The organism is Streptomyces coffeae (assembly GCF_016741875.1).
GTDB lineage: Bacteria > Actinomycetota > Actinomycetes > Streptomycetales > Streptomycetaceae > Streptomyces > Streptomyces coffeae.
In genome coordinates this window covers 459,267-509,847 of record NZ_JAERRF010000003.1, presented here as the reverse complement: position 1 = coordinate 509,847, position 50,581 = coordinate 459,267, and the positions used below count along the sequence as shown (strand labels likewise).

Here is a 50,581-nt window from a genome sequence, read left to right as displayed (position 1 = left end):
CCTGTCCGGTGGGTCTTTGAGGATGAGCCCGCGGCGTCTGGTGCCGTGGATCGCAAGGCGGAGGATCGCCCTCGTACTGGGCGTACTCGGGCGACTCCGACAACGCAGCGAGGTGCGGTGCCAGGCGTCGCGGGCCCGATAAGACCTGCCGGACAGGGCCTAACCCTGCTCGGCCGCGTCCGCACCCGCCGTGCGCGCCGCGTCCGCGATCGCCTGCAAGGCGGCGAGATGGCGGGTGAGGGCGGTGCGGCCGGCCGGGGTGAGGGACAGCCAGGTGCGCGGACGGCGGCCCACGGCCCCCTTGCGGATCCGGAGGTATCCGGCCTCGTCGAGGGCGGTCGCGATCCGGCTGACGCTTGCGTCGGACACCTGGCAGTAGTCGCGTACGGCGGCGAACTCGGCCTCCGCGCAGCCCGCGAGGAAGGCCATCATCGTCAGCCGGGTGGGGTGGTGGATGACCTCGTCGAGCGCGGGCGGGGTGGAGCCGGTCACTCGGTCCGCCCCGCCTCCGCCGGACCGGCCCCGGCCGGATCCGGTGCCGACAGCCGCGCCTCGGCCTCCGCGATCAGCCGGTTCTTACGGGTCTCGCGCCACCAGAGCGCGGCGCCGCCGAGCGCACCTCCGGTGATCGCGCCGGCGGCCCAGCCGACGGCGAGGTACACCACCCAGCCCAGCCCGTAGGCGGCCAGCGGCGTGCCCTCCCGCACGGTGCGCTGGCGGGTGGTGCCCGGCGGCGGCCAGGCGATGACCTTCATCCGGCGGACGCGCAGCACACACATGGCGGGGAAGACGGCCAGCGCCACGATCCCCACGGCGCCAAGGACCGTCCGCCAGACCGCGCCGTCCGAGGCGTACGTCCAGGGGCCGGCCGTAAGGGTGAGGCCGACCGCGTGGGTGAGGGCGGCCGTGGGCGCCCACCACGCGGGCGTGGGCTCCGGCGTACTGGCGCGCAGCCGGGCCCGCTCCGCTGCCCGGAGGGCCTGTGCGGCGGCGGCCGGGGCGGCGTACTGACTGTGGGACATGGGTGTCTCCGATCGTTCCCCTGCGAGGGAAGAGCCCCTGCGGGCTGCTTCCATCTTGCCATCTACTTTTGCGATACAAAAGTAGTTTCGAGGCAGAGCCATCCGGACCCGCCCTCCGGACAACCCGAGGGCGGTCCTCCGGACAACCCGAGGACCGTGATCCACCGACCGGTGGACCACGGATTCAACCGGCCGGGCCTGTCGGCGGTGTGCGCCCACTGAGCAGGATCGATGGCATGAGACAACTCCCTGTGCGGGCCGCCCGGTTGAGTGCCCGGCACCCCTGGCGGATGCTCACCGGCTGGCTGCTGTTCGTTGCGCTGTGCCTCGGTGTGGGCAGTGCCCTCGGTACGAACAAGGCCACCACCGAGGACTACCGGGTCGGCGAGGCGGGCCGGGCCGAGGCAATGGCCGCCGAGGGGCATCTGCAACGCAAGCCCGTGGAACACGTTCTGATCACCGCCCGGTCCGGGGCACTGGACCGCGCCGCGGCCGACGCCGCCGCCCGCGAGGTCACCGACCGGATGCGGAAGCTGCCCGAGGTGGCGGGCGTGGCCGCGCCGGTCCGTTCGGCGGACGGCACGGCGCTCCGGGTCGACATCACCATGAAGGGCGAGGAGCTCGACAGCCAGGAGCATGTCGACGCCCTGCTGGCCCGGACCGCGGCGGTGCAGCGGGACCATCCGGGGCTACGGGTCGAGGAGACCGGCAGCCCCTCCATCGGCAAGGGTGTCGACGATCAGCGCGACAGCGATCTCGCCCTGTCCGAGGCGATCACCGTGCCCCTCACCCTCCTCACCCTGCTGGTCGTCTTCGGCTCGGTGGTGATGGCGGGCGTACCGCTGCTGCTCGCGCTGTCCTCGATCGCCGCGTCCGTGGGCCTGTCCATGGTGGTCTCGCACCTCTCCCCGGACGCCGGGGTGGGCACCAATGTGATCCTGCTGATCGGGATGGCGGTCGGCGTGGACTACACGCTCTTCTTCCTCAAACGGGAACGGGAGGAGCGGGCCCGCTCCGGCGGCCGTCTGGACACCCCGGCGCTGATCGAGCTGGCCGCGGCCACCTCGGGGCGGGCCATCGTGGTCTCCGGGCTCGCGGTCGCCGCCTCCACCGCCACCCTCTGGCTGGCCTCGGACGTGATCTTCTCCTCGCTGGCCACCAGCACCGTCCTGGTGGTCCTGGTCGCGGTGGGCAGTTCGCTGACCGCCCTGCCCGCCCTGCTGATGCTGATCGGCAGGCGGGCCGAGCGCCGGGCGGCCCGGAAGGCGGCCCGGGGCGGGCAGTCCCGCGAGCGCCGGACGTCCCGTACCGGCGACGGCCGGATGTGGCGGGCGCTGATGCAGCCCGCGACCCGGCACCCGCGCCGTACGCTGTGCCTCTCGGTGCTGGTCATGCTCGGTCTGGCGCTGCCCGCGCTCGATCTCCACCTCGGGGTGATGGACCGGGACACCCACTCCCGCGACGTCCCCGCGATGCGGGCGTACGACCGGCTCAATGACACGTTCCCGGAGCTCCGCGTCACCCACCAGGTCGTGGTACGCGCCGATCCGGCCCGCGCCGACGACGTCCGCCGGGCCCTGACCGACCTCGGCCGACGCGCCGACGCCGACCCGCTGTTCGACGGCAGCGGGACCCCGCATACCTCGGCGGACCGGCGGATCAGCGTGCTGGAGCTGCCCGTCCCGTACTCCGGGGGTTCACAGCAGGCGCAGGACTCGCTGGCCCACCTCAGGGAGGACTATCTGCCCTCCACCGTCGGGGCGGTGGCCGGGACCGAGGCCGCGGTGACCGGGGATGTACCGCGCGCCGTCGACTACCTCGATCACCAGAACCGCAAACTCCCGCTGGTCATCGGCTGTCTGCTGCTGCTCACCTTCGGGATGACGGTGTGGGCGTTCCGCTCGGTGGTCCTCGGACTGCTCGGGGTGGCGCTCAATCTGCTGTCCGCGGCGGCCGCGTTCGGCCTGCTGGTCCTGGTCTTCCAGGGGGACTGGGCCGAGGGGCTGCTCGGCTTCACCTCGACCGGGACGATCGGGTCCAGGGTGCCGCTGTTCCTGTTCGTGATCCTCTTCGGGCTCTCGATGGACTACCAGGTGTTCGTCGTCAGCCGGATCCGGGAGGCGGCGCTGCGCGGGGCGGACATCCGCACCGCCGTACTGGAGGGACTGCGCAGTTCGGCGAGTGTGGTGACCAGTGCGGCCATGGTGATGGTGACGGTGTTCGCCAGCTTTGTCCTTCTGCATCTGATCGAGATGAAGCAGATCGGCTTCATCCTGGCCACGGCCGTGCTGCTGGACGCCTTCATCATCCGGATCATGATCCTTCCATCGGCCATGATGCTGCTCGGCCGGGCGAGTTGGTGGCCCTCGCGGCTGTCCCGGAAGGCCCCGGAGCCCGCCCCGCAGTCCGTCCCGCCCGGTTACGCGGAGATAGATTGACGCGCATGCTCCCCTGGTCACGAGGTACCGGCCGGCCGGATCCGGCGGAGGGCACCCCCGGGCGGGCCGGTGCGGCCGGTACCGGCAGTACAGCCCTGGGGCTGCCCACCGGTCCGTTCTGGCTGAGGACCCTGCACCGCTGGAACACCGTCGGCTGGCTGCTGTTCGGGGCGGTGGCCCTGATCAGTGCGGTGACGGGGGACCCGGGCCGCCGTCGGCTGTGGTGGCTGGCGCTGGTGCTCCTCCTCGCGCTCTGCTACGCGCTGCTGATGCGGTTCCCCGGCAACCGGATCCTGCGGCCGCACACCTATCTGTGGCTGCTCACCCTGGGATTGGGCGCGCTGTCGTATCTGCGGGGCGGCTATGTGGCGCTGTTCATCGTGGCGGTGCCGCACTACTGGATGTTCGGCAGGACGCCCCGGGTGTCGATCGCCCTCAGCGGACTCACCTCCGCCCTGACCGTCGCCGGGAGTTCACTCCGGGAGGGCTGGGACACCCGCTTCTTCGGCGAGACCGTCGTCTCCACCGCCGTGGTCTTCACGGCCAGTTGTCTGATCGGGCTGTGGATACGCTCGGTGGTCTCGCAGAGCGACGAACGGGCCCGGCTGCTCGCCGCGTTGGAGCGCACCCAGGCCCAACTGGCGGCGGCTCACCAGCGGCAGGGCGCGGCGGACGAACGCGAACGGCTCGCCCGGGAGATCCATGACACCCTCGCGCAGGGCTTCGCCTCCATCGTCGTGCTCGCCGAGGCGGCGCGGGCCGGACTGGAGACCGGCGATCCGGTGCGCAGCGGCCGCCAGTTGCGCTCGATCGAGAACACCGCGCGGGAGAATCTGGCCGAGGCCCGGGAACTGGTGGCCTCGGGGCAGGGCAGCACCGTGGCCGCGGGCTCGGCCGCCCGCACCCTGCGCCGCACCCTCGACCGGTTCGCCGAGGACACCGGTCTGGAGGTGACCGCCGAACTGGCTGACGTGGTCTGTGACCAGCCCACCCGGATCGCGCTGCTGCGCTGCACCCAGGAGTCGCTGGCCAATGTCCGCAAGCACGCGGAGGCGTCCGCCGTGGGCGTGGTGCTCAGCGAGTACGACCACCGGGTCGAGCTGGAGATCACCGACGACGGGCGGGGGTTCGTCGTCGCCGAGGCCGGGGGGTTCGGGCTGAACGGTATGCGCAAACGGCTCGCCGAACTCGGCGGCGACCTCCTGGTCACCAGTTCCGTCGGCGACGGCACCCGCCTGCTCGCCGTGATCCCGCTCAGCGACGAGGTGTGAAGTGACAGCGGACAGACTCACGGTCGTCGTCGCGGACGACCACGCGGTGATGCGCGCCGGGGTGATCGCGCTGCTGACGCCCGACGCGGGGATCGACATCGTGGGCGAGGCGAGCGACGGCGCCCACGCCATCGAACTCGTCGAACGCCACCGGCCGCATGTGGCCCTGCTCGATCTGCGGATGCCGGTCCTGGACGGGGTGGCCGCCACCACCGAGATCGTCGCCCGCCGGCTGGGCACCCGGGTCCTCATCCTGACCATGTACGACACGGACGCCGACATCGAGCGCGGGGTCGAGGCCGGTGCCATCGGCTACCTCCTGAAGGACACCACCCGGGAACAGCTGGTGGACGCCATCCACGCGGCGTCCCGCGGTGAGACGGTGCTCGCGCCGCGCGTCGCGGAGAAGCTGGTGGCCCGGATGCGGCGCCCGGTGCAGGCCGCGCTGACCACGCGCGAACTGGACGTGCTGGGGGCCGTCGCCGACGGTCTGTCCAACGCGGACATCGGCCTGCGGCTCTGCATCGCGGAGGCCACCGTCAAGACCCATCTGCTGCGCATCTTCGCCAAGCTGGACGTCGACGACCGCACCCGCGCCGTGGTCATCGCCCTGGAGCGGGGGCTGCTCCCCCGCTCCGGACCGCGCTGACGCGGGGAGTTCAGCTCAGCGGCGCCTCGGCCGGGGCGGGCACACCGCTGGTGACCGGCTTGCGGAGCAGCAGCAGCGCGGCGTCGTCGTGGAGCCGTCCGCCCACATGGTCCAGCAGATCGTCGTGGAGGGCCGCGAGGGTGCGGGACGGCTCGTCGCAGATGTGCCGCGGCACCCGCTCCATCAGGGGGAAGTACTCCCGGCCGCGGTCCCGCGCCTCGATGACCCCGTCGGTGTAGAGGAGCATCTGGTCCCCGTCGTCGAACGGCACCATCTGGAGGCTGGGCAGCTCACCGCCCAGGGACGCCAGGCCCAGCGGCGGGGCCGGGCGGGTCGGCTCGACGGCCACCACACCGGAGCGGTTGACCAGCAGCGGCGGGGCATGGCCGCAGTTGACGACCTCCATCCGGCCGGACCGGGGGTATCCGGCGACCACGGCGGTGACGAAGTCGTCGGGTGCGAGATTGCGGGCCAGGCTGCGTTCGATCCGGCCGACGACATCCAGCAGATCCGGCTCGTCGTAAGCGGCCTCGCGGAACACACCGAGCACCAGGGCGGCGGTGGACACCGCGGGCAGTCCCTTGCCCCGCACATCGCCGACGATCAGCCGTACCCCGTACGGGGTGGGCACCAGCGCGTAGAGATCGCCGCCGACCCGGGCCTCCGCCGCGGCGGCGCTGTAGCGGACCGCCACCTGGAACTGGCCGACGCGTGCGGGCACCGGCCTGAGCAGGGCGTTCTGCGCGGCCTCGGCCACCGAGCGGACGGCCGCCAGCACCCGTTCCCGGCGCCGCCGCAACAGACTGGCCAGACAGCTCGCCAGGGTCACGGCGGCCACCGCGGCCAGCATGATCGCCCGGCCGCGTACCGCGGTATCGCTCTGGGCGCTCAGGAAGCCGCCGATGGCCACGGCCAGCAGACCGATCCGCAGGACCCCCCACGGTCCGCAGATCGCGGCGGCCAGCGCCGGGCCGACGGCGAGCAGCGGCAGCCAGCTCATCCCCCCCGATCCGGTGAAGACGTCCAGCAGGGCAACACCGCAAATGATCAGTACGGGCACCGCGGCAGCGAGTTGTGCGGGGGCATGGGGCCGGTCCGGGTCGCTCAGGAGGTATCGGGCCTGGATCATGTCCTGTTTCGCTGCTCTCTTTCCCACTCGGACAGGGACTACGGACTGCTTTTGTCCGTTTCATCCAGGGAAACAGCGATTCCATACTCGGGCAAGAGCCACGTTTTCAGATAGTGAGCGAGAGGCTCCTGCTCACCCGGTCCGCGGTGGGGACCAGCCACTTCCGGACCCGTTCCAGCCGCTTGTCGTCACGACGGGTGAGCGGGGTGATCCGGTCCGCTCGCAGGGAGATCCCGAGCGAGCCGAGCCGGTCCCCGCTGTACACCGGCACCGCGAAGCAGACCGTGCCGAGCGCGTACTCCTCCAGGTCCGCGACGAGGGAGCCCTGCGATCCGGCGTCGAGGCGGCGCAGCAGCTCGGCGGGGCGGGTGACGGTGCGGGGCGTGAGATCGGCGAGCGGATGGCGGGACAGGTAGTCGTTGCGGGCGTCGTCGTCCAGCTCGCGCAGCACACATTTGCCCAGCGCGGTGGCGTGCCCGGCGTCCTCGAACCCCACCCACAGATCGACCCGCGGCGCCCGCGGACCGTCCACGATCTCGGCCACCCGGATCTCGCCGTCCTCGTAGAAGGTGAGGTAGGCGGCGGCAGACAACTCGTCGCGCAGCGAGGCGAGGGCGGGGCGGACCCGGGCCAGCAGCGCCTGGTCCTGGCTGCCGCTCTGGAGGGAGTGCAGCTTGTCGCCGATCACGAAGCCGCCGTCGTCCAGCCGGTTGACATAGCCGTCGTGGACCAGGGTGCGCAGCAAGTGGTACGTGGTGGCCAGGGGCAGCCCCACCTCACGTGCCAGCTGCTTCGCCGGCGCACCGCCCTCATGTGCGCCCACGGCTTCCATCAAGCGGAAGGCTCGCTGTACGGATGTGATCAGCGTAGGGCCCGCCTGAGCACCCATATCACCAGCTTGCGCCCCTCGCACCGGGCAGGCAAGGGCCGTCCGGCGCCCCGGGCCCCCGCGGTTCCGCTGATCACCGCGGAGGGCCCGGCCGCCGGGGTTACGGACGCGCCCCCGCCGCCAGCGGGATCCGCACGGCCGAGGTGCCCAGGCCGGTCGGAGCACGCCAGCCGGGCGGCCCCGCCACGGCGCCCCCGGCCGGGGGCGCGGGCCGGTGGCGCAACTCCTCCTCCCGGTAGCGCGGGACCTCCCGGTGCCAGTGGAGGATCCCGGTCATCCAGTGGCGCAGATCCCGGACGTAACCGTGCAGGGCGGCCCTGACTCCCGTGCCCGGGCCGACGTCGTCGCAGAGCACGGGGAGTTCATGCGCCGCGACATGCTGGAACTGCCGCATCCGGGAGGTCATCAGGTCATGGACGATGGCGAGCCCGGCCGGGTAGTCGCAGTCGAAGAAGTTCTGCACCACCAGGATGCCGTTGTGGACCTCGCCCTCGGCCTCGATCTCCTTCTGGTACGAGAAGACATCGTTCAGCAGGGTCGCGTAGTCGACGGCGGCGTTCTCCAGGGACCGGACCGGGCCGCTGCGGTAGATCGCGTCCGGGACCCGCTGCCCGTGGCCCGGCCGGCACAGGCTCAGGGTGAGGGCCGGGCTGAAGGTGTGCCGCCGCATCTCGATGTAGTCGACCGGATCGGGGATCCGGTTCTGTGCCTGGTTGGCCAGCTCCCACAGCCAGCCGGCGGTCATGTCCTCGATCGTCTCGCGGAACGTCCGCCGCGCGGTGTGCGTCATGGGCCCGGCGGTACGTTTCCACAGGTCCGCGAGCGCCCGTTCCAGCGCGTTCGCCGGGACCGGGGTGGCGCCCGCGTCCAGCGGCATGAAGGCGCCGAGCCGGTCGTTGCTCGCCCTGGCCCCGGCCAGATCGCGGGTGCGGCCGAAGACCGCCGGGTAGTAGTCGTCCGCGTACATGCCCCAGGCCAGCCACTCCGACGCCAGGTGGACCTCGTCGGGCGAACCGTCCGGATGGATCCCCGCCGCGCACAGCGGAAGGTCGGCGGCCAGCAGCCGGTGCTCGTCCCAGACGTAGGAGCCGGGGACACCGGGCTGCGGCTGGAGGATGCCCATCCGGTGCGACCAGTCGGCCAGATGGCGCCGCGCCCCGTTCAGATGCGGGCTGAGCCGGAGCGTGAACGGCATGGAGAGGTCGGGGATCCGGGACGGCCCGACGTGTCGGAACGGAACATGGCTGAAGCCGCGGCGCCGGGCCGCCTCGGCCCGCCCGGTGGTCAGCCGCAGATCCGCGGCCGAGACCCCGAGACCACCGCCGCCGATACCACTGAGCCCGAACGGGGACCAGGCCGCGGGCGCGGCGCCCGCCCCGCCACCGTTCATATAGCGGCTGGAACGCAGATGCCATGCATGGCCCCCGGACTGCCAGTCCTGGAGCCCCTTGACGTAGGCCAGGACGCGCGAGCAGCCCTCCGGGTCCAGACCGTGTGCGGCGAAGAGCGGGCCCAGCTCGGTGAGCGCGGTGTTCTCGAACTGCTGGAGCCGTGAGGTGAGCAGGTCGTTGACGGCGTCCGCGGCCTGCTGGGTGGTGCAGCCGAGGAAGGTCTCCAGCACCAGGACACCATTGCTCAGCTCGCCCTCCTCCTCGATCTCCCGCTGGTAGGAGAAGAGGTCGTTGCGCAGATGCACCCCGTCGGAGAACGCGTCCCGCAGCACCCGCAGCGGCCGCGATCCGGCGACGGCCGCCGGGACCTCGGCGCCCGCCGCGTACTCCACAAGACCGGCCGACCAGGGCGCGCCGCCGACCTTGCGGCGCATCTCGATGTACTCGACCGGGTTGGGGATCCGGTCCGCGTTGATATTGGACAGCTCCCAGAGCGACTCGTTGAGCAGGTTCTCCGTCGACTCCCGGAACCGCGCCCGCCAGTCCCGCGACATGGCGGGCACCGTGCGCGCCCACAGATCGGCGAGGCCCGCCTCGACCGGATTGACGGGCTCGGGGACGTCCGCGGCGGCGTCCATCGGCATGAAGGCGGGCAGCCGGTCCAGATACGCCTTGCCGCCCGCGCGGTCCTGGGAGCGCTTGAAGGTCTCCAGGAAGTGGTCGTCGAAGAAGAAGACCCACACATACCAGTCCGTCACCAGGGCCAGATCCGCGGCGGAGCAGTCGGGGTGGGTGCAGGCGCACAGCAGGGCGTAGTCGTGGGCGTCGAGGTCCTTCTCCTCCCAGATGCCCGAGCCCTCGAGCATGCCCATCTCACGGGCCCACCGGGTGGAGTGCTCCCGTGCTTCCTGGACATGGGGGTTCAGCCGCGCCGGATACGGCAGGTAGAAGTCGGGGAGTCGAAAGGGCTGTGTCACTGGTGGGCCGGCACCTCTCCGTGCGACGGATGCCCGGAGCCGTACGGCGTCGGGGCGGAACGGCTGCGCCCTACCCGGGGCCCCGACCGGTTACCCGACAGCCGCATTAGTCACATGAACGGCCGGTGGTTTTCAGCCCGTTGGCCGGTCCCGGAGGCCCGTTGGCCGGTCCCGGATCCGTGGCGGGTACCCACTCTGCTCACCTGGTGCGGCACCGTCCGCGCCGGGGCGGGCGGCGGCACCTCGGGGACGGCGGGCCGGAAGGCCCACTCCATCCTCGGCTCCATCGCGAACCGGAACAGCCGCTGTACGGGCGGCGCGCACAGCGCGGTCACCACGGCCGCGGCCAGCGCCGTCACCGCGATCTCACCCGCCGGCCGATGCACCCAGGGGTGGTCGTACCAGCCCCAGAAGCGGGAGCCCTTGGCGAGGAAGCCATGCAGCAGATAGCCGTACAGCGTCCCCGCACCCAGCGCGGTGCACCACATCCGGCGACCGGGCACCCAGGCCAGGAAGCAGGCGGTGAGCAGTATCGAGCAGCCGAAGAGTGCCAGTGTCATCACCGCCCCGCTCCACCACGGCGCGCCCAGTTCCTGGGCGCTGTCGCGGCGGTAGAGCCAGGCCGGGTTCATCCGCGGCACCGCCCAGTAGGCGAAGACCAGCGCGGCGGCGAACACCGGCACCGACAGCCGTCGCACCGCGCGCCGCCGCACCATCCGGAAGTGCTCGGGCCGCAGCTGGAGTCCGAGGACGAAGAACGGCAGGAACTGGAGCACCCGTTGGAGGTCGAGGTCGTCGCCGATGTCGGGCGAAGAGGCGGCGAGCGCCGCGATGGTGAGTGCCAGGGCCAGTGGACGGCGCGCGATCCGCCACAGCGGCGTGGTCAGCCGCCAGACGAACAGCGCGATCAGGAACCAGGTCAGATACCAGGGGTCGAGCAGGCTGACCGGATGCGACGGATCGTCGTCCGCCCAGCGCTTGAAGAGGCTGTACGCGGCCTCGAAGAGGACGTACGGCACAGCGACCCCGGTGACCAGGCGGCGCAGCCGGTCCGGGCGGAGGTCGAAACTACGGGAGAAGTAGCCGGAGATGAGGATGAAGGCCGGCATGTGGAAGGTGTAGACGATGAGGTAGAGCGCGGCCGCCACTCTGCTGCCGCTCCGCAGCGGCTCCCATGCGTGACCCATCGCCACCAGCACGATCGCCAGGTACTTGGCGTTGTCGAAGAACGCGTCACGGTCCCGACGTCCGGGACGTAAGGATGCGGAGTGAGGCATTCCACGGACCCTAGTGGCGTCCGCGCGGCCACGCCCGGAATGGCTCACCTCTCGCGTACCGACGTTTGCGCGCCCTTCGGTTCTGTTAGCTTCTGCACTGCTGTAGATCTACAGAGCTGTAGATCCGGACGCCCGACCGACGACCCCGATGGAGTGGTCATGGCCTTGTGGGACCGCATCAAGGACTCCGTCCAGATGATGCAGAGTCAGCTGCTCGCCAAGAAGAACGACGTGCGGAGCGGAGCGTTCCGCGACGCGGGCATGGCGATGTGCGCGCTGGTGGCCGCGGCGGACGGTGCGGTCGACCCGGCCGAACGGCAGCGTGTCGCCCAGCTGATCACCCTCCATGAGGGGCTCCAGAACTTCCCCGCCGACGACCTCCTCCGGCGCTTCGACGCGTATCTGGATCAGCTCGTGGCCGACTTCGACCGCGGCAAGGCCGACGCGCTCCAGGAGGTCGCCAAGGCGCGCAAGAAGCCCGCCGAGGCGCGCGCCGTCATCCAGCTCGGCATCGTCATCGGGGGCGCCGACGGCGATTTCGACACGACCGAACAGGCCGTGGTCCGCGAGGCGTGCCGCGCCCTGGACCTACCCCCGGCCGAGTTCGACCTGTAGCGGCCGGACGGCGCCGACACCGGCAGCACTGCGAGACGCCCGTCGCTCAGCCCTCCTCCGGCTCCTTCTCCGCGGCGTCGTTCAGCAGCTCGCGCAGCAGCCGCCCGTCGTCGTGGCCCAGCCCGGTCACAAAGCGGGCGAGCACCGCGCCCCGGTCGTCCTGGCCGTCCAGCACCCGCCGCATCCGCAGCGCCGCGAGCCCCGCCTCGTCCGAGGCCGCGCGCCAGACGAAGGACCGCCCCACGCGCTCACGGGTCACCGCCTGCTTGGCCCGCAGCCGGGACAGGATCGTCATCACCGTGGTGTAGGCGAGTTCGCCGTCCAGCCGCTCCCGCACCCAGGCGGCGGTCACCGGGCCGGGCGCCCGGCGCAGGGCCCCGAGCACCTGCGCCTCCAGTTCGCCCTGGCCGCGTCGACGGGGACGCCGGGGCCGGTGGCCGGGCCCGGCGGTCCGGTCCTGGTCCGTCACACCGTCTCCTTCCCGCCGCGCCGCCCGCACCCGCCGGGCGGCGGTACATCGTACAGACACACCCCGGCCCCGCCCGGGCCCGCGCCCACCCCATTGGCCCGGCTGTACGCGCGGGCCCCGACCCGGTCGCCCATGCTGGCCGGAGGGGGACGTCCCGCCGCCGGGGCCGCCCGCCGAGGGACGCGGGACGGCGCCGACGGCCCGAGGTGTGGGAAGGACAGGGCCGGATGCGGATTGTTGTCGATCTCAACCGCTGTCAGGGATACGCGCAGTGCGCCTTCCTCGCCCCCGACGTGTTCACCATGCATGGCGAGGAAGCGCTGCTCTACAACCCGTACGCGGACGACACCCAGCGGGAGAACGTGGCGCGCGCGGCGGCGGCCTGTCCGGTGCAGGCCATCCTGGTCGAAGACCTCGAAGGGGCCGCGGGGGCGGCCGGGCACCCGGAGCGAGCGGAGCCGACCGGTGTCCGGTGACGGATCGCTGGAGGCGCTGCGGCGCTCGGGGCGGATCGTGATCGTGGGTGCCTCACTGGCCGGGCTGCGAGCCGCGGAGACCCTGCGAGAGGAGGGGTTCACCGGCTCCCTCACGCTGATCGGCGACGAACCCGACGAACCGTACGACCGCCCCCCGCTGTCCAAGCAGGTGCTGCTGGGCAAGGCCACCGCCGACCACACCGCACTGCCCCGCCGCCGTGCGCTGGACGCCGAGTGGCGGCTCGGGGTGGCCGCCACCGGCCTCGACATGTCGGCCCGCCGGGTGCGGCTGGCCGACGGCGACGAGGTGCCCTACGACCGGCTGATGATCACCACCGGCGTGCGCGCCCGGCCCTGGCCGCATCCGCTGGAGGCCGAACTCGACGGGGTCTTCGTGCTCCGCACCCGCCAGGACGCCATCGCGCTGAACCGGCGGCTGACGGCGGTGCCGCGCCGGGTACTGGTCATCGGCGCGGGGTTCACCGGTTCGGAGATCGCCTCCGCCTGCCGTGAGCTGGGGCTCGAGGTAACCGTTGCCGAGCGCGGCCCGGCGCCGCTGGTGGGGGCGCTCGGCGGGGTGGTCGGCCAGGTCGCCGCCGAACTCCACCGCGCCCACGGGGTGGATCTGCGCTGCGGGGTGATGGTCACCGGTCTCGAGGGCGACCCGGCCGGGCGGCTGCGCCGCGCCCATCTGTCCGACGGCACCGCCCTGGACGTGGAGGTGGCGGTGGTCTCGCTCGGCGCCACCCGCAACACCGAGTGGCTGGCCGGGTCCGGGCTCGGCGCCGGGCCGCGGGGCATCGCCTGCGACGCGGGCTGCCGGGCCTTCGACGTCCGCGGCATCGTCACCGACGACATCTTCGTGGCCGGGGACGTGGCCCGGTCCCCGCATCCGCTCTTCAACTACCAGTTCCTGTCCCTGGAGCACTGGGGCAACGCGATCGCCCAGGCCGAGACCGCCGCCCACAACATGATCAACGCCAGCGCCGACCGGCGGCCGCATCTGTGGATTCCGGCCTTCTGGTCCCCCCAGTTCGGGGTGAACATCAAGTCGGTCGGAGTGCCGTCCCTCGGCGAGGAGATCCAGATCGCGCAGGGGTCGCTCGCCGAGCACCGCTTCACCGGCGTCTACGGCTACCAGGGCCGGGTCATCGCCGCCGTCACCTTCGACCAGGCCAAGTGGCTGGAGCACTACGAGCACCTGATCGAGACCGCGGCCCCCTTCCCACCGCCGGGGACCACCGTGGACCGCCGCGCCGAGGGACTCCGCCCGGTCCCCGCCGACTTCCCCGACCCCTCGCTGCCCACCCACGGGCCGACCGTCACGCTCAGCGGCTACTCGCCCACCGACCGACGGATCACCCTCACTCCCGCGCGGGCCTGACCGAGCCCGATGATCGAAGGACCTCAGCCATGACGCAAGGCTCGCTGCTGCGGAAGATCACCGACTACGCCAACCGCGCCGACCCGTACCCCGTCTACGCCGAGCTGCGCAAGACGCCCGTGGTGCAGGACGAGGAGGGCCCGTACCTCGTCAGCACCTACTGGGAGATCCACGGGCTGCTGCACGATCCGCGGCTCAGCTCCGACGCCCGCAATCTGAACCCCCAGGCCGCCGGGGCGCTCACCGACGAGGAGGACACCGCGCTGCCGCCCGCCTTCCTGCGGCTCGACCCGCCCGAGCACGACCGGCTGCGGCGGCTGGCGATGACCCCTTTCGGCCCGCCGCACACCCCGCGCCGGATCCACGCCATGCGCGGCGAACTCTCCCGCATCATCGGCGAGCTCATCGACGGCTTCGCGAACCACCACCGGATCGACCTGGTCGACCACTTCTCGTACCCCTTCCCGGTGACCGTGATCTGCCGGTTGCTGGGCGTGCCGCGCGAGGACGAACCGCGCTTCCACCACTGGGCCGAGACCCTCGCGGCCGGTCTGGACCCCGCCCCGGACGAGGACGCCGCCGAACGCCGCCGCACCACCCAGCAGGCGCGCACCGAACTCGGGCGCTATCTGGCCGAGCTGATCGAGGAGCGGCGCCGCGCCCCCGGGGACGACATGCTCTCCGCCCTGGCCGCCGGACACGGCCCGGAGGGGCAGATGACCCAGGCGGAGCTGCTGAGCACCGCGTCGCTGCTGCTGGTCGCGGGCCATGAGACCACCGTCAACCTGATCACCAACGGCATGCTGACGCTGCTGCGCAATCCGGACGTGCTGACCCGGCTGCGCGCACGTCCCCAGCTGGCCACCCCGCTGGTGGAGGAGCTGCTGCGGTTCGAGCCCCCGGTGCAGCTGCTGCCCCAGCGCACCCCGCTCGCGGACATCGACATCGCGGGCGTCACGATCCCCAAGGGCGCGTCGGTCTGGCTCGTACTGGCCTCCGGCAACCGCGATCCGCAGCGCTTCCTGGAGCCGGACCGGTTCGATCCGCAGCGCAAGGACAACCAGCACCTCGGCTTCGGCAGCGGTATCCACAGCTGCTTCGGCGCCCCGCTGGCCCGGCTGGAGGCCCAGCTCGCCCTGACCGAGCTGGCCCGGCGGCTCGACAACCCGCGGCTGCTGGAGGACCCGCCGGAGTACCGGCGCAACGCGGTACTGCGCGGCCCCCGCCATCTGCCCGTGGCGTTCGACGGACTGCGCGGGCGGGACGACTGACGGAGCGGGGCCGAGGGCGGGCCATCGCCGGAGCCCCCGGGGCGGGACACAACGCCCGCGGGAGGACGACCCCGTGGGCCCGCCCGCGGACACACGACGCGGCAGAGGACTGACGAACCGCCGCGGGCGGGATCCGGACGGCCCACGGGCACGCCGTTACCCGGCCGGGGCTGACCCGCGCCCACTCGCCCCACCGGTCACGGCCGCGGCAGAGTCGAACCGTCCGCCTCCGCCGTGGCGGCGATGTTCCGGGCCATCCCGCCGAAGACCAGGGCGTGCCAGGGCGACACACCCCACCAGTACAGATGTCCGGCCAGCCCGCGCGGATGGAACACCGCGCGCTGCCGGTAGACCGTCCCGCCCGCCGGGTCCCGGTCCACCCGCATCTCCAGCCAGGCCAGGCCCGGCAGCCGCATCTCGGCTCGCAGCCGCAGCAGCCGCGGCGGCAGGACCTCCTCCACCCGCCAGAAGTCGAGGCTGTCCCCGACCCGCAGCCGCGCCGCGTCCCGGCGCCCCCGGCGCAGCCCGACACCGCCCATCAGCGTGTCGATCCAGCCGCGCAGCGCCCAGGCGAGCGGAGTTGAGTACCAGCCGTTCTCCCCGCCGATGCCCTCCACCACCCGCCATACGTCCTGCTGCGTGGCGGCCACCGCGCGCTCGCGGTGGTCCGTGTAGAGGCTGCCGCCCGCCCAGTCCGGGTCGGTCGGCAGCGGATCGCTGGGCGCGCCGGGGGTGGCGGCGGAGGACCAGCGGGTGGCCACGTCCGCGTCGCGGATCCGGCGCAGCGCCAGCTCCAGCGCCCGGTCCACTCCGATCGGACCACCGGGCGGATCGGGTACGTACCGCGCGATATCGCGCTCGGCGCACACCACTTCATGCCGCAGCGACTCCACCAGGGGGCGCGCGATGGCACCCGGCACGGGGGTGACCAGGCCGACCCACAGGCTGGACAGCCGGGGGGTGAGTACCGGAACCGGCAGGACGATCCGTCTGGGCAGTCCGGCGACGGCGGCGTACCGCAGCATCATGTCCCGGTAGCTGAGCACGTCGGGACCGCCGATGTCGAAGGTGCGGTGCACCTCGTCCGGCAGCTCCGCGCACCCCACGAGCAGCCGCAGCACATCGCGGACGGCGATCGGCTGGGTGCGGGTGCGCACCCAACTCGGCGTCACCATCAGCGGCAGCCGTTCGGAGAGATAGCGCAGCATCTCGAACGAGGCCGAACCGGAACCGATGATCACCCCCGCGCGCAGCACCGCGGTCGGCACCCCGGAGTCCAGCAGCACCCGGCCGACCTCGGCGCGGGAGCGCAGATGCGGGGAGAGCGCGCGTGCGGACACCCCGGCCGGGGTCAGCCCGCCGAGATAGACGATCCGCCGTACTCCGGCGGCGCGGGCCCGCTCACCGAAGATCCGGGCCGCGTGGCGGTCGGTCTCCTCGAAGCCGGGGCCGGTGCCGAGCGCGTGCACCAGGTAGTAGGCGACGTCCACGCCCCCCATGGCCGCGTCCAGGGATGTCGCATCGGTCACATCGCCGCGGACGGTCTCCACCCGCGGGGCCCATGGATGATCACGCAGCTTCGCGGGCGAGCGGGCGACACAGCGCACCTCATGGCCCGCGGCCAGCAGCTCGGGCACCAGCCGTCCGCCGATGTAGCCGGTGGCTCCGGTGACCAGACAGCGCATGCGGCCATGCTTGGACGCGCGGAAGCCCGGCGCAAGCGGAGGCGGCGGGCGCGTCCGGGCCGGGCAGCACAGAACCTACGAGGTGGGCTCCCTTCGGCGGCATTGCCCGTATCAGGTAGTGGAGGTCGCCTTCCGGTCTCCCCGACCTTCAGGCCTCTCAGCCAGACCATCTAGGAGGCGTTCCGGAGGACCAAAGCCCTCTGTCCTGAACGTCTCTCCGGTCGAGCTCCCTCGCTCGCCCCGTAGGCTGCTATTCAGGTTACTCCCGACCCCCCTGACCGCCTAGTCCCTTTTGAAGATAATTTCGCCCAATTTGCCTCTGGCGTGACGTGGGCCGCGCCCCGGCACTCCGGCGCCTTGGCTGCGCCGGGAGCCGCTTGCCCGGTAGGCTTTCCGTGTGATCTTCAAGCGCATCGGAAACGGTCGGCCCTACCCCGACCACGGCCGGGAAAGCACCCGCCAGTGGGCGGATGTCGCCCCACGCCCGGTACGTCTTGACCAACTGGTCACGACGAAGCAGCAGCTCGACCTGGAGACGCTGCTCGCGGAGGACTCGACCTTCTACGGCGACCTCTTCGCCCATGTCGTGAAGTGGCAGGGCGACCTCTATCTGGAAGACGGGCTGCACCGCGCGGTCCGCGCCGCGCTCCAGCAGCGCCAGGTCCTGCACGCCCGCGTCCTCGAGCTGGGCTGATCACCGCCCCTTGCCCTGCCCGGCCGCACGCCCCCCGTGCCCGCCGCGGCGGCCCGTGTTGGCCCTTTCGGGTTGGCCTGAGCACTAACCATTGATCATTTAGTAGGCATCGCCACCAGGCCGCACTACGCTGCGCACATGAGCATGCTGACCCCTCCCGGGATGGGCGGTAAGTACCGCATCACGGGCGAGCGCTACCCGCGTATGAGGCGACCGCGCGGCCGTCGGCGTCTGGTGATCGCCGCGCTCGGCTCGGCGGTGGTACTCGGCCTGGTCGGCTGGGGAACGCTCCAGCTCATCGACGTCTTCTCGGGCGGTGACGGCGACACCGTGCGCACCGCGCGGGGCACCACGGACTGCAAGCGCGACCAGCGCCGCGAGGAGCACCCGCGGACCGGCCGTACGGCCGCCTCGCTGCCCGAGCCCGCCGACATCACCGTCAACGTCTACAACGCGACCCCGCGCTCCGGCCTCGCCAAGGACACCGCGGACGAGCTGAAGAAACGCGGCTTCAAGATCGGCAAGGTGGGCAACGCCCCGTCCGCGTACGACAAGAAGGTCAAGGCCGCCGGGATACTGCTCGGCGCCCCGGACGCCACCAAGGGCGCGTTCCATGTGCTCGGCACCCAGCTCGACGGGGCCGAGACCAAGAACGACGCACGCAGGGGCAAGGACGTCGACCTGATCATCGGCTCCGGTTTCAAGGACCTGGTGAAGCAGAAGGACGCCGACAAGGCCATGGCCACTCTGGCCAAGCCCGAGCCGGCGCCCTCCGGTTCACCGTGCGACTGACGGCACCGGCCGCCCGCCGCCCCGGGCCCTAGGGCCGCCTGAAGGCGGACCCTAGCCCGCGGCCCCGTACATCCGGTCGCCCGCGTCACCGAGCCCCGGGACGATGTAGCCGTACTCATTGAGCCCTTCGTCGAGGGAGGAGGTGACCACCCGCACCGGCGCGCCCGCCAGCTCGCGCTCCATGACCGCCACGCCCTCCGGCGCGGCCAGCAGACACAGCGCGGTCACATCGTCCGCACCCCGCGACATCAGTTCCTTGATCGCCGCGACCAGCGTCCCGCCCGTGGCGAGCATCGGGTCCACGACATAGACCTGACGGCCGGAGAGGTCGCTGGGCATCCGGGTGGAGTAGGTGGACGCCTTCAGCGTCTCCTCGTCGCGGACCATGCCGAGGAAGCCCACCTCGGCCGTCGGCAGCAGCCGCATCATGCCGTCGAGCATGCCCAGACCGGCCCGCAGGATCGGCACCACCAGCGGGCGCGGATGCGACAGCCGCACCCCGGTCGTCGGCTTCACCGGGGTCTCGATGTCGACCGGCTCGGTGCGCACATCGCGCGTGCCCTCGTACGCGAGCAGGGTCACCAGCTCGTCGGCGAGCCGCCGGAAGGTGGGGGAGTCGGTGCGCTTGTCGCGCAGCGTGGTGAGTTTGTGCGCCACCAGCGGGTGGTCGACGACATGGATCCGCATGGCATCGACACTAACCGAGCCATGGCCCCCGGCCACCGCCGGTAACCCCCCTACCTCGCCCTGACCGCATCAACAGTTCGTCGCGGTACTGGCATCAAACCGCCGATTCGGGGGAAAGTGGGCAGCAGCGCCCGGTTGCCATCCGGGCGGGGACTCGGCCCGAGGGGTGATGTGGCCCATGGCAGAGAGGGAGAAGGAGAGCGCCGCCGAGCGGCGCCGCCGCCGCGACCGCTTCCTGCGGGCGCTCAACGAGGCCCGGGCGATAAGGAATCAGGTCCGGCCGCAGCGGGCCCGGTCGGCCCGGATGCGCCAGGCGATACACATGCGCACGTTCGGCTGGTGAAGCCCCGATGAGCGTTCGTGCCCCGCCGGAGGCAGCCTCCGGGCCGGTGCAACCCCGGTCCGCGTGAGCGACATCTCTTTGGACTGGTGCACGACGCAGCGCGGAAGACCTCTCGCGAAGCGACGGTTTCTGCCACGATTCCGATTGGGGCGGGACACTGTCCCGCCCGCCCCGGCACGCCTATGACCAGTGGGAGAGTCACGGTGTACTTCGCCGCATTGCTCGCGCGCACCGCAGAAGGGTGGGAAGCGAGCGACACAGAGCTCGACGATGTGGAGACCCTGACCGATCTGATCGAACTGGCCCGTGGAGCGTCCAAGGACGACGACACGGTTCTGGCCTTCCTCGAGCACGAAGACGCGTGGTTCGGCGTCGTCCGCGTGGACGGCGAGGACGACCCGCACATCTATGTATCCGACGCGGCCGCGGCCGCCCGCACCTCGTACGGTTCGATGCTCACCGACGAGCTGCTCGGCCGTGACCCCGACGACGACCTGGACAGCCTCGTCGACCTCGACGGCACCGAGGACGGCGAGCCGGACCGGGACGACGACGAAGACGCCGACTCCGACGCGCCGGTCCCGGTGGGCCCGCTCGGCGACGGCGACATCCTGGCCGACCTCGGCATGGAGGAGAAGGAGCTGAAGGCCCTGGACGGGGACGCGCTCGAATCGATCGCCGACATGCTGGGATGCAGCATGGAGGGGCTGGAGGCGGTGCGCTGACCGCGGTCCGCGGCCACCCCCATCCCGTCGCCCACACTGGTGTCATGACCGATCCACTGACCGGCATCCCGCCGGGCCCCGACCCCGACCCCCTGCGCGACCCCTGGCGCACCCCGATGCGCCTCGCGCTGGAGGAGGCCGTACGGGCCCCGGAAACGGGGGATGTGCCGGTCGGCGCCGTCGTGCTGGGCCCGGACGGCGCGGTGCTCGGCCGCGGCCGCAACGAGCGCGAGGCCCACGGCGACCCCACGGCCCACGCCGAGGTCCTCGCCCTCCGAGCCGCCGCCCGTTGCCTCGGCAGCTGGCGCCTGACCGGCTGCACCTTGGTGGTGACGCTGGAGCCGTGCACCATGTGCGCGGGCGCGATCGTCCTGTCCCGCGTGGACCGCCTGGTCTACGGCGCGGCCGACGAGAAGGCCGGTGCGGTCGGCTCCCTCTGGGACGTCGTCCGCGACCGCCGACTCAACCACCGCCCCGAGGTCATCTCCGGGGTCCTCCCCGCCGCATGCGCGGCCCCCCTCACCGCGTTCTTCCGCACGCCCTGACCGGCCCCCGCCGGGAACCGATTTCGGTTCCCGGCCACCCGTCCGCTAGGCTCTCTCTCGGTAGCGTGTCCGAGCGGCCTAAGGAGCACGCCTCGAAAGCGTGTGAGGGGGCAACTCCTCCGTGGGTTCAAATCCCACCGCTACCGCTCGAAGAACGTAGGGCCCCACCCGCACGGGTGGGGCCCTACGTTGTCTTCCCTCTCCGTTCTTCGTCCGCCGGCCGCGGCGCGGGCAGGGGAGATCCACGTCACATGCGCTCCTGTCACATCGTGCGGAGTCGTTCCGTCATAGGTGTGTAGCCATCGACAACGGCAGAGGAGCCCACCATGGATGCCCGTTTGAACCTCTACGGCAACCCGACCGCCGGCAAGTTCGTGAAGCGCCTCGTCTCGGCAGGCCAGGTGATCTCGGACTCGACGCTGCCCGCCGCGACGGAGGAGCTGGTGAAGCTGCGCGCGAGCCAGATCAACGGGTGCGGTTTCTGCACCGACATGCACACCAAGGAAGCCATCGCCGCCGGTGAGACTTCGGTGCGCCTCCACCTGGTCGCGGCGTGGCGGGAGGCCACGGTCTTCACCGAGGCCGAACGCGCCGCACTGGAGCTGACGGAGCAGGGCACCCGCATCGCGGATGCGGCCGGTGGCGTCACGGACCAGGCCTGGGCGAACGCCGCCAAGCACTACGACGAGGAGCAGCTCGCCGCGCTGGTGTCCCTCATCGCCCTCATCAACGCCTTCAACCGAATGAACGTCATCGTCCAGCAGCCCGCCGGCGACTACCAGCCCGGCCAGTTCGGCTGACCGGGAGCGCCCGGGGCCCGGAGGGCTGGTGCCATCGCGCACCAACCGCAGCCGCCGGGCCCGGTGCGATCCCGGGCGGCCGGGAGCAGAAGGGGCGAGGACAGAGCCCGAACAGACAAAGGCCCTCTCCGCCGAGAGGGCCTCAGAACTGTGCAACTCCGCGTAGATATTCGCCCAGCCGGCCGCTGGCTAATTTCGCTGGACCTGCTTCCGCGGAAGGATGAAGCCGAAGAGTTTATAAAGCACGGCACGACTCGCCACTCGAAGTGCTTCGTTCTGTTCGGCCACGACACGTTGACGAGCTTCGGCATAGCTGTCACCGCGCAAGACACTTGCACGCCGCTCCATATAGGCATCAGGATCTGCCCTGTATTCTTCCATCAGAGCATCCACGCCTTTAACCGGGGAATCACCGAGACTTCCCTGTTTGCTTTTGCGCTGCAAGTTGCCGTTCATTGCTCCCCCTAAAGCATTCAGGCTCATACGGTTCGCACTTTCCCCCTGGTTTCACACTGGCGCATAGCCTCTATCAAAATAGACCAGCCAATTCCAGTCGTCAACGACTTGCCCCCTTTTGGAGGAAGCGTCCGTCGCGTGACTGGCGGGGCCCATGGTCACGCTGAGTATGTTCCCGCAGGTGGCAGCGCTCATGCGGCAGTTGGCCAACATCTTCCACACATCGTGTCACTGGTGCTACCCTCCGTCGCCATGGCAACTCGATGGTGGGGGCTCGGTCGAGGCACTGCTGTAGCGGGGGCGCTGAATGTTCTTGCCTACATTGCCGCGGCACTCGCAGGTTTGTACGAATGGGGCTGGGTCTTTTGGTTGATCGTGGGCGGTGGAGCACTGGCGACGCTCACCGTGATCTTCTTGGCCGCGCGCGGAGTGAAGACCGAGAAACAAACCGCGCTTTTAGCCGGTCAGGAGCAGCGACGCATGCTCCAGGAGATGCTGGTTCCCATCATGGAGGTCTTCGGGGAAATCGCTATCGCGACGACGGCCCAGCGTAGGCGTTCGCTCCAGGGGGACATGAAGCAGGTGGTGATCAGGGCGGCGCGCTCCATCGGCCCGCCGCACACACGTGCATGCCTGCTCGATGTAACGGGCAATTCGGGCAACCGTGAGCTCACATGCCAAGCCGGAATGTGGGCCGGCCGGCAGGAGACACCGCGTACCACCTTCAAGGAAGGTACGCCACGGGGAGATCGACTGCTGCGGAGCATGGACAAGCGTGAACCGCTCTTTGTTCCCGACCTGCTCTCCGAGCCTCCGGAGTACCAACCTGATACGCAGACGTACAAGACCTTCATAGCGGCTCCGATCGCCCCTGCCATCAATCACGACGCGTTCGGAATGCTCACCATCGACAGTCCGGTGAAGGGCGATCTGACGGATCATGACATCAAGATCATCGAGATCTTGGGGCAATTACTCGGATCCGCCTTGGCCATCAAGCGCTGAGGGGTGCCCCGGCCGACGGTCCGTTGCCCGGCACACGACGCGATCTGAGGGGATCTCACAGGGCTGGCGTGAGCCCGGCGCATGAGACGGCGTCCCCCCATCTGCCGCATACGCTACGTGAGAACTGCTTGACGTTCTGCGGTCGCGGGCGGTGTGATGGCTTGTTGCCGACGCGGAATGGTTGGACGCCGATGACCAACTCTCTCCGCGGCGGGGCATGAGCCGGGGGGGAGATCATGAATAGCAACGGCGACGGCAGAGACGATCTGACCCGAGTACGCCCAGACGATCTGGATCCAGGGGCGGTTATCGCGCAGTCGTTGGACAACCAGTGGGTCAGCGCCGAGATGACCCGGAAGATGATCACGAAGGGCAAATCCCTGCGGGACATCCAAGATCTCCGTAACGACCACGTACGGGCCGAGTACTTCCGCAGCCTCATCAACACCCGGCAAATCGTCGTGAACAGGGTGTTCTTTTACAACAACCCCGCCGTGAGCCGTGACTTGACCGAAGGGGGACACGCCCGGACTGCCCACCAGAAGCTCTTGGCCGAGGGCGCTTTGATCCCCTTCCTGCTCGGCGAGCGGGAGCCCACCGACCTTCCCAAGAGCGTGGACGTGGATGAGGCTGCCTTCGCCGCCTGGCAGGAGACCCTGGCTGGGATGCCCGCCGCGGAAAAGGTGACCTGCGTCCGCATGTCCTGGAACGACGAGGAGAACGTCCGGGACACCAAGTCGGCTCTGATCAACCCCTTCGCCGGTAGGGTGCAGGGCCTGACCGCGAAGGACATTCCCCTGCTCGCTTCCCAGGTGGGCGTGCCGGACGACCGGATTCCGCAGTTCGCCGAGAGGGTCGGCGACGTCGTCCAATTCAGCAACGAGCAGCGCGTTGTCGATGCCACGGTCACCCGGAATCTGCTGTACGAGAAGTTCGTGTGTGTGGACGGCTCGCCCGTCTCAGAAGGCAGATACGACGGGAGCAAGCCTTTCGCCGCCGAGATCAAGCAGTTGCTCGACCTGATCTACAACGTCAACCTCGCTGATGCCCTGGGGATGTACCCACTCACTCCGACCGGCAGCCTGCGCCGCGTGGCATTACAGGAGTGGAGGGACATACGGGCCAGATCCACGGCCCGCGCGGCGGTCCAGGATCCTGAGGAATTGATGTTGTTCTTGCGACAACAGGCATTCGCCGCCGTCCAGGACCGTCTCACCCCCTCGGAGATCGACACACTGCATCTCGAAGACGTCTGGCTGCTCCGGCAAAGTGGCCCCTGGCACCGCTACATGGAAGCGTTCAACGCGCTGACGGCCGATCCCGCCGCTTTCCACGACAAGGTCGGGGACGTCTTCGACCGGTATGTCAGGCTCAACTCCGAGATTGTCAGGCTCGCCGATGCCCGCCGCGGCTCCCAGGCGAAGTCACACACATGGTCGCCCATCGTCGAAGTCATCATCACGATCGGCGGCGCGGTCTTCACCGCGGTGACCGGAGAGGAGGGGTGGTCCGTGGCCGCGAGTCTCGGAGCGACGTCCATGGGTTCGTACGGCGGTTCCGTGCAGCTGGTGCTGCGCAATCGGGCGGCCGGGCGACGAGAGCAGAAGTTCGCCCGTGAGATCGCCACCGTCCGGCTCGACAGCGAACACGAGTGGCGGCAGTTCCACGACCTGGTGCGCAGACTCCCGGGATACACCGAGCACGGTGGTGCTCCACCGGCCACAAGTTCCAGCACGATTCAGGAAAGTGACGAAGTCCCGGAGTACTGACACCGCCGTGAACCATCCCCCCACTTCCTACGACGACCTTCGTCGAAAGCGTCCGGAGATGTTCGTCAACGCTCCGGGCGGTATCGAGATTCTGATCGATCCGGCCGAGATCGAGGCGGCCAGGCGCAGCACCGGATCCGATGAGCCGGTCGGCGTGGTCTACTCCGATCGGTTCATCACGGTCGTCCGTGACGCCGTACGCTTTCCGGGCGGCGATCTGGGGCTGTACGTCCGGGTCCTCCCTACCGGAGGAGCTCCCGGGGCAGTGATCCTCCCGCTGATCGGCGCCGACCCAGAGATCGTCCTGGTCGACCACTACCGTCACGCCACCCGCTCCTGGCACCTGGAGGCGCCCCGCGGCATGGGGGAGCCCGCGGAGGCGGGACCGGTGAGCGCGGTCCGCGAACTGCGGGAGGAATTGGGCGTCCAGCCCGATGAGGTGATCCCGCTGGGCACGTTGCACGCCGACAGCGGACTGCTCGGCGGCCACGTCGAACTGTTTGCCGCCCGCATCCCCCGGGTCGGAGCGCTGGACACCGCCGAAGGGATCCAACGAGCAGTCGTGATGCCGTTCACTCGGGCGGAAGAGCTGATCGGCCGGGGAGACATCACCGACGGCTTCACCATCGCGGTGATCACCCGTGCCCGGCTGGCCGGACTGTTCGGCAGGGATCTGGAGAGCTAAGCCACCCAGTGCCTTTCCGGCGGATCCATACTGCCGATCGCAGGCGCATCCTGGGCCGCAAAGTCTGCGAGCCCGAAGCACACGTTGTCGGGGTCGCCTCCTCCAGAATCGACCACGTCATCGGACGGGAGCCCCGACCACGACTAAGTACGGATACTCATGGAGACGCCCTCCCCAGTTCCCTACACTGAGCCTTTGCTAAGTCACTGTGGGTCGCGCATCGTGGGGAGAATGGGGAGCGCATGTCGACGTTCGATGTGGAGTGGGCGCAGATGAAGCGCGAGGCATCCGGCAACACCGGGATGAGCCTCGCAAGCGCTGAAAACAAACCCAACTGGGGGCAAGCGGATCGGGCAACTTAAGGTCCAGCAAGACGGCTTGGACAAAAGCGGGCAGGGGAGTCGGCAAGCTTCGGGGGACATCAGTACCGCGCTCACGAAGCTGGCGGAGGAACAGAAGGGCTTAGGCGCGGGCAGCACGACCGGCGGCAAGATCGAGAGCGCGGCGGCCCAGCGGGAGCTCCACCGATCCTGGAAGCGCTATTTGAAGGGGGTGAGCGGTAAGTGCGGCACCTTTCAAGACCGGCTTGAGAAGGCCGGGGATCATCACTACAAGAACGACGCGGCCACCATGAGGGCATTCAATCGTTTAGAGGGTCTGTACAAGGACACAAAGCCGGTCGGCGGCGAGAGCCGGGACCGGTGACGCAGACCAATGGATTACGTGACTCTCAAATCCCTCAAGCCCTCCGAGTTTGAGGACGCTGCGCGTGGCTATCGGACCGTCAGTGACATGGCCAGTCAGGCCAAGGATGACCTCGAGCAGCAGGTGACCGCAGGCATGCGACGCTCGCTCGAGGGTGACGGCGTTGACGCTGCTGTGGAGCAGATCCAGAAGCTGGCGACAAACTTCCACTACACCCAGGTCGAGTGCGCGATCATCACCACCGCTCTCAACTCTCTGGCGTACGAACTGCGATTAGCAAAAGACAAGCTCGACGCTGCGGTGGAAGATGCCGAGGCCGAGAAGTTCACAGTGCAGTCCGACGGCTCGGTGAGCTACCCGGCTTCCGGCGACAAGGTCGACGGCAAGGTGCCCGAGGGCGGCACAGTCAAGGGGAGCGCCCAGGGGAAGGCGACCAACAACCCGATCGACCCTGCTGGAGATGCGAACGACACGGCCGAGGCACTCAAGCGCCAGGCATCGAACCATCACGACAATCCCAAGTACGGCCGTGCGGTCGCCATTGCCGACCGCATTGCCCAAGCCGTCTACGAGGCCACACAGGCCGACGAGAAATGGGCTCCCAAGCTGCGCAGGTTGAAGGCTGACGACGACATGGTCGTCGCCGCTGAGGACTGGGCTGACGCGAAGAAGGACGCTGGCGGCGTCCGAAGCGGCGCCAAAGAATACCTGCACGACCTCAAAGCACCTCCAAAGGGTGGCAGCCCGAAGGAAAACGCTGAGTGGTGGAAAGGCCTATCGAAGGACGAGCAGGATGCCTATGCCGCCCTCAATCCGTCCACCCTCGGCAAACTTGACGGCATACCCGCTGACGTTCGCGACGAAGCGAACCGGACCAACCTCGCCGAAGCCGAGGCGGCAATCAACCTGAAGCTGGATCGGTTCGATAAGGAACGCCCCGAGCCCACGAAGTACGAGCAGAGGTGGGACAACATCAGACAGGTTCCCATTCAGGGCGAAGTGCAAGTGACGCAGGCGTGGAAGGCATGGAAGGCAGAGAGGGACGGGATCAAGGAACGCCTGAAGGGCATAGCAGCGATTCAAATCCGCTTCGGAAGGACCGGAGAGCGCGGCCTACCGCAAGCCTATCTAATGGGGTTCAGCCCGGAGGGGCGAGGGCGAGCCATCATCGCTAATGGAAACCCTGACAGCGCTGACCATATCGCGGTATACACACCTGGCACCGGAGCTTCACTCAGCAATAGCAATGGCGATATAAACCGCGGAGTGAACTTGTGGAAAACATCCCAGTCATTGACGGACCAGGACGTATCCACAGTCACCTGGATCGGCTACGATGCGCCACAAGATATCTTCCCGGATGCCACTCAGCATGGATATGCAGACAACGCCGGGGGCGCATACAATCAATTCATTGACGGCCTCAACGCCACGAACAAGTCGGGCTCTGACAGCCACATCACCTCGGTCGCGCATTCGTATGGAACAACAACGATTGGCATGGCCGCCAAGGAGGGTGACCTCGGTGTCGACGACATCGTGTTCGCAGGAAGCCCCGGGGCCCGAGTGGACAACGCCGCAGACTTGGACGTCTCCAAGGGGCACGTCTGGAACGAGCACGCCAGGGGCGACAATCTCGTAAATGGCACGGGGCGCTTCTTTCACGGGGGTGGGATATCGAGAATCGACCCGACTGACGACATTTTCGGGGCCAACCAGATGGCCACCGACACTGATGGGCATAGCGGTTACTGGGATTACGACGACAAGACGGGCAAGCCCAGCCTCAGCATTGAAAACCAGGGCAGGGTCATCACAGGACACTACGACGAAGTAAAACTGAAGCCTCGCAGCGACGGTTCGCTCATGCCCAGCGACTGGCGTAATCCTATAAATTGGAACGATTGAAGTGCGAAATACGCGACGAGTCAGCGCGACAATTGCGGCCGCAACACTCCTTCTACTTTCCACTGGATGCAGTTCCATGAACAACTCCGACAGCGCACCACCTAAGACAATGCATCCGGAGCAGGCGATAAAAATCGCCAGCAAGTTGTCCAGCGATCTGTACGACATGGTACGACTCCGAGGAAGGGTATCCCCAGCCGGACCAGGAGCTGCGACTGGCGACGAGAAGGAAAGGGATTACGCCGTCCAGCACTTTTGGTCCATCTCCCAATTGCCTCCAAAAGATCTGACTCGCGGCTTCAACAGACTACGCGAAGAGCTTCCAAAAAAGGGATGGCATGTCACACACTCCGGTCCCGCTAATTCAACGGCGCGCCAGTTGGAGATTGAGGCGGTGCATCAGAAGGATGAGTACTCGCTATCCGTGGAGCTCCTGATCAGAAGCACCAGGAAAGATCAGCCCCCACACGCGTCCAAAGACGACAGGATCCGCTTTTCCGTCGGATCCCCAACCTACCGAGCTCCGGAAGGAGTCGACCCCGACGACTACTACTGATTCGCACTGGGCTCCCCGCTGGACCACTCGCCCGGTGAGCCTTGCCAACCTCGCATCGACCGGGTCGGGTCAGGGGTCCGGGTCGCCGTGGTCGGGGTGGCGGCGGCCGCCCGCGGCGATCAGGCCCTCGAGTCGGTCGAAGCGCTCGTACAGGGCCTCGGCGTCGGCGGAGAGTCGGCGCTCACCGCCGAAGACGCGGTCGTGGACGGCCTCGGCCAGCCGGTGCTGGCGCTTCTGCTCGCGGCCGACGAACCAGGCGGCGATGGCCGCGGTGATCATGCCGTAGGTGGTGATCCCGACGAACATCACCACACAGGCGACCAGCCGTCCCCAGAGGGTGACCGGGTAGAAGTCGCCGTAGCCGACGGTGGTCGCCGTCTCGGCCGACCACCACAGCGCCTTGGGATAGCTGGTGAGGTTCGCGGAGGGGGCGCCGCGCTCGGCCGCCACCACGGCGTACGAGCCCAGCAGCATCACCGCGCCCAGGACGAGCGTGGCCACGGCGGCGGCCTGGGTGTGCAGCGGCCGGTCCCCGCGGCCGAGCAGCAGCTTGATCGTCCTGGTCAGGAATCCGGGCAGGACCATGGTCACCATGCTGCCGCCCGGGGCGGCCGGCGAGTGGCCGGGGCGCGCGGCCGGCGTCCGCGGATTGCACCGAACGGACGCCGGTCGGGGAGCGCTCCTCGCTCAGGACCTCACGGACCCGACGGCGGAGGCTGCGGCGGGGGCTGGGTCTGGTTGGGGTCCGGCTGCGGCTGCTGGTTCTGGCCCGGCGGCTGCTGCGGCGGCGGCTGGTTGGGGGGAGGCTGCTGCGGAGGCGGCTGGTTCGGCGGGGGCTGGTTGGGAGGCGGCTGGTTCGGCGGGGGCGGGGGCTGCGGCTGGCTCTGGTTCGGATCCGGCTGCGAGGGTGGCGGCTGCTGCTGGTTCGGGTCCGAGGGCTGCGGCTGGGACTGCTGACCCGGGTCGGTCGGCTGCTGGTTGGGGTCGGTGGGCTGGTCCGAGGTCTGTGCGTCCGGCATACCGCCGGACGGCGAACCGGACGGCCGCTTGGTCTCCAGCGGAGTGATCGTGTCGGCCGGCATCTCGCCCGGCTTCGGCGCCTCCGTCAGGTCCGGCGCGCCCTGCTCGCCCGGCATCGCCAGATACGGCGGGTAGTCGGCCTTCGCCAGGACCGTGTCCTCGGACGGGGAGTCACCGCCCGAACCGCCGTCCCCGAGCGGCCGCTTGAAGAGCTCGGACTTGCCCCCCACCGCCAGCATCACGACCCGCTTGACGGCCTTCGAGGCTGGTTGGATCTCGGTGACCGTGCTCTTGGAGAAACCGGACCACTCGGGGCCGGTGAACGTCGGGCGGGAGTCCTGCGGCGGAGCCGCCATCCGCACCGGGCTGCCGCAGTTGCACTTCACCACGGGCTCCCCGCGCTGGTTGACGAAGACCGCCGTACCCGCCTGGAGAACGGCGGACGAGGGCTTCGCACCGGGACGGGAGCCGTAGACCTTCGCATAGGTGTCGGACCGCAGCACGGCGCCGGTCAGCCGGTCGACATAGTCCGCGATGGCGTTCGTCGAGCCGATGTGCTGGATACGGCTCCAGGTGGCCGCCTTCTTCGGGTCGGCCTGGAGACCGCGGATCAGCTCCCCCCGGTCACAGGACTGCCGGTCGGGCGCCCCGGCGTACAGACCCGGGGTGTTCCCCAGGAAGGCCCGGCCACCATTGGAAGGTGACTCCAGATCGTTCCGGTCCTGGCCGACGGACCGGGTGAACGCCGGGACCGAGGTCTTTCCGACCGGTTCCCGGCGGAATTCGACCGCCGCCGCCTTCCCGGACGCCTTTCCGGAGGGGGAGACCATCCCGACGACCACCACGGCGGCCACCACAGCGACAAGTCCGACGACGAGAGCTGAGCGGCGCGAGGTGAGATGCCATGTGCTCGAGCGCATTTCCCACTCCTTCCCTTCCTCGGCCCCATGCTGCGCTCGCCCGGCAGGCCCCCGCGTCCCCCGAATCCTTGACATCCCACCCCACCTTCGGGGGAGTTGACCGCCCGACGCGACCGATCCGACCCACCCGGCCCGTCACGGAGCGCCCCGCAAACGCAGAACCGCCCCCGGACCGATCTCTCGGCCCGAGGGCGGTCGCCGCCCCTCGCGGTCTGGTGCGCCGGTCCCGGCGACCGGCGGGGATGTCGGATGAGGGGAGGTGAGTAAGGGGACGGGTCCGGTGGTCCGTACGCATCCCCGGTTCTCCAGTTCACCACGGATGGCCCGCTCGCGCGCGCCGAACCCGGAAGCCTCCGCCCCTGCCCGTATCCGCTGCGTCTCCGCTCCGTCTCCGCTCCGTCTCCGCTCCGTCTCCGCTCCGTCTCCGTCCGGCCGCGAGCATCGCCCATATCTACACTGAACGGATGTAACACCCTCCGGCGGCCGAGCGGGATGCAGCAGAGGAGGACCCGATGAGCGGCCCTGTCGTAGCGGGGGTCGACGGATCGCGGCGCAGTCTCGCGGCGGCGGAGTGGGCCGCCCGGGAGGCGGCGCACCGCGGGGCCGCGCTGCTGCTGGTGCACGCCTGTCCGCCGCTGCCGCGCCGGGTCTCCCCGGTCCCCGGTGTGGACGCCTGGCAGCACGTGGGGACGGAGATGCTGGAGCAGGCCGTGGCCGGGTTCGCGGCCCGCCATCCGGATCTCCAGGTCTCCGGTCGGCACACCGACTCCGAACCGGACGAGGCGCTGCTCACGGCCGCCACGGACGCCGGACTACTGGTCGTGGGGGCACGGGGCTGGGGCGGTTTCGACGGGCTCGCGGTGGGTTCGGTGGCACTCCGGGTGACGGCGGCCGCGGACTGCCCGGTGGTGACCGTGCCGGGCGCGCCCCGGCAGACGGATCAGGCCCGGGGCGGTAACCGCGAGGTGCAGCTCGGCTTCAACGCACACGCCCCGGCGGACGCCACGGCCGACTTCGCCTTCCGCGCCGCCCGGGAGCGGGACGCCCTGCTACGGGTGGTGCACGCGTGGGCGCTGCCCCCGGCGTCCCCGTCCGCCTGGATGCTGAGCGTGCTGGAGGAGGACCGCGGGATGTGGGAGGACCAGGAGAGCCAGGTGGTCTCGGACGCGCTGCGCGGCTGGCGGGAGCGGTATCCGCAGGTCTCGGTACTGCCCGATGTGGTGCTGCTCAGTCCGGCGCAGGCGCTGGTGCGGACGTCGGCGCGGGCGCGGCTGCTGGTCCTCGGGCGACGTACGGGCCACAGGGTGGCGGAACGGCGGCTGGGGCCGGTCGCCCACGCCGTACTGCACCACGCCCGCTGTCCGGTGGCGGTCGTACCGCACCCCGCCTGACGCATCGCCGTCCGACCGCCCCCTCGCCCGAGGCTCCCCGCCTGCCCCGTGACGCACCCTGGCCGGACGGGTCTGTCGGCCGAGCACCTCTGGCCGGTCGTCAGCCGAAGAACACGCCGAACTCGGCGTAGAGCGAGGGGTCCACGGTCCGGGTGCCGGCCGCGGCCTCGGCGAGCGGGATGCGCACGATGTCGGTGCCGCGCAGCGCCACCATCGTCCCGAAGTCCCGCTCCTTGACCGTGTCGATGGCGCGCAGCCCGAAGCGGGTGGCCAGCCAGCGGTCGAAAGCGCTCGGCGTCCCGCCGCGCTGGATGTGCCCGAGGACCGTGGTGCGGGCCTCCTTGCCGGTGCGGTCGGAGATCTCGCGGGCCAGCCACTCCCCGATCCCGGACAGCCGTACATGGCCGAACTCGTCGAGCGTGGAGTCCTTGACCACCATCTGCCCGGCCTTGGGGACCGCTCCCTCCGCGACCACCACGATCGGCGCGTACCTGATCTTGAACCGGTTCTCCACCCAGCCGCAGACCTGTCCGACGTCGAAAGGCTGCTCGGGGATGAGGATGACGTTGGCACCGCCCGCGATGCCCGAGTGCAGCGCGATCCAGCCCGCGTGGCGCCCCATCACCTCGACGACCAGGGTGCGGGTGTGGGACTCGGCGGTGGTGTGCAGCCGGTCGATGGCCTCGGTGGCGATATTGACGGCGGTGTCGAAGCCGAAGGTGTAGTCGGTGCCCGCCACGTCGTTGTCGATGGTCTTGGGGACGCCGACCACGCCGATCCCCTCGTCGGCCAGCTTGGCGGCGACGCCGAGGGTGTCCTCGCCGCCGATCGCGATCAGCACGTCCACCGCGTTCTCGGCGAGCGTCCGCCGGATCCGCTGCACTCCGTCCTCGCTGGCCAGGGGGTTGGTCCGGGAGGAGCCGAGGATGGTTCCGCCGCGCGGCAGGATTCCGCGTACGGCCTGGACGTCCAGCGGCACGATGCCGCCGTCCAGCGCACCGCGCCAGCCGTCCCGCACCCCGACGAAGTCGAAGCCGTGCACCTCCACGCCCTGGCGGACGATGGCGCGGATCGCCGCGTTGAGGCCGGGGCAGTCGCCTCCGCCGGTCAGCACACCGACACGCATCTCCGCTCCCTCCTCCTCCGCTGTTGCCGCCCTCCCACCTCCCAGAATCCACCCATTTATGCAAGGGCGCCCACCTCGATGAGCACGGCCCACGGGACGCCGCTCCGATGATCGGACTGGTACGACTGTTGTTCCAGGGGTGTGGATAGACTCACGCGACGCCGCAGGGGACGACCGGGGAGGGCAGCACGGGATGGCACAGGCGAAAAAAATCGCGCTCTACATGCTCATCGTCTTCGTGCTCTACACGATCATCAAGACCCCGGCGCGTGCGGCCGACCTGGTCCAGATAGGGTTCGAGGGCATATCGGACGCCGCCAAGAGCGTCGGCGAGTTCATGACCGAACTGGTCCAGTGACACCCCCGCCCATGGAGGCCCCCCGTGATTCGCCACCTCGTCCTTTTCAAGCTCAACGACGGCGTGACGCGCGATGAGCCGCGGGTGCGGGCCGGGGTCCGGGCGTTCGAGGAGCTCGGTGGCACCATCCCCGAGCTGGAGCACTGGGAGTGCGCCTGGAACATCACGGACCGGCCGATCGCCTATGACTACGCGATCAACTCCGCGGTGGCCGACGTCGACGCCCTGAAGCGCTACATCGAGCACCCGGCCCACCAGGCGGCGGCCGCGCAGTGGCGGGAGTTCGCCACCTGGGTGATCGCGGACTACCCCTTCTGATCCCGTTCCGGACGCTTTCTGGTTCCGTTTCCAAACGCCTCCTGAGCGTCTTCTGAAGCCTTCTGATCCTGCTCCGGCCCCCTTCTCTACCGCTTCACGATCACATTTGCCCCACTACGTGGCAATTTCGCCATCAACACGTAGTAAAGCGGTGCTTGCACACAGTGCACATGTCTTGTGATGCTATGACCGCTTTGCCGGGTGAGTACATCGTGAAGGGGTGGCGTGACCGTGTCAGCCCGTACCGCGCCCAGAACCCCTCCCCAGGACGATGGCGGCAGCGAGAGCGGCAGAAGCCGTGGAGCTGACGCCAGAGCGCTCACCCAGGTGCTCTTCGCCGAGCTCTCCGGCCTCGACCCCGGAACCCCCGAGCACTCCCGGGTGCGCGCCGCGCTGATCGAGGCGAATCTGCCACTGGTCCGCTATGCCGCCGCGCGCTTCCGCAGCCGCAACGAACCCATGGAGGATGTGATCCAGGTCGGCACGATCGGCCTGATCAACGCGATCGACCGGTTCGACCCCGAGCGCGGGGTGCAGTTCCCGACGTTCGCGATGCCCACCGTCGTGGGCGAGATCAAGCGCTACTTCCGGGACAATGTCCGCACCGTCCATGTGCCGCGCCGGCTGCACGAGCTGTGGGTGCAGGTCAACGGCGCCACCGAGGATCTGACAGTGCTGCACGGCCGCTCCCCCACTACGTCCGAGATCGCCGAGCGGCTCAAGCTCAGCGAGGACGAGGTGCTCGCCTGCATCGAGGCCGGGCGCTCATATCACGCCACATCACTGGAGGCCGCCCAGGAGGGCGACGGGCTGCCGGGACTGGTCGACCGGCTCGGCTACGAGGACCCCGCACTGGCCGGAGTGGAACACCGTGACCTGGTGCGCCATCTGCTCGTACAGTTGCCCGAGCGCGAGCAGCGCATCCTTTTGCTCCGTTACTACAGCAACTTGACCCAGTCTCAGATCAGCGCGGAGCTCGGCGTCTCCCAGATGCATGTCTCCCGGCTGCTGTCCCGGAGCTTCGCCAGGCTGAGATCCGCAAATCGGATCGAGTCCTAATCACGACGGGCGATACCCACCCCGGTGGATCGGGGCACTAATGTCGACTTGGCGCTACAGCGCGTTGCCGACATGTGACATTCTGCTGGAACCGCGTTTGCCGTGGCTGAACCTCCGGTATTCAGGGGGAGGCTGCGTTGCACGCGCGCTGCGCGCAGCTGGGATCCGTCCGCGACCTCAAGGGGGTGGCATGTCCGTAGAACTGGGCAGCTCGAAGGTGCTCACCAATGACGCACCGCACGCGCTTGACGACTGCGACACCATCGACACCCGCACCCTCTCCCGCTCCCTGTTCCTGCGGCTCGCCGCACTCGACCGGGACAGCGTGGAGGCCACCTACGTACGTGACACCCTCATCGAGCTGAACCTCCCTCTGGTCCGTTACGCGGCCGCCCGGTTCCGCAGCCGGAACGAGCCGATGGAAGACATTGTCCAGGTCGGCACCATCGGTCTGATCAAGGCGATCGACCGGTTCGACTGTGAACGCGGCGTGGAGTTCCCGACCTTCGCGATGCCCACCGTCGTGGGTGAGATCAAGCGCTTCTTCCGGGACACCAGCTGGTCGGTGCGGGTGCCGAGGCGGCTCCAGGAGCTGCGGCTGGCGCTGACGAAGGCAAGTGACGAGCTGTCACAGAAGCTGGACCGCTCCCCGACCGTCACCGAACTCGCCACGGCGCTCGGTGTCTCGGAGGAGGACGTGGTCGACGGTCTCGCGGTGGGCAACGCCTACACGGCGAGCTCGCTGGACTCCCCCTCCCCCGAGGACGACGGTGGCGAGGGGTCGCTCGCGGACCGCCTGGGGTACGAGGACAGCGCACTGGAGGGCGTGGAGTACCGGGAGTCGCTCAAGCCGCTGCTCGCCAAACTGCCCCCGCGCGAGCGGCAGATCATCATGCTCCGCTTCTTTGCCAATATGACGCAATCGCAAATCGGCGAAGAGGTCGGGATCTCCCAGATGCATGTCTCCCGGCTGCTCACCCGGACCCTGGCCCAGCTACGCGAAGGGCTCATCGCGGACTGAACCCCAAGGCCATCGGCCCGTCTGGGTACGGGTGCCGGCCGCCGCCGTACGGCAGCCGACGCACATCTGTACACCTGACGGGCCGTCAGCCACACTGGCCCGATGCGACACGCAGCGAGCCGGACAACGGGCCGCCGGGGCAAGGCGATCGCCTCCTCGGCGGTCGCGCTGTGCCTGGGGGCACTGCTCAGCGGCTGCGGCGGTGGCGGCGACGGCTATGTCGCGGCCGGGGCGGCCGGGCCCGACGGTGAGCGGACGGCGAAGGCCGTACCGCCGAAGGGCGGCGTCAAGCTGACGCCGCTGGACCAGGACGACGAGCGTGGCGGCCAGGACCGCGAGGGCGACGGACGCGACCGCGACGGACGCGGCGAAGGGACGGCGGACCGGGGCGGTACGCCCTCCGCCACGGCCTCCGGTGAACGCGCTGGAGGCGGTTCGGGCGACGCGGACGGATCGGACTCGGCGAGCCATGGCGGCGGCCGAGGCGGCTCCGGCAGCCACGACCGCCCGAGCAGTGGCGAACCCGGCGAAGGCTCCGGCTCGGGCTCAGGGTCCGGTGGCGGCTCCACACCCCCCGCACCCTCCACACCCAACCCCCCCAAACCTCCCGAGCCGCCCACGACCCCCTCACCACCGTCCGGACCGGCCGCACTCGAAGTGGTCGGCGACCCTGAGCGGGCAGCGGCGGACCAGCGCTGGTGCGAGAAGGTGACCGTGCGGTTCCGCAACACCGGTGGTGCGCCCGTGACCTCGGGAACCGTCACCTTCGCGACGCACATCATCGACTCGATCGGCATCGACTGGGCGACACGCGAGTCGAAAGAAAAGCTGCCCGCGCCGATCGGCGCGGGTCAGAAGAAGGAGAAGACCTGGACGGTGTGCGTGGACGACTGGCGAGTGCCGCTGGGCATGCACATCGAGACGCGGGACGTCGCGGTCACCTGGAAGCCCGAGCCGTAGCAGTAGCCGTAGGTCCCGGTCGCGCGAGCGCAGCCCGCGGGTCCGGCCGTACACCCCGGCCCTGAAGGTGTCCTGAAGCGCCTCGACGTCCGGCCGCTGCGTTCAGCCGCGGCGCTCGCTCAGGCGAGCGCCAGCCAGGCCACCCCGGCAACGACAGCGATCGCGACGATCACGCCGACGATCACGCCGATACGGGAGCCACCGCTCGACGCGGTGGTCGGCTGCGGCTGCCGTCCGCCGTCGTCGACGAAGGCGCGGAACATCTGCGTGGAGCCGGCCGGGTCGTGGTTGCCGTTGGGGCCCTGGGGGTTGTTCGCCATGGCCCCCGACCCTAGCGAACGTGCGTTATCTCGCCCACCCCCGGGGCCCCGCGGTCCTTGTGACCCCATACGCCTCAGCCACCCCAGCCATCCCAGCCGAACGACGGCAACTCTGGGCCCTTTCACAAGCTGCCTGAGTCTTTAACGGCTATTTACCGCCCAGACCGCCCTTTCATTTGCCTGTAGCAACTAACTTCTTCTATGGTTGCCTCAAGCAACTGATCGCCATCCGGGAGGTGCCATGGCCGCGCAGAGTCAGTACGAGGAGCTGGCCCGCCAGCTCAGCGCCATCGGCGCCGTCAAGCGCGGCCTCAGCCGGGTGCTGCCCGCCGACTGCCCGGCGGGCCCCGCGGTGGTCCTGATGTTGCTCGACCGCTTCGGCGAGATGCGCATGAGCAAACTCGCCGAGATGCTCGACATCGATATGTCGGTGACCAGCCGGCATGTGGCACATGTCGCGGACCGCGGCTGGGTGGACCGCACGCCCGATCCACTGGACCGGCGATCGCGGCTGCTGAGCATCAACACCCATGGAAAAGAACTGCTCAGGCAGGTGTCCGAGCGCTACACGGAAGCGCTGGCCCACTGTCTGAGCGACTGGTCCGACGACGACGTCGGCCGTCTCAATGAACTTCTCGCCCGGTTGCGGGCCAGCTTCGGGGACACCCGCTGCCGGGCCCTGCCCCTTCAGGGCGCGAGCACGACCCGTACACCTTCGCAACGATAGGGAACGTCATGGCAACGACCACACCGGACGGTGGTGTGCGGGGACCCGCGGGGCACCCCGCCCACGCCAAGCACGGCGGAGGAGGTCACCGGGCCCAGCACGGCCACGGTTCCGACCCCTCGGAACCGATGACCCACCGGCAGATCATGGAGGCCCTGTCCGGGCTGCTGCTCGGGATGTTCGTGGCGATCCTGTCGTCGACGATCGTCTCGACTGCGCTCCCCGAGATCATCGCCGACCTCGACGGCAGCCAGTCCTCGTACACCTGGGTCGTCACCGCCGCGCTGCTGTCCATGACGGCCACCACCCCGCTGTGGGGCAAGCTCTCCGATCTGTACAGCAAGAAGCTGCTGGTCCAGTCGGCCCTGCTGATCTATGTCGCGGGCTCGGTGGTGGCCGGTCTGTCGCAGAACACCGGAATGCTGATTGCCTGCCGGGTGGTCCAGGGCATCGGCGTCGGCGGACTGTCCGCGCTCGCCCAGATCGTCATGGCGGCGATGATCTCCCCGCGTGAGCGCGGCCGGTACAGCGGCTACCTCGGCGCCACCTTCGCCGTGGCGACCGTCGGCGGCCCGCTGCTGGGCGGCGTGATCACCGACACCGACTGGCTCGGCTGGCGCTGGTGCTTCTACGTCGGTGTGCCGTTCGCGATCATCGCGCTGATCGTGCTCCAGAAGACCCTGAAGCTCCCGGTCGTGAAGCGGGACGTCAAGGTCGACTGGGCCGGTGCCCTCTTCGTCAGCGCCGCGGTCTCCCTGCTGCTGATCTGGGTGACCTTCGCCGGCAACAAGTACGACTGGATCTCCTGGCAGACCTACGCGATGGTGGGCGGCGCGCTCGTCCTCGCGCTGATCTTCATCCTCGTCGAGGCCAGGGCGAGCGAACCGATCATCCCGCTGCGGCTGTTCCGCAACAAGACGATCACCCTCACCTCGCTGGCGTCGCTCTTCGTGGGTGTCGCGATGTTCGCCGGAACCGTGTTCTTCTCCCAGTACTTCCAGCTGGCGCGCGACAAGTCGCCGACCATGTCCGGCGTGCTGACGATCCCGATGATCGGCGGACTGTTCCTCTCCTCGACCATCTCCGGCCAGGTCATCACCAAGACCGGTCGCTGGAAGGCATGGTTGGTCAGCGGGGGTGTGCTGCTGACCGCGGGCCTCGGGCTGCTCGGCACCATCCGGTACGACACCCCGTACTGGCACCTGGCCATCTATATGGCGCTCATGGGCCTGGGCATCGGCATGATGATGCAGAACCTGGTGCTGGCCACCCAGAACCAGGTCGCCCCGCAGGACCTCGGCGCGGCCAGCTCCGTTGTCACCTTCTTCCGCTCCCTGGGCGGTGCGGTCGGTGTCTCCGCGCTCGGCGCGGTGCTCGCCAACCGGGTCTCCCACTACGTCAAGGACGGCCTGGCCGACCTCGGCCCCAAGGGCGCCGCGCTGGCTCACTCCGGCACCGGCGGCGGGGGCATCCCCGACCTGGACAAGATGCCGCAGCCGCTGCGGACCGTCATGGAGAGCGCCTACGGCCACGGTGTCGGGGATGTCTTCCTCTACGCCGCGCCGGCCGCGCTGCTCGCCCTGCTGCTGACCCTGTTCATCAAGGAGGTCGCGCTGAAGACCAGTTCGGGCTCCCAGGAGGCCGGTGCGCCCGCCGCGCAGGACCCGGCCGCGGCCACCGACGCCCCGGCAGCGGCCACCGTCCCGGCGGCGACCGAGGCCGTGCCGGCCGGGACCGCCGCCGCCCAGGTCGCGGACCTCGAGCCCGCGCTGGTGGGCGCGCCCTCCGCCGAGGTGCCCGAACCGGGCTCCGACGGAGCACTGGCCGCCGAGATCGCCCCGCAGCGCCTGGCCGCGTTCTCCTCCGCTGCCCAGGGCGGCGGCTCGGACCAGCCGCCCCGGCAGGGTGTGTACGGCTTTGTGCGGAACGGGGACGGCGGCACCGTACCGCGGGCCGCGGTGACGCTGATCTCGCTGGCCGGGCGGCAGTTGGGCCGCTCGGTGGCGCACGCCGACGGTTCGTACGCCCTGGACGCGCCGGGCTCCGGCTCCTACGTCCTGATCGCGGCGGCCGACGGCCACCAGCCGCAGGCGTCCACGGTCATGGTCGGTCACGAACCGCTCGGTTTCGACATCGTGCTGTCGGCCACCAGCGGTCTGGTGGGCACCGTGCGTGACGCCGCCGACAGCCACCCGGTGGACGGGGCGATGATCGTGGTCACCGATGTCCGCGGGGAGGTGCTGGCCTCCGGAAGGACCGGTGAACAGGGCGACTTCGGCTTCGAGGAGCTGATCGCCGGAACGTTCACGATCGCGGTGAACGCGGCCGGCTTCCGGCCCGCGGCCCTGCCGGTCGAGGTCGGCGCCCAGGGGCTGACCCGGATGGAGATACCCCTCCATGCGGGCGCCCGGGTGCAGGGCACCGTACGGGCCGGGGCCGGACAGCGGCCCCTCGCCGACGCCCGGGTCACGCTGGTGGACGCCGCCGGGAACGTGGTCGCCACCGCCACCACCGGGGCGGACGGCGCCTATGCCTTCACCGACCTCGACGCGGGCGACTACACCGTGATCGCGAGCGGCTATCCGCCGGTCGCGGGCGCGCTGACGGTCTCCGGGGAGGGCATCGACGGACACGACGTCGACCTCGCCCACCCCGGCGACTGAGACCCCGGGCCGGGGCGTGGACGAGCGGAGACGCGCCCCGGCCCGGACCGGGCCGGCGGAGTTGTCCGCCGTGACCCGGAACCCGGATCCGGGCGGCGGTGTACTAAAGGCAGGGGACGGCCTCACACCGGCGTCCGGGTCCGGCCCATACAGGACCTCCGGCGCACAAACAACTTCCGGCGCACACAAGACCGGAGCCACGGGATCGAGAGCGAGAGGCGGCATGACGACCACGGAAGCGGGCACAGGCGGGACAGCGGGGCTGCGGGCCCGGATCCGCACACGGGACGGCTGGGCGGTGCAGCACGCGGTGCTGACCGTCACGGATATGACGGGGGCGCAGGTGCTGCGCGCCCAGGCCGCCGAGGACGGCTCGGTGCGCACGGAGGAGCCGCTCGCGGCCGGTCCGTACACGGTCATCGCCACCGCCGTCGGCTATGCGCCGGTCGCCTCGACGGCCATCGTCACCGGCTCCGGGCGGGCCGATGTGGGCACGGTGGTGCTGGCGCGGCAGGGCGGGGTGGAGCTGCCGCCGCCGGGTGTGTGGACACTGGACCCGGCGCATTCCGCGGTGGCCGCCACGGCCCAGCATCTGGGGATATCCAGTGTGCACGGCCGGTTCACGGAGTTCGGCGGGCGGATCGAGATCGCCGAGGACATCGAGAAGTCCAGCGTGGAGGCGGTGATCCAGGCGGCCAGTATCGATACCGGAAACCGGATGCGGGACGGCCATCTCATATCGCCCGACTTCCTGAATGTGGAGCAGTACCCGGTGCTCACGTACCACGGCTCGCATCTGAGCGCCGCGGGCGCGGACCGCTGGACGGTGCACGGTGAGCTGTCGATGCACGGCATCGTGCGGAAGGTGGATCTCGACCTGACGTATCTGGGCACCGGCCCGGATCCATGGGGCGGGGTGCGGGCGGCCTTCCGGGCCACCGCGGAGCTGCGCCGCGAGGACTTCGCGATGAACTACAACCAGGTGGTCGCGGCGGGGATCGCGGCGATCGGCACCACGCTGCGGGTGGAGCTGGACATACAGGCGGTGCAGGGCGAGGAGCTGCCGGTGGTCTAGGCCCTCTCCGGTGGGTCCTGCGAGGCGGCGTCGCGGGGGGCGGCGTCGCGCAGGGCCTCGATACCGGCGATCGTGATGTCCAGCGCGAAGGTGAAGTCCCGGTCCCGCATCTCCTCGACGCTGATCTCGCCCTGGGCCGCGAACATCTCCCGGGTGCCGTCGAAGTCGGGGCGGTCCTTGACCGTGGTCATCACCTCCTGGAGCAGCTCGTCCTGGGCGATCCCCTCCTCCCGGCAACTGACGGCGAACCGGCCCTCGAGGGTGCTGAATCCAAAGACGAAGTGGGTGACGAGCGCGAGGGCGCTGGACAGCTTCTCCACCGGCAGCCCGCTGTTGCGCATCACTTCCTGCGCGGCATTGGTGAAGACCATCGCGTTGGGGCCGATATTGAGGTAATCGCCCATCAGCGGGGACAGCCAGGGATGGCGGACCAGTACCTTCCGTGATTCCTCGGCGAGTTGGCGCAACTGATCACGCCAGTCCCGAGGCTCGGCGGGGAGATGGGCGTGGGCCTCCGCCGGTCGCGCCGCCCTTTGCGACGCCGGCTGCGACGCCGGTGGGCTCACCACTCGGGCCTTCGCCGGTGCCACGGCCTCGATGGGGAGCACGATCTCGCCCATGGCGGCGTCGAGGGCGAGTTCCAGCAGATGGTCCTTGGTGTCCACGTACCAGTAGACGGACATGGCGGTGACCCCGAGCTCCGCCGCGAGCCGCCGCATCGAGAAGCCCGCGAGCCCTTCGGCGTCCAGCAGCCGGATCGTCGCCGCGACGATCTTCAGACGGTCGAGCCCGACCGGCTGCTGATCTGCCTTGCGCCTGGGAGGCTTGCGTTCGGAGAGCCATACGCTGGACTGCGGACGGATGGCACGGCTGCCGTTTGCCATGGCGCGCTCTCCTTCTCCGATGCGCTGTCGCCACGCGTCCGGGGACCCGGACACACAGCGGGTCATACATGTCCGATGCTATGCCGCCGGGGCGGTGCGTGAAGATCGTTCGGCCCGGCCGAGCAGCAGTGCGGCCAGCACCCCGCCCGCCAGCACCGCCACCGCCCCGACCAGCTGACTGGTCTCGACACCGGAGGCGAAGGCATCGCCCACCGCTGCCCGCTCCTCGGGGGTCCGGGCGGCGGCGACGGCGGCCGGAAGCGACCCCGCCCCGGCGGCCACCGCGGGCAGCAGCGATGCGAAGCGGGAGTTCAGAACGGCGCCGAGGACGGCGACCCCGAGACCGTTGCCGAACTCGGTGAGTGTGCCATTGACCCCGGCGCCCACCCCCGCCTTCTCCGGCGGAATGGCCGACATGATGGCTGCGGCCATCGCGGGCATGGCCACGGCGATGCCGGTGCCCATCACCACCAGCCCGAGGAGCATCCCGCCGTAGCCATCCGTGCCGAGCTCCGCCACGGCGGCGAGACCGGCCGCCAGCAGCCCCATGCCGATGATGACGGTCAGCGGGGTGCCGAGCGCGGGCAGCAGCCGGGCGCCCAGACCGGAGAGATTGATCAGCACCACCGCGAGGGCCAGCGGCGCGGTGCGCAGCCCTGCGTCCAACGCGTCGTAGCCGAGCACCAATTGCAGATGCTGGGTGAGCAGAAAGAGCGAACCGCCCATCCCGAAGGCCACGAGGATGCCCCCGGCGACGGCACCCACAAAGCGGCGATTGCGGAAGAAATGCATATCCAGCATGGGATACGGGACATGACGCTCCCACAGTGCGAACCCGGTCAGCACACTGATGCCGATGAAGGCCGAGCAGAGCACCCGGTCCGAGGTCCAGCCGTGTTCCGGCCCGGAGATGATCGCGAAGACCACACCGGTCATCCCGACCGTGGAGAGCAGCGCGCCGAGCAGATCGGGCCGGTCGCCGCTGGGGTTCCGGGACTCGGGCACCAACCGCACGACGGCGATCAGGCCGAGCAGCGCCACGGGGAGGTTGATGAGGAAGATCGAGCCCCACCAGAAGTGCTCCAGCAGCGAGCCGCCGATCAGCGGTCCGGCGGCGAAGCCGAGCGAACTGACCGCGCCCCACAGTCCGATCGCCTTGGTGCGTTCGGCCTCGTCGAAGACCTGCACCACTACGGCGAGCGTTGTGGTCATCAGCAGCGCCCCGCCGACGCCCATCCCCCCGCGGGCGGCGATCAGCTGACCGGGTCCCTGCGCCAACGACGCGGTCAGCGACCCCACACCGAACAGCACCAGCCCGGCGACCAGCATCTTCTTACGCCCGTAGCGGTCGGCGGCGCTTCCCGCGGTGAGCAGCAGCCCGGACTGGACCAGCGAATAGGCGTTGATCATCCACTGGATGTCGGCGGTGGTGGCGTGCATCTCCTCGGTGAGGGAGGGGACCGCGACATTGAGGATGGTGTTGTCCAGCAGGACGGTGAGCTGGGCCAGACAGATGACGCCGAGGATCAGCCAGCGCCGAGGATGCCCGCCGGAGGGTCTGTCCGATGGAGCGGTGGGTGCGGAGCCGGCGGTCGAGGCGGTCATGGGGAGACTCCCGGGAACAGACTTGTACGGTGTATGACAGTGCTTGTCATACACCGTACAAGGCTCGCTCTACGCCGTACAGTGAATTACTCCGGGGCAGCCCTCCAGCATCAGGACCTCGAGGTCGTCGACGGCGAGGTCAGGTCGTAGAGGGTGGTGTCGCCGACGGTGACCTTTTTGAAGGTGCTCTCGACCCATGAGGTGATCTTGGAGGAGGTGCCGGTGCTGCCACCGCCGGGGCCGCCGCCCCACCCGGTACCGGAGGCGATGAAGTAGTGAATCTTGCCCTGCTTCACATACTCCTTGAATTGGGCGAGGGTTGGTGAGGGATCACTGCCGTTGAAGCCACCGATAGCCATCACCGGCTTCTCGGTGGCGAGTTGGTAGCTCGCGGCGTTCTGCGAGCCGATCGCCGCCGCGGCCCAGGTGTAGTCGTCGGCATCCTTCGCCAGTGCCGCCTTCTCCTGGGAGCCGACCTCACGACCACCGAGCAGTCCGCCCATACCGCCCTTCATGCCGCCGCCCTGGCCACCGCCGCGCGGTAGGCCCTGGCCACCCGGGCCGCCCTGCTGTCCGTTCGGGCCCGGGGCGCGCCCGTTGCCGTTACCGTTGCCGTTCTGCTGGGGCGTACCACCGCCCGGGAAGCCGCCGCCGGGAAAGCCGCCGCCGGGGAACGCCCCGTTCTGGCCGCCCGGTTGACCGCCCTTGTTCGAGCCCTGCTGACCGCCCCGCATCCCCGGTGGCAGGCCCGGGAAGCCGCCGCCCCCAGGTCCGCCCCGGCCGCCCGACACCGCGGGACCGGCCATCACGATCGAGCCCCCGTGCGGGGTGCCGACCGTGCTCAGCGTGTACGCCACCGGCCCGGCCAGCGCCGTCGCGAGCCCCAGCCCGGCCACCCCCAGCGCGGCCCCGCGGCCCAGCCGCGTCACCAGCAGCAGCCCGGCGCCCGTCACCAGTCCGCCGATCAGCACCACCCAGCGCAGCCACGGATACCAGTCCGCGGACCGGCCCAGCAGGACGTACGACCAGACGGCCGTGACCGCCACCGTGACGGCGAGCACCGCCGGAGCCACCGCCCCCGAGGACCGCCGCTCCCACAGCAGCACCGCCCCCATGCCGACGATCGCCGCGATGTACGGCGCGAGCGCGACGTTGTAGTACTGGTGGAAGATCCCGGACATAAAGCTGAAGGTGGCGAATGTCATCAGCAGCGCCCCGCCCCACACCAGGAACGCCGCCCGCCGCAGGTCCGTGCGCCCGGCCTGCCGGGTCAGCCAGACCCCCGCCATCAGCAGGATGAACGCCGCGGGCAGCAGCCAGGCGATCTGGCCGCCCATGTCGGAGCCGAAGAGCCGGTCGATACCGGTCTCGCCCCACATACCGCCCCCGCCACCGCCGGCACCGCGTCCGCCGCCACCGACACTTCCGGTCTCGTCGCCGTTGATCCGTCCCAGGCCGTTGTAGCCGAAGGTCAGCTCCAGAAAGCTGTTGTCCTGCGAACCGCCGATGTACGGACGCGACGACGCGGGCAACAGCTCGACGATCGCGACCCACCACCCGCCGGAGACCACCATCGCGGCCCCGGCCGGCAGCAGTTGCCGGATCCTCCGGCCGAGCCCGGTCGGCGCGCACACCGCGTACACCAGTGCCAGCGGCGGCAGGATCAGCCACGCCTGGAGCGTCTTGGCCAGAAAGCCGAGCCCGAAGCAGACACCGGCCAGCACCAGCCACGTGGTACGCGCGTCCTCCAGCGCACGCAGTACGCACCACACCGCCGTGACCATCAGCAGACACAGCAGCGCGTCCGGGTTGTTGAAGCGGAACATCAGCGCGGCGACCGGGGTGACCGCGAGCGCCGCGCCCGCGATGAGCCCGGCCGCCGCGCCGAACCGGCGCCGTACGGCCGCGTACAGCACCCCGACCGTCGCCACGCCCATCAGCGCCTCCGGTACGAGGATCGCCCACGAGCTCAGCCCGAAGAGCCGCACCGACAGCGCCATCGGCCACAGCGCGGCCGGAGGCTTGTCGACGGTGATGGAGTTCGCGGCGTCGGAGGAACCGAAGAAGAACGCCTTCCAGCTCTCACTGCCCGCCTGCGCGGCGGCCGAGTAGAACTGATTGGCGTAGCCGGAGGCGCCCAGGCTCCACAGATAGAGCGTGGCGGTCACCGCCAGCAGCCCCCACAGCGCGGGCCGCGCCCACCGCGGATCCTCCGTGAGCGGTGCCGCGGAAGACGGCACGGCACGCCCGATCTGTCCGGCGCGGTCGTCGTAGGTGATGCTCATCGGCCGTTCCTGACGTCGCGGTCGGTGCGGTCGGTGGTGGCGGTCCCACGGTCGCGGTCGCGGTCGCGGTCACGGTCGCGGTCTCGAACGCGGTCTCGGTCGCGGTCGCGGTCCGGCGGAAAAACCCAGGCCCGGAAGAGCAGGAACCGCAGCACGGTCGCGGCGAGGTTCGCCGCGATCAGCACGGCCAGTTCGGTGCCATGCGAGGGGGTGCCGGGCGCGGCGGTGAGCGCGGCCAGCGAACCGCTGGTCAGCGCGAGGCCGATACCGAACACCACCAGCCCCTGCGCCTGGTGGCGCACCGCCCGGTCCCGTCCGCGTACCCCGAAGGTGAGCCTCCGGTTGGCCGCGGTATTGCCGAGCGCGGACAGCAGCAACGCCAGCGCGTTGGCCGTCTGCGGACCGGTGCCGAGCCGGAAGGCGGAGTACAGCAGCAGATAGACGAGCGTGCTGAGCGCGCCCACCACACAGAAGCCGACGAGCTGGCGCGGTAGTCCGCCCGGCACCCCGCTCAGTTCACGGTCGCGCGGATCGTCCCCGAAGGGCCGTCGCACCCGGTCCAGCGGCAGCGCACCGGTGGCCAGCGCGCGCCCCACCCGCCAGACGCCCTTGAGGTCATCGGTGGCGGTACGTACCAGATGCACCGTGCTGTGCGGGTCGTCCACCCAGTCCACCGGTACCTCGTGGATCCGCAGCCCCGCCCGCTCGGCCAGCACCAGCAGCTCGGTGTCGAAGAACCAGCCGGAGTCCTCGACCAGTGGCAGAAGCCGCTCCGCGACGTCCTTGCGGATCGCCTTGAAGCCGCACTGCGCGTCCGAGAAGCGCGCGGCCAGACTGCCGCGCAGGATCAGGTTGTACGCCCGCGAGATCAACTCCCGCTTGGGCCCGCGCACCACCCGCGCACTGCGGGTGAGCCGCGAGCCGATCGCCAGGTCGGAGTGGCCGGAGATCAGCGGGGCGACCAGCGGCAGCAGCGCGTTGAGATCGGTGGACAGATCGACGTCCGTATAGGCCAGTACGGGCGCCCCGGACAGCGACCACACCGTGCGCAGCGCCCGCCCCCGCCCCTTCTGCTCCAGCCGGACCGCCGTGACCTCCTCGAGCGTGTCGTCCAGGCGGGCCGCGATCTCGGGGGTGCGGTCCATACTGGCGTTGTCGGCGATGGTGATCCGGAAGGGGTAAGGGAAGGTGCGGACCAGATGGTCATGCAGCCGTCGTACGCACCGCTCGAGGTCGGCCTCCTCGTTGTAGACGGGGACGACGACGTCGAGCACCGGCCGGTCGCCGCCGACCGCCACAGGGCGGCGGGCGGGCAGCGTCGCCAGAGGGGTTCCGGGCGATGCCTCGGAAGGAGGGGGAGGAGTGTCGGTTCGCATGGGCCGACCTTCGCGAGCGGCGCTGTCACGGCTGTGTGGTCGACCTGTGGCCCACCTGTGAGTCCGCGACGCCTGACGATGACCCCCAGCGACGTCGCGCTCCTACGTCGCGCCCAGCTCGCCCAACGACGTCGCCGACCCGAGCCGTTGGGCAGAACGGTGGCCACCGATCCGCATGGGTGAGACGCGCACGGGCAGATGGACACCGAACACCGTGCGCCCCGGGGCGCTCTCCACCGTCACCGTGCCCCCGTGCGCCGCCACCACCGCGTGCACGATGGCCAGCCCCAGCCCCGTACTGCCCGCGGTCCGCGAACGCGAGGCGTCCCCGCGCGCGAAGCGTTCGAAGACATGCGGCAGCAGCTCGGGCGGAATGCCGGGCCCGTTGTCCTCGATCTCCAGCGAGACGCAGGGAGGTTGGAGCGCGGTCGCGGCCCCGGACGTACCGCCGCCGCGCAGCACCCGCGCGGTGACGACCGTCCCGGCCGGGGGTGTGCGTACGAGCGTTGCCGAGCAGATTGACGAGCACCTGGTGCAGCCGGGCGGCGTCACCGTGGACGACCGCCGGTTCATCGGGCAGCTCCAGCCGCCACGCATGGTCGGATCCGACCGCGCGGGCGTCGCTGACGGCATCGACGACCAGGGGCGAGAGATCGGCCGCCGCGCACTCCAGCGGACGGCCCGCGTCGAGCCGGGCGAGCAGCAGCAGATCCTCGACCAGGGCAGTCATCCGCCCGGCCTCGGACTCGACCCGGCCCAGCGCGTGCCGGGTGTCCGGTCCGATCTCCTCCCGGCCGCGTCGGGTCAGCTCGGCGTAGCCGCGGATCGAGGCGAGTGGCGTCCGCAGCTCATGGCTGGCGTCGGCGACGAACTGCCGTACCCGTGTCTCGCTCTCCTGCCGTGCCGCGAGCGCCGATTCCACATGCCCCAGCATGCGGTTGAGCGCCGCGCCCACCTGGCCGACCTCGGTCCGCGGATCGGCCTCGGACGGGGGAACCCGTTCATGGAGCGCCACCTCTCCGCTGTGCAGGGGGAGTTCGGAGACCCGGGTCGCGGTCGCGGCCACCCGGCGCAGCGGGCGCAGCGAGATGCCGACCATGGCGGCACCGGCGATCCCGGCCGCGACCAGTCCGGCGGCGGTCACACAGACCTCGACGAGGATGAGGGTGTTGACGGTCTCCTGCGTCTGGCCGAGTGGGTGGGCCAGCACGATCCCGTTCTTCACCTTCCCCGGCTGGGCGATCACGCGATAGTCGCCGAGGCCGGGCAGTTCGACGGTGTGGACGTGTCCGTCCCGCGCCACGGACGCGAGCGCCTTCAGCTGGCCGCCGGTCAGCGGGTCCACCCGGCTCTCGAAGTCCAGGTCGGAGGTCATGGGGGTGTCATTGCTGCGGCCCGCCTGGGCGAGGGTGCCGCGTTCGTCGAACCGCGCCCCGACCGTGCCGATGGGCTGGCCGGGGGAGGCGATGAACATCACGTCCTCATGGGGCGGTTGTCCCGGCCTGTCCAGGAAGCGCCCGACCGAAGCACGCAGATCGTCGTCCACCTGGCCCTGGAGATAGGACCGCAGGGCGATGGTGGTGACCGAGCCGATCACCGCGCAGACCACCGCGATCAGCGCGACCGCCGAAACCACCAGACGGGTGCGCAACGACCAGGGACGGCGTACCACGCGCCGCCCCCGCGCCGCCCCTGCCGTACACGCACCTCCCGCCGTACGCCCCGCCGTACGCGCCACGGCCCTACTCCCCGGACTTGAGCAGATACCCGGCTCCCCGCCGGGTGTGGATCATCGGGCTGCGCCCCGCGTCGATCTTCCGCCGCAGATAGGAGATATAGAGCTCGACGACATTGGCCTGGCCACCGAAGTCATAGCTCCAGACCCGGTCGAGGATCTGCGCCTTGCTGAGCACCCGCCGCGGATTGCGCATGAGATAGCGCAGCAGCTCGAACTCGGTCGCCGTGAGGTGGATCTCCTGCCCCCCGCGCCACACCTCGTGGCTGTCCTCGTCCAGCACCAGGTCGCCGACGGCCAGTACCGAGTCCGCTCGCGCCGCGGCCGCCCCCGACCTGCGCAGCAGCCCGCGCAGCCGGGCGACGACCTCCTCCAGGCTGAAGGGCTTGGTCACGTAGTCGTCGCCGCCCGCCGTCAGCCCGGCGATCCGGTCCTCGACCGCGTCCCGCGCGGTCAGGAACAGCACCGGGACATCGGGCAGCTCACGGCGCAGCCGCCCCAGCACCGCAAGACCGTCCATGTCCGGCAGCATGACGTCCAGGACAACGGCGTCGGGCCGCAGCTCGCGCGTGGTCCGTAGCGCCTCGGCGCCGTCACCCGCGGTGCGTACCTCCCAGCCCTCGTAGCGCAGGGCCATCGACAGCAGATCGGCGAGGGCCGACTCGTCGTCCACCACCAGCACCCGTACGGGGCTTCCGTCGGGGCGCAGCAGCTCGGTACGCCCTGGGGGCGGGGTCGCCATCATGGTCCGCAGCCTCCAGGACCGGTCTGAGAGCTCCCTTTCGGCAATCTGTGAAAAGGCTGAGAATCCGGTATGAGCGAGCGGGCGGCGGAGCGGCGACGAGGGTGAACCGCGTAGGCCGAACGAGCCACCCAGGGAATTTCCGGAAAGGATCACCAGGTTCCCAGGGCATGGCTTCTCATCCCGCACTCGGCACCATCGGCATCTGGACCGGCGCTCTCCACTCCACCGACCCGGCGAAGCACTCGCAGGTCAGGGAGGCGGCGGCCGAAGTGGACGAACTCGGCTACGGCGCACTCTGGCTCGGCGGCAGCCCCAGCCCGGACGAGGCCGCCTTCCTGCTGGACGCGACCTCCCGGATCACCGTGGCCACCGGCATCCTC

General features: G+C 70.1%; 47 protein-coding genes, 1 tRNA gene and 1 pseudogene (1 of these 49 running past the window's edge). 29 read left to right on the top strand and 20 right to left on the bottom strand.

The window, feature by feature from the left end; genetic code table 11:
• Positions 1 to 159 precede the first annotated feature (159 nt).
• Positions 160 to 432: a transcriptional regulator gene (locus tag JK363_RS07035; protein ID WP_201872624.1), complete on the bottom strand. Its 273-nt coding sequence runs from the start codon at positions 430 to 432 to the stop codon at positions 160 to 162.
• Positions 433 to 488: 56 nt separating this feature from the next.
• Positions 489 to 1,022, bottom strand: a complete 534-nt coding sequence (locus tag JK363_RS07030; RefSeq protein ID WP_201872513.1) for a hypothetical protein — start codon at positions 1,020 to 1,022, stop codon at positions 489 to 491.
• 236 nt (positions 1,023 to 1,258) lie between these two features.
• Here JK363_RS07030 and JK363_RS07025 point away from each other — a divergent pair, with 236 nt between their 5' ends.
• Genes JK363_RS07025 through JK363_RS07015 form a run of 3 tightly spaced genes read left to right on the top strand, consistent with a single transcriptional unit; the run spans position 1,259 to position 5,380 of the window.
• Positions 1,259 to 3,460, top strand: coding sequence for an MMPL family transporter (locus JK363_RS07025; protein WP_201872511.1), 2,202 nt, complete (start codon positions 1,259 to 1,261; stop codon positions 3,458 to 3,460).
• A 5-nt stretch (positions 3,461 to 3,465) separates the two neighbouring features.
• Positions 3,466 to 4,731, top strand: coding sequence for a sensor histidine kinase (locus tag JK363_RS07020; protein WP_201872509.1), 1,266 nt, complete (start codon positions 3,466 to 3,468; stop codon positions 4,729 to 4,731).
• A 1-nt stretch (position 4,732) separates the two neighbouring features.
• On the top strand, positions 4,733 to 5,380 hold the full coding sequence (locus JK363_RS07015; protein WP_201872507.1) for a response regulator: 648 nt from the start codon (positions 4,733 to 4,735) through the stop codon (positions 5,378 to 5,380).
• A 10-nt stretch (positions 5,381 to 5,390) separates the two neighbouring features.
• Here the strand turns inward: JK363_RS07015 and JK363_RS07010 are convergent, their stop codons facing one another.
• The 4 genes from JK363_RS07010 to JK363_RS06995 form a co-directional block, all read right to left on the bottom strand.
• Complete coding sequence (locus JK363_RS07010; protein WP_201872504.1) at positions 5,391 to 6,509, bottom strand: PP2C family protein-serine/threonine phosphatase; 1,119 nt, start codon at positions 6,507 to 6,509, stop codon at positions 5,391 to 5,393.
• 106 nt (positions 6,510 to 6,615) lie between these two features.
• Positions 6,616 to 7,398 carry an IclR family transcriptional regulator gene (locus JK363_RS07005; RefSeq protein ID WP_201872503.1) on the bottom strand — a complete coding sequence of 261 codons (783 nt, stop codon included), beginning with the start codon at positions 7,396 to 7,398 and terminating at the stop codon, positions 6,616 to 6,618.
• 100 nt (positions 7,399 to 7,498) lie between these two features.
• Positions 7,499 to 9,766, bottom strand: a complete 2,268-nt coding sequence (locus JK363_RS07000) for a terpene synthase family protein (RefSeq protein WP_201872502.1) — start codon at positions 9,764 to 9,766, stop codon at positions 7,499 to 7,501.
• A gap of 110 nt (positions 9,767 to 9,876) precedes the next feature.
• On the bottom strand, positions 9,877 to 11,043 hold the full coding sequence (locus JK363_RS06995) for an acyltransferase family protein (RefSeq protein WP_201872501.1): 1,167 nt from the start codon (positions 11,041 to 11,043) through the stop codon (positions 9,877 to 9,879).
• Positions 11,044 to 11,202: 159 nt separating this feature from the next.
• On the opposite strand from JK363_RS06995, the gene JK363_RS06990 reads away from it, so the two are divergent.
• Positions 11,203 to 11,658 (top strand): tellurite resistance TerB family protein, encoded by a 456-nt coding sequence (locus tag JK363_RS06990; protein WP_201872500.1) that lies wholly within the window; start codon positions 11,203 to 11,205, stop codon positions 11,656 to 11,658.
• Between the two features lie 46 nt (positions 11,659 to 11,704).
• Here the strand turns inward: JK363_RS06990 and JK363_RS06985 are convergent, their stop codons facing one another.
• Complete coding sequence (locus JK363_RS06985) at positions 11,705 to 12,127, bottom strand: BlaI/MecI/CopY family transcriptional regulator (RefSeq protein ID WP_201872497.1); 423 nt, start codon at positions 12,125 to 12,127, stop codon at positions 11,705 to 11,707.
• Positions 12,128 to 12,354: 227 nt separating this feature from the next.
• On the opposite strand from JK363_RS06985, the gene JK363_RS06980 reads away from it, so the two are divergent.
• From JK363_RS06980 to JK363_RS06970, 3 genes are read left to right on the top strand one after another with little or no spacing between them, the layout of a single operon-like run.
• Positions 12,355 to 12,603, top strand: coding sequence for a ferredoxin (locus JK363_RS06980; protein WP_201872495.1), 249 nt, complete (start codon positions 12,355 to 12,357; stop codon positions 12,601 to 12,603).
• Positions 12,593 to 13,987, top strand: coding sequence for an NAD(P)/FAD-dependent oxidoreductase (locus JK363_RS06975; protein ID WP_201872492.1), 1,395 nt, complete (start codon positions 12,593 to 12,595; stop codon positions 13,985 to 13,987). Before JK363_RS06980 ends, JK363_RS06975 begins: the two co-directional genes overlap by 11 nt.
• A 29-nt stretch (positions 13,988 to 14,016) precedes the next feature.
• On the top strand, positions 14,017 to 15,258 hold the full coding sequence (locus tag JK363_RS06970) for a cytochrome P450 (RefSeq protein WP_201872490.1): 1,242 nt from the start codon (positions 14,017 to 14,019) through the stop codon (positions 15,256 to 15,258).
• 197 nt (positions 15,259 to 15,455) lie between these two features.
• Here JK363_RS06970 and JK363_RS06965 read toward each other — a convergent pair whose 3' ends face one another.
• Positions 15,456 to 16,943: an SDR family oxidoreductase gene (locus tag JK363_RS06965; protein WP_201872489.1), complete on the bottom strand. Its 1,488-nt coding sequence runs from the start codon at positions 16,941 to 16,943 to the stop codon at positions 15,456 to 15,458.
• Positions 16,944 to 17,340: 397 nt separating this feature from the next.
• Between JK363_RS06965 and JK363_RS06960 the strand changes: the two genes are divergently transcribed.
• Together JK363_RS06960 and JK363_RS06955 are read left to right on the top strand one after the other, a co-directional pair.
• Complete coding sequence (locus JK363_RS06960) at positions 17,341 to 17,637, top strand: type II toxin-antitoxin system VapB family antitoxin (RefSeq protein WP_003986294.1); 297 nt, start codon at positions 17,341 to 17,343, stop codon at positions 17,635 to 17,637.
• A 138-nt stretch (positions 17,638 to 17,775) separates the two neighbouring features.
• On the top strand, positions 17,776 to 18,429 hold the full coding sequence (locus tag JK363_RS06955) for a LytR C-terminal domain-containing protein (protein WP_236075595.1): 654 nt from the start codon (positions 17,776 to 17,778) through the stop codon (positions 18,427 to 18,429).
• Positions 18,430 to 18,480: 51 nt separating this feature from the next.
• On the opposite strand, the gene upp is transcribed toward JK363_RS06955, so the two are convergent.
• Positions 18,481 to 19,116 (bottom strand): uracil phosphoribosyltransferase, encoded by a 636-nt coding sequence (upp, locus tag JK363_RS06950; RefSeq protein WP_201872487.1) that lies wholly within the window; start codon positions 19,114 to 19,116, stop codon positions 18,481 to 18,483.
• A 178-nt stretch (positions 19,117 to 19,294) separates the two neighbouring features.
• Between upp and JK363_RS06945 the strand changes: the two genes are divergently transcribed.
• From JK363_RS06945 to JK363_RS06925, 5 genes are all read left to right on the top strand, one after another.
• Positions 19,295 to 19,459 carry a hypothetical protein gene (locus JK363_RS06945; protein WP_201872485.1) on the top strand — a complete coding sequence of 55 codons (165 nt, stop codon included), beginning with the start codon at positions 19,295 to 19,297 and terminating at the stop codon, positions 19,457 to 19,459.
• Positions 19,460 to 19,662: 203 nt separating this feature from the next.
• On the top strand, positions 19,663 to 20,184 hold the full coding sequence (locus JK363_RS06940; RefSeq protein WP_307821639.1) for a tRNA adenosine deaminase-associated protein: 522 nt from the start codon (positions 19,663 to 19,665) through the stop codon (positions 20,182 to 20,184).
• A 44-nt stretch (positions 20,185 to 20,228) separates the two neighbouring features.
• On the top strand, positions 20,229 to 20,729 hold the full coding sequence (tadA, locus tag JK363_RS06935; protein WP_201872482.1) for a tRNA adenosine(34) deaminase TadA: 501 nt from the start codon (positions 20,229 to 20,231) through the stop codon (positions 20,727 to 20,729).
• Between the two features lie 59 nt (positions 20,730 to 20,788).
• Positions 20,789 to 20,875: transfer RNA gene (locus JK363_RS06930), tRNA-Ser, on the top strand.
• A gap of 180 nt (positions 20,876 to 21,055) precedes the next feature.
• A complete protein-coding gene (locus tag JK363_RS06925; protein WP_201872481.1) occupies positions 21,056 to 21,529 on the top strand; it encodes a carboxymuconolactone decarboxylase family protein in 474 nt (157 codons plus the stop codon).
• 189 nt (positions 21,530 to 21,718) lie between these two features.
• Here the strand turns inward: JK363_RS06925 and JK363_RS06920 are convergent, their stop codons facing one another.
• Positions 21,719 to 22,012 (bottom strand): hypothetical protein, encoded by a 294-nt coding sequence (locus JK363_RS06920; RefSeq protein WP_201872480.1) that lies wholly within the window; start codon positions 22,010 to 22,012, stop codon positions 21,719 to 21,721.
• A gap of 225 nt (positions 22,013 to 22,237) precedes the next feature.
• Here JK363_RS06920 and JK363_RS06915 point away from each other — a divergent pair, with 225 nt between their 5' ends.
• The 5 genes from JK363_RS06915 (at position 22,238) to JK363_RS06895 (ending at position 28,057) form a co-directional block, all read left to right on the top strand.
• Positions 22,238 to 22,990, top strand: a complete 753-nt coding sequence (locus JK363_RS06915; protein WP_201872479.1) for a GAF domain-containing protein — start codon at positions 22,238 to 22,240, stop codon at positions 22,988 to 22,990.
• Between the two features lie 236 nt (positions 22,991 to 23,226).
• Positions 23,227 to 24,759 (top strand): hypothetical protein, encoded by a 1,533-nt coding sequence (locus JK363_RS06910; protein WP_201872478.1) that lies wholly within the window; start codon positions 23,227 to 23,229, stop codon positions 24,757 to 24,759.
• A 7-nt stretch (positions 24,760 to 24,766) separates the two neighbouring features.
• Positions 24,767 to 25,444, top strand: a complete 678-nt coding sequence (locus JK363_RS06905) for an NUDIX hydrolase (protein WP_307821638.1) — start codon at positions 24,767 to 24,769, stop codon at positions 25,442 to 25,444.
• A 378-nt stretch (positions 25,445 to 25,822) separates the two neighbouring features.
• Positions 25,823 to 26,149 carry a hypothetical protein gene (locus JK363_RS06900; protein ID WP_236075594.1) on the top strand — a complete coding sequence of 109 codons (327 nt, stop codon included), beginning with the start codon at positions 25,823 to 25,825 and terminating at the stop codon, positions 26,147 to 26,149.
• A gap of 87 nt (positions 26,150 to 26,236) precedes the next feature.
• Positions 26,237 to 28,057: an alpha/beta hydrolase gene (locus JK363_RS06895; protein WP_307821637.1), complete on the top strand. Its 1,821-nt coding sequence runs from the start codon at positions 26,237 to 26,239 to the stop codon at positions 28,055 to 28,057.
• Between the two features lie 625 nt (positions 28,058 to 28,682).
• Here JK363_RS06895 and JK363_RS06890 read toward each other — a convergent pair.
• Positions 28,683 to 29,198, bottom strand: a complete 516-nt coding sequence (locus JK363_RS06890; protein WP_307821636.1) for a potassium channel family protein — start codon at positions 29,196 to 29,198, stop codon at positions 28,683 to 28,685.
• A gap of 110 nt (positions 29,199 to 29,308) precedes the next feature.
• Entirely contained in the window at positions 29,309 to 30,553 is a 1,245-nt protein-coding gene (locus tag JK363_RS06885) for a DUF6777 domain-containing protein (RefSeq protein ID WP_201872474.1), read from the bottom strand.
• Positions 30,554 to 31,065: 512 nt separating this feature from the next.
• Between JK363_RS06885 and JK363_RS06880 the strand changes: the two genes are divergently transcribed.
• Positions 31,066 to 31,944: a universal stress protein gene (locus JK363_RS06880; RefSeq protein ID WP_201872472.1), complete on the top strand. Its 879-nt coding sequence runs from the start codon at positions 31,066 to 31,068 to the stop codon at positions 31,942 to 31,944.
• 100 nt (positions 31,945 to 32,044) lie between these two features.
• Here JK363_RS06880 and JK363_RS06875 read toward each other — a convergent pair whose 3' ends face one another.
• On the bottom strand, positions 32,045 to 33,070 hold the full coding sequence (locus JK363_RS06875; RefSeq protein WP_201872466.1) for a 6-phosphofructokinase: 1,026 nt from the start codon (positions 33,068 to 33,070) through the stop codon (positions 32,045 to 32,047).
• Positions 33,071 to 33,263: 193 nt separating this feature from the next.
• On the opposite strand from JK363_RS06875, the gene JK363_RS06870 reads away from it, so the two are divergent.
• The 5 genes from JK363_RS06870 (at position 33,264) to JK363_RS06850 (ending at position 36,786) form a co-directional block, all read left to right on the top strand.
• On the top strand, positions 33,264 to 33,428 hold the full coding sequence (locus JK363_RS06870; protein WP_176181969.1) for a hypothetical protein: 165 nt from the start codon (positions 33,264 to 33,266) through the stop codon (positions 33,426 to 33,428).
• Positions 33,429 to 33,452: 24 nt separating this feature from the next.
• A complete protein-coding gene (locus tag JK363_RS06865) occupies positions 33,453 to 33,746 on the top strand; it encodes a Dabb family protein (protein WP_201872464.1) in 294 nt (97 codons plus the stop codon).
• Positions 33,747 to 33,977: 231 nt separating this feature from the next.
• A complete protein-coding gene (locus JK363_RS06860; RefSeq protein WP_372444724.1) occupies positions 33,978 to 34,805 on the top strand; it encodes an RNA polymerase sigma factor SigF in 828 nt (275 codons plus the stop codon).
• Positions 34,806 to 34,995: 190 nt separating this feature from the next.
• The gene (locus tag JK363_RS06855) at positions 34,996 to 35,826 is read left to right on the top strand and encodes an RNA polymerase sigma factor SigF (RefSeq protein WP_176181966.1); all 831 of its coding nucleotides are present in this window, start codon (positions 34,996 to 34,998) and stop codon (positions 35,824 to 35,826) included.
• 102 nt (positions 35,827 to 35,928) lie between these two features.
• A complete protein-coding gene (locus tag JK363_RS06850) occupies positions 35,929 to 36,786 on the top strand; it encodes a hypothetical protein (protein ID WP_201872460.1) in 858 nt (285 codons plus the stop codon).
• A 119-nt stretch (positions 36,787 to 36,905) separates the two neighbouring features.
• Here the strand turns inward: JK363_RS06850 and JK363_RS06845 are convergent, their stop codons facing one another.
• Positions 36,906 to 37,106 (bottom strand): hypothetical protein, encoded by a 201-nt coding sequence (locus tag JK363_RS06845; protein WP_201872458.1) that lies wholly within the window; start codon positions 37,104 to 37,106, stop codon positions 36,906 to 36,908.
• A gap of 241 nt (positions 37,107 to 37,347) precedes the next feature.
• Between JK363_RS06845 and JK363_RS06840 the strand changes: the two genes are divergently transcribed.
• From JK363_RS06840 to JK363_RS06830, 3 genes are all read left to right on the top strand, one after another.
• Positions 37,348 to 37,833: a MarR family winged helix-turn-helix transcriptional regulator gene (locus JK363_RS06840; RefSeq protein ID WP_201872456.1), complete on the top strand. Its 486-nt coding sequence runs from the start codon at positions 37,348 to 37,350 to the stop codon at positions 37,831 to 37,833.
• Between the two features lie 128 nt (positions 37,834 to 37,961).
• Positions 37,962 to 40,496 (top strand): MFS transporter, encoded by a 2,535-nt coding sequence (locus JK363_RS06835; RefSeq protein WP_504751850.1) that lies wholly within the window; start codon positions 37,962 to 37,964, stop codon positions 40,494 to 40,496.
• Between the two features lie 223 nt (positions 40,497 to 40,719).
• Positions 40,720 to 41,571 carry a YceI family protein gene (locus tag JK363_RS06830; RefSeq protein WP_201872453.1) on the top strand — a complete coding sequence of 284 codons (852 nt, stop codon included), beginning with the start codon at positions 40,720 to 40,722 and terminating at the stop codon, positions 41,569 to 41,571.
• On the opposite strand, the gene JK363_RS06825 is transcribed toward JK363_RS06830, so the two are convergent.
• From JK363_RS06825 to JK363_RS06800, 6 genes and pseudogenes are all read right to left on the bottom strand, one after another.
• Positions 41,568 to 42,455, bottom strand: a complete 888-nt coding sequence (locus JK363_RS06825; RefSeq protein WP_201872452.1) for a TetR/AcrR family transcriptional regulator — start codon at positions 42,453 to 42,455, stop codon at positions 41,568 to 41,570. The two genes, JK363_RS06830 and JK363_RS06825, sit on opposite strands and share 4 nt — an antisense overlap.
• A 78-nt stretch (positions 42,456 to 42,533) precedes the next feature.
• On the bottom strand, positions 42,534 to 44,060 hold the full coding sequence (locus tag JK363_RS06820) for an MFS transporter (protein WP_201872451.1): 1,527 nt from the start codon (positions 44,058 to 44,060) through the stop codon (positions 42,534 to 42,536).
• 110 nt (positions 44,061 to 44,170) lie between these two features.
• Positions 44,171 to 46,345 (bottom strand): mannosyltransferase YkcB-related protein, encoded by a 2,175-nt coding sequence (locus JK363_RS06815; protein WP_201872450.1) that lies wholly within the window; start codon positions 46,343 to 46,345, stop codon positions 44,171 to 44,173.
• The gene (locus tag JK363_RS06810) at positions 46,342 to 47,721 is read right to left on the bottom strand and encodes a bifunctional glycosyltransferase family 2/GtrA family protein (protein ID WP_236075593.1); all 1,380 of its coding nucleotides are present in this window, start codon (positions 47,719 to 47,721) and stop codon (positions 46,342 to 46,344) included. Before JK363_RS06810 ends, JK363_RS06815 begins: the two co-directional genes overlap by 4 nt.
• A gap of 25 nt (positions 47,722 to 47,746) precedes the next feature.
• A pseudogene (locus tag JK363_RS06805) lies at positions 47,747 to 49,393 on the bottom strand (sensor histidine kinase).
• A 70-nt stretch (positions 49,394 to 49,463) separates the two neighbouring features.
• Complete coding sequence (locus JK363_RS06800; RefSeq protein WP_236075592.1) at positions 49,464 to 50,201, bottom strand: response regulator transcription factor; 738 nt, start codon at positions 50,199 to 50,201, stop codon at positions 49,464 to 49,466.
• A gap of 167 nt (positions 50,202 to 50,368) precedes the next feature.
• On the opposite strand from JK363_RS06800, the gene JK363_RS06795 reads away from it, so the two are divergent.
• A protein-coding gene (locus tag JK363_RS06795) for an LLM class F420-dependent oxidoreductase (protein ID WP_201872449.1) crosses the window boundary here: on the top strand, positions 50,369 to 50,581 show its 5' portion. 663 nt of this gene lie beyond the right edge of the window; 213 of the gene's 876 nt are visible here — the first part of the coding sequence; its start codon is at positions 50,369 to 50,371; its stop codon lies off the right edge, out of view.

Coding starts and splice junctions, on each gene's coding strand:
- JK363_RS07035 (WP_201872624.1), bottom strand. CDS start 432: ATGATGGCCTTCCTCGCGGGCTGCGCGGAGGCCGAGTTCGCCGCCGTA.
- JK363_RS07030 (WP_201872513.1), bottom strand. CDS start 1,022: ATGTCCCACAGTCAGTACGCCGCCCCGGCCGCCGCCGCACAGGCCCTC.
- JK363_RS07025 (WP_201872511.1), top strand. CDS start 1,259: ATGAGACAACTCCCTGTGCGGGCCGCCCGGTTGAGTGCCCGGCACCCC.
- JK363_RS07020 (WP_201872509.1), top strand. CDS start 3,466: ATGCTCCCCTGGTCACGAGGTACCGGCCGGCCGGATCCGGCGGAGGGC.
- JK363_RS07010 (WP_201872504.1), bottom strand. CDS start 6,509: ATGATCCAGGCCCGATACCTCCTGAGCGACCCGGACCGGCCCCATGCC.
- JK363_RS07005 (WP_201872503.1), bottom strand. CDS start 7,398: ATGGGTGCTCAGGCGGGCCCTACGCTGATCACATCCGTACAGCGAGCC.
- JK363_RS06995 (WP_201872501.1), bottom strand. CDS start 11,043: ATGCCTCACTCCGCATCCTTACGTCCCGGACGTCGGGACCGTGACGCG.
- JK363_RS06990 (WP_201872500.1), top strand. CDS start 11,203: ATGGCCTTGTGGGACCGCATCAAGGACTCCGTCCAGATGATGCAGAGT.
- JK363_RS06980 (WP_201872495.1), top strand. CDS start 12,355: ATGCGGATTGTTGTCGATCTCAACCGCTGTCAGGGATACGCGCAGTGC.
- JK363_RS06970 (WP_201872490.1), top strand. CDS start 14,017: ATGACGCAAGGCTCGCTGCTGCGGAAGATCACCGACTACGCCAACCGC.
- JK363_RS06965 (WP_201872489.1), bottom strand. CDS start 16,943: ATGCGCTGTCTGGTCACCGGAGCCACCGGCTACATCGGCGGACGGCTG.
- JK363_RS06955 (WP_236075595.1), top strand. CDS start 17,776: ATGAGCATGCTGACCCCTCCCGGGATGGGCGGTAAGTACCGCATCACG.
- upp (WP_201872487.1), bottom strand. CDS start 19,116: ATGCGGATCCATGTCGTCGACCACCCGCTGGTGGCGCACAAACTCACC.
- JK363_RS06945 (WP_201872485.1), top strand. CDS start 19,295: ATGGCAGAGAGGGAGAAGGAGAGCGCCGCCGAGCGGCGCCGCCGCCGC.
- tadA (WP_201872482.1), top strand. CDS start 20,229: ATGACCGATCCACTGACCGGCATCCCGCCGGGCCCCGACCCCGACCCC.
- JK363_RS06925 (WP_201872481.1), top strand. CDS start 21,056: ATGGATGCCCGTTTGAACCTCTACGGCAACCCGACCGCCGGCAAGTTC.
- JK363_RS06920 (WP_201872480.1), bottom strand. CDS start 22,012: ATGAGCCTGAATGCTTTAGGGGGAGCAATGAACGGCAACTTGCAGCGC.
- JK363_RS06915 (WP_201872479.1), top strand. CDS start 22,238: ATGGCAACTCGATGGTGGGGGCTCGGTCGAGGCACTGCTGTAGCGGGG.
- JK363_RS06910 (WP_201872478.1), top strand. CDS start 23,227: ATGAATAGCAACGGCGACGGCAGAGACGATCTGACCCGAGTACGCCCA.
- JK363_RS06895 (WP_307821637.1), top strand. CDS start 26,237: ATGGCCAGTCAGGCCAAGGATGACCTCGAGCAGCAGGTGACCGCAGGC.
- JK363_RS06890 (WP_307821636.1), bottom strand. CDS start 29,198: ATGGTCCTGCCCGGATTCCTGACCAGGACGATCAAGCTGCTGCTCGGC.
- JK363_RS06885 (WP_201872474.1), bottom strand. CDS start 30,553: ATGCGCTCGAGCACATGGCATCTCACCTCGCGCCGCTCAGCTCTCGTC.
- JK363_RS06880 (WP_201872472.1), top strand. CDS start 31,066: ATGAGCGGCCCTGTCGTAGCGGGGGTCGACGGATCGCGGCGCAGTCTC.
- JK363_RS06875 (WP_201872466.1), bottom strand. CDS start 33,070: ATGCGTGTCGGTGTGCTGACCGGCGGAGGCGACTGCCCCGGCCTCAAC.
- JK363_RS06870 (WP_176181969.1), top strand. CDS start 33,264: ATGGCACAGGCGAAAAAAATCGCGCTCTACATGCTCATCGTCTTCGTG.
- JK363_RS06855 (WP_176181966.1), top strand. CDS start 34,996: ATGTCCGTAGAACTGGGCAGCTCGAAGGTGCTCACCAATGACGCACCG.
- JK363_RS06850 (WP_201872460.1), top strand. CDS start 35,929: ATGCGACACGCAGCGAGCCGGACAACGGGCCGCCGGGGCAAGGCGATC.
- JK363_RS06845 (WP_201872458.1), bottom strand. CDS start 37,106: ATGGCGAACAACCCCCAGGGCCCCAACGGCAACCACGACCCGGCCGGC.
- JK363_RS06840 (WP_201872456.1), top strand. CDS start 37,348: ATGGCCGCGCAGAGTCAGTACGAGGAGCTGGCCCGCCAGCTCAGCGCC.
- JK363_RS06835 (WP_504751850.1), top strand. CDS start 37,962: ATGACCCACCGGCAGATCATGGAGGCCCTGTCCGGGCTGCTGCTCGGG.
- JK363_RS06830 (WP_201872453.1), top strand. CDS start 40,720: ATGACGACCACGGAAGCGGGCACAGGCGGGACAGCGGGGCTGCGGGCC.
- JK363_RS06825 (WP_201872452.1), bottom strand. CDS start 42,455: ATGGCAAACGGCAGCCGTGCCATCCGTCCGCAGTCCAGCGTATGGCTC.
- JK363_RS06820 (WP_201872451.1), bottom strand. CDS start 44,060: ATGACCGCCTCGACCGCCGGCTCCGCACCCACCGCTCCATCGGACAGA.
- JK363_RS06815 (WP_201872450.1), bottom strand. CDS start 46,345: ATGAGCATCACCTACGACGACCGCGCCGGACAGATCGGGCGTGCCGTG.
- JK363_RS06810 (WP_236075593.1), bottom strand. CDS start 47,721: ATGCGAACCGACACTCCTCCCCCTCCTTCCGAGGCATCGCCCGGAACC.
- JK363_RS06800 (WP_236075592.1), bottom strand. CDS start 50,201: ATGATGGCGACCCCGCCCCCAGGGCGTACCGAGCTGCTGCGCCCCGAC.